The sequence below is a fragment of the Pantoea sp. AN62 genome (assembly GCF_050432985.1).
GTDB classification, from domain to species: Bacteria; Pseudomonadota; Gammaproteobacteria; order Enterobacterales; family Enterobacteriaceae; genus Pantoea; species Pantoea brenneri.
On sequence record NZ_JBNPYB010000001.1, the window covers coordinates 226,070 to 283,740 of the forward strand.

The following is a 57,671-nucleotide window of genomic DNA, read 5'->3' on the forward strand; positions in this document are numbered from 1 at the left end:
CCGCAAAGCAAAACGCTGGTCTTTTCCGACAATCTCAACCTCGACAAAGCGCTGGCGCTCTATCGCCACTTCGGTCAGCGTACCCGGGTCATTTTCGGCATTGGTACCCGCCTGACCTGTGATATCCCGGGCGTCACGCCACTGAATATTGTGATTAAGCTGGTGCAGTGCAACGGCAAACCGGTGGCGAAACTGTCCGACAGTCCGGGCAAAACCATTTGCCAGGATAAAGCCTTTGTCCGGGCTCTGCGTAAAGCCTTTGATCTGCCGCTGGTGAAAAAAGCGAGTTAAGCCACTTCTTATCGGGGCGTTGATGCGCCCCGCTTCTGCTGTAATAAATCGTCCATTCCGCCGGATTTTGCTTGTTTCCTGAAGACTCACAAGTAACATAGCAAAACCCCCGGTTCGGGGACCTTTTTACTCACTTCTTCTATATAGAGAGATATTTATGAGCGTTGTGCCTGTAGCGGACGTACTGCACGGTCGCGTCGCGGTTGACAGTGAAGTCACCGTACGTGGTTGGGTGCGTACCCGAAGAGATTCAAAAGCCGGTCTTTCCTTCATCGCCGTATATGACGGCTCCTGCTTTAATCCCGTTCAGGCAGTCGTCAATAATTCTCTGAATAATTATCAGGATGAAGTATTGCGTCTGACCACCGGCTGTTCCGTGATTGTCACCGGCACCGTGGTGGCCTCGCCCGGTCAGGGCCAGGCTTTTGAGATTCAGGCAACCCGTCTTGAGGTTGTTGGCTGGGTGGAAGATCCTGACAGCTACCCGATGGCGGCGAAACGTCACAGCATTGAGTATCTGCGTGAAGTGGCTCACCTGCGTCCACGTACCAATCTGATCGGTGCCGTCGCCCGCGTTCGTCATACTCTGGCGCAGGCGCTGCATCGCTTTTTCCATGAAAATGGTTATTTCTGGGTCTCCACCCCGCTGATTACCGCCTCGGATACTGAAGGTGCCGGTGAGATGTTCCGCGTCTCAACGCTGGATCTTGAAAACCTGCCGCGCAACGATCAGGGCAAAGTCGATTTCAGCGAAGATTTCTTTGGCAAGGAAGCGTTCCTGACCGTTTCTGGTCAGCTGAACGGCGAAACCTATGCCAGCGCCCTGTCAAAGATTTATACCTTTGGCCCGACCTTCCGCGCAGAAAACTCTAACACCAGCCGCCATCTGGCGGAGTTCTGGATGCTGGAGCCGGAAATCGCCTTCGCGTCGCTGGATGATGCAGCTGCGCTGGCGGAGGCGATGCTGAAGTATGTGTTCAACGCGGTGCTGGAAGAGCGTGCTGATGATATGGCGTTCTTTGCTGAGCGCGTTGATAAAGAAGCGGTTGAGCGCCTGCAGCGTTTCATCACTACCGACTTCGCCCAGGTCGACTACACCGACGCGGTTGAGATTCTGATCAACTGCGGTCAGAGCTTTGAGAATCCGGTGTCATGGGGTATCGATCTCTCCTCTGAGCATGAACGTTATCTGGCCGAGAAGCATTTTAAAGCGCCGGTGGTGGTGAAAAACTACCCGAAAGACATTAAAGCGTTTTATATGCGTCTGAACGACGACGGTAAAACCGTGGCGGCGATGGACGTACTGGCACCGGGCATCGGTGAAATTATCGGTGGTTCGCAGCGTGAAGAGCGTCTGGATGTTCTTGATGCACGCCTACAGGAAATGGGTCTGAATAAAGAAGATTACTGGTGGTATCGTGACCTGCGTCGCTACGGTACCGTGCCACATTCTGGCTTTGGATTAGGTTTCGAACGTTTAATCGCCTATGTCACCGGCGTACAAAATGTAAGGGACGTTATCCCCTTCCCACGTACTCCACGTAATGCGAGCTTCTAACTTTCTGCATTAATTATAAGAAATTCATATATATAAAGAGGTCGGCACTGCCGGCCTTTTTTTATTTTTGTAAATTTTGAGTTCTCTCACAAAGTTCCGTGTTTTTTACATTTTGTAATACATATTTTCCTTTTGAAACCAGATTACGAGTTTCGTAGCATTTTCGAGGTAGAATTAAGGCTGGGGGGATGGAAAGATGCGTGCAGACACAGGAAGACACCAAACTTCTTTCAAGGTTCCCGTAAAGGTTTCTTGACGGCAGTGGCAGGTGTACAAATAACTCCAACGAGGGTAATGAATAATGATGAAGCGCAATATTCTTGCAGTGGTTATCCCTGCTCTGTTAGCCGCAGGCGCAGCAAACGCAGCCGAAATTTATAATAAAGACGGCAACAAACTGGACCTGTACGGTAAAGCCGTTGGCCTGCACTACTTCTCTGATAACGACGGCAACGATGGCGACAATACTTACGTTCGCTTCGGCTTCAAGGGTGAAACTCAGATTAACGACCAGCTGACCGGTTACGGCCAGTGGGAATACAACGTTCAGGCTAACAATTCTGAAGGCGATGATGCGCAAGACGGTAACAGAACCCGTCTGGGCTTTGCCGGTCTGAAATTCGGTGATGCTGGCTCAATCGACTACGGCCGTAACTACGGTGTGGTTTACGATGCAATCGGCTGGACCGATATGCTGCCAGAGTTCGGTGGCGACTCAGGCTACTCAGATAACTTCATGAACGGTCGTAGCACCGGCCTGCTGACCTACCGCAACACTAACTTCTTTGGTCTGGTAGATGGCTGGGATTTCGCCGTTCAGTATCAGGGCAAAAACGAGCGTGATGAAATTCGTCGTTCGAACGGCGACGGCTGGGGTCTGTCAACTTCTTACGTCTCACCAATCGGTGTAGGTGTTGTGGGTGCCTATAGCAGCAGCGACCGTACCGATGCACAGGCCGCTGGCGTTGCAGCTAACGGTACTGTTGTAGGTCAGGGTAAACGCGCTGAAAACTGGGCAACCGGTCTGAAGTATGATGCAAACAATGTCTACCTGGCGGCTTACTACGGTGAAACCCGTAACTCAACGCCGTTCACGCTGACAACTGGTGCGGGCACCGATACCACTGCTTTCGCCAACAAAGCACAGAACATTGAACTGGTTGCACAGTATCAGTTCGACTTCGGTCTGCGTCCATCTATCGCCTACGTTCAGTCTAAAGGCAAAGATATCGAAGGCGTGGGCGATGCTGACCTGATCAAATACATTGATATCGGCGCAACCTACTACTTCAACAAAAACATGTCTACCTATGTGGACTATCAGATCAACCAGCTGGATGACGACAACCGTCTGGGTCTGAACACTGATGATACTGTAGCGGTTGGCCTGGTTTACCAGTTCTAATCTCGCTGTCAGAAGATGTTTAAAGACGGGGCCATCGGCCCCGTTTTTTTATGTCTGTTATCCGGTGATAACCTCTTTCTTCCGCTCCTTTCCTCATTGGTGCTCCACTGATTGCGGTCAGAGCGGAAGCAGGCGCGCAAAATGTATCAATAAGTCTCGCAAACGGTTGGCTTTTGCCTGGCCTGACGCTAACCTGAGAGCTCATTTTGCTAACGTTCCCGCTACTGGACCTGACTCATGTTTGAATCGATCTCTGCTGCACCCGCCGATCCCATTCTTGGGCTGGCCGATCTGTTTCGCGCTGACGACCGCCCTAACAAAATTAACCTGGGTATCGGCGTCTATAAAGACGAAACCGGCAAGACCCCGGTGCTGACCAGCGTTAAGAAAGCCGAACAGTACCTGCTGGAAAACGAAACCACCAAAAACTATCTCAGCATTGATGGTCTGGCTGATTTTGCACGCTGTACCCAGGCGCTGTTGTTTGGCAACCAGAGCACGCTGATTACCGCCGGTCGTGCGCGGACAGCACAAACCCCGGGCGGTACTGGTGCGCTGCGCGTTGCGGCGGATTTCCTTGCCACTCAGACCAGCGTGAAACGGGTATGGGTCAGCAATCCCAGCTGGCCGAACCACAAAAATGTGTTCAATGCTGCCGGTCTTGAGGTGTGTGAATATCAGTATTACGATGCGGAAAATCACACGCTCGATTTTGAAGGCCTGCTGGCGTCGCTGAAACAGGTACAGGCGGGCGACGTGGTGCTGTTCCACGGCTGCTGCCATAATCCAACCGGTATCGATCCAACGGCCGAACAGTGGCAGCAACTGGCGCAGCTGTCGCAGGCTGGCGGCTGGTTACCGTTGTTTGACTTTGCCTATCAGGGCTTCGCCCGTGGCCTTGAGGAAGATGCTGAAGGACTGCGTATTTTTGCCGCGTCGCATCAGGAACTGATTGTCGCCAGCTCTTATTCTAAGAACTTTGGTTTGTATAACGAGCGCGTCGGGGCGATTACGCTGGTGGCCGCTGATGCCAACGTGGCCGATACTGCCTTCAGTCAGGTGAAATACACTATCCGCGCCAACTATTCCAATCCGCCAGCTCACGGTGCGGCCGTGGTTGCCACCATCCTCGGTAATGATGCACTGCGTACCATCTGGGAGCAGGAGCTGTCAGACATGCGCCAGCGTATCCAGCGTATGCGCCAGCTGTTCGTCAATACCCTGGCAGAGAAAGGTGCGCAGCGTGACTTCAGCTTCATCATCCGGCAGAACGGGATGTTCTCATTTAGCGGCCTGACTAAAGATCAGGTAATTCGTCTGCGCGAAGAGTTTGCGGTCTATGCGGTTAATTCAGGACGGGTAAACGTTGCGGGCATGACGCCAGACAATATGTCGGCGCTGTGTGAGGCGATTGTCGCGGTGCTGTAATCGTGATGAAAAAATGGGCCAGCCGGCCCATTTTTTATTGCAGAAAAGGATTGCTGATCCGTTCACGCCCCAGCGTTGAAATCGGACCGTGTCCCGGCACGAAAGTCACATCATCGCCCAGCGGCAGTAATTTTGTCCGGATGGCATCAATTAGCTGCTGATGATCGCCCTGCGGGAAATCAGTGCGACCAACACCGCCGTTGAAAATCACATCACCTGAGATCAGTAAGCGTCCCAGACGATCAAAGAACACCACATGACCGGGCGAATGGCCCGGACAGTGCAATACTTCCAGCGAGACTAACCCTACCTGTACGCTGTCACCCTCTTCCAGCCAGCGATCCGGCGTGAAAGGCGCACACTCTTCCAGCCCGAACATTCGGCTCTGCGTCGGAAGCGCTTCCAGCCAGAAGGCATCGCGTTTCTGCGGTCCGACGATGGGCACCTGATAAAACGCCGCGAGTTCGACCGCTGCCCCGACATGATCGAGATGTCCATGGGTGAGCAGAATCTGCGCGGGTTTCAGTTTGTGTTGTTCCAGCGTTTGTTTGATACGTTCGGCATCACCGCCCGGATCGACCAGCGCCGACTCCCCGGTGGTATTGCACCAGATAACCGAGCAGTTCTGAGCAAAGGCTGTAACAGGAATAATATGGTAATTCATAACGCTCCATGACCGGCTCACGCAGCGTTGCCGGCGTCGTTACCAGTGCCTGATCGGCCCGGTATCAATGTGCACAAAGTTGCTGCGAGGATAATATCCTACACCACCCGCGCGCAGAGATAACGCCGCTTTGCGTACATTGGCTAAGGTCACGCCTTCAATGTGAAAATCCATCGCCTGACCTTTGGTGTGGTAGCTGTGTTTCGCCACGCCAGGCCCGCTTTCACGCAACATATTATTAGTAGCCAGTGAGCGATAACCGGAAACCAATTGTACTGGCTTACGGGTTTCCAGCAGCGCCTGCAGACGGAAAATCTGGTCGAACAGATGGGGGTCGATGCTTTTCACTTTATTGGCGCGATAGTCACGGAAAAAATGATTTAAACGTGATAACTCATCCCTGTCGTAACTCTTACCATTAAAAAATTCAGTTTTAAGGGTTTCACCCGTGTGAAGGTTGTTAAGTGTTAATACCCGCGGGCGAGAAGTTGAAAGTGAAGCCCTTGCAGAAGCTGGCAATAATGCCAGTCCGGCGGCAGCACTTCCGCAAAGCAGTAGCTTGCGACGAAAAGAATCAATAGTAGACATTAACCGTATTACCTGAGAGTGAAGCCATAGAAATGTGCAAAAAGCGCACAGGCCGAACCATAACTTTCTCTCACAGAGGCGTCAACCCATCCCGGGTGGCTTTGTGCGGCGATCCCGGGCGGGATCGCCTTTTGATGAAGAATTTTGCTTACGGCGGCAGACGGCTAACGATTGAAAATCAATCACTAGAGCAGCAATTGCTCAGCCCGCTTTAACGCCTGGCTGCCTGAACGTGCCGTGTCATCATAATTGTAAATATCTGTTCGGAACTGTGGTTTGCCGTCGTCAGCGACCCAGGCGGTAAGATAATAGAGGTTGACCGGAATACGATGGCGAATCGGCACATAGCGGGTATCGCCCTCTTTCAGCGTGCTGGAGATACGGGAATCATTCCAGCCTGCATCCTGTAGCAACAGTCCGGCCAGTTCAGAGGCCTTGTTCACCCGCACACAGCCTGAGCTAAGCGCACGGATATCGCGCTGGAACAGGTTATGATTCGGCGTGTCATGCAGATAGATAGCATCCGAACTCGGCATGTTGAATTTGTAGCGTCCCAGCGCGTTCATCTGACCTGGGGCCTGACGCAGGCGATACGGGAACGAGGAAGCGGACACCATGCTCCAGTCAATCATGCTGGGGTCAATCACCTCGGCATCCTCACTCCAGCCTGACAGCAGGGTATAGCCATGTTTGTAGAGGTAGCCAGGATCCTGTTTGACCTTCGGAATAATATCTTTGCGCACCAGCGTGGTCGGCACGTTCCACGGTGGATTCAGCACCACGTTGTTGAGTGCGCTGCGCATCAGCGGCGTTTTACGGTCGGGACGCCCGACAATCACCCGTGATGACAAAATCTTGTTGCCGTTGTTGTAATAAATCAGTGAGTAGTTGGCGATGTTCACCATGATGCCGTTGTGCATATCATCCGGCAGCAGGCGCAGTCGCTGGATATTCAGCGCCAGCAGTGAGGCGCGCATCTGCGGTGACACGTTAAGCCACTGACGCGTTCTGGCGCCGATAGCGCCGTCACCGTCCAGCCCCTGCCACTGCTGAAAACGCTTCACCGCTGCCACCAGCGTATTGTCGTAAACATTCGCGCTACTATTCGCATCCAGCGTCAGGCTCTGCACGTTACCCGGCGACTGCGGCGATGAAACAGGCAGATCGGTGACCGGCGTAGCCGACGGACTGACCACCACCGGCTGATCGCTGTGGCTGACCGGTACTGTTGAAACCGGAACCGCGTCCTCATCCGGTGCCGGCGCAGTGGTCTGAGCGGTCAGCATCCCGCTACGCTGCAGGATTTCACGTAACGCTGGCACATCATCACTCACCTGTCCCGGACGCAGGGTTTCGCTCCCCTTCAGCTGCGGCCATGGGCGTTTGTCGCTGAGCAATGTTTTGAGCGCAGCGTGCATCGGGCGATATTGCGGGTGCTGAGGTTCCAGTGAGGTAATAAATGCGCTGTCTGAACCAGCATTGACGGCGTTCTGCCACTGATTCACCACTGACACCGACGGCTGGGCCAGCTTATACGGCACGTTGCTGTAGAGCCAGGTTTCACCCTGGGTAGGCACGCTGGAGACAAACTGCAGATAGCCGAGCATCGCATCAGACAGCGTGACGTCACGGGCAAAGCCGGAAATCGCCGGATCGGTCAGACGTTCAACCCAGCGGGTAAACTGTGGCTGCACGCCAGAAAGCGCGGCTTCCGCCAGCTGCTGCTGAAATTTTTGCACCGCCTGGCGGTCCTGCCAGATCGGTTGCATGTGACGTGACGCATACAGCGTGGCCAGTGAAGGCAGATAGAATGGCTGATCGGCGCTGGAGAAGGCCTGCCGGATACGTTGCTGACTGTCGGTGACTGACGTCGCCCCCTGCGTGATCCCCGGCATAGCGGCAATCACAGCGGCCTGTGGCAGTGTAAATGGAACCACGGTTAGCGCCAGCGCTAACAATGAAACAACACGATGATGTTTAAACGTATTTGCCAGCAACATCCCTGCCCCCTTATCTGTTCAACTGCGCAGCGTTCCCTGAAACTACTGCGACCGGGCTGCTTACTCATAATGTTGAGTATACAAACAAAAACGGCATTTGCCTCACGCGACAAATGCCGTTACCAGATTAACCAATGGTTCTGTTTTTGACTACGTTTCAGCCTGCGATTTTTCACCGGCTAAATCGGGCAGAGAATCGCTCTCATCCTGACGTCGGGTCGGTGAGGGATCGGCAGCGAAACCGCGCAGGCCAACTACATGCACATGCTCAGTGTTGTTAAACACCTTACGCACCAGCTTGTAAGTGGTGCCTTTCTCCGGACTGATATTTTCCGGCGCGGCGATCACCAGCTGCATTTCCAGTCGTTCACACAGCTCAAACAGCGTGGCGATGGAGCGCGCATCGAGACGCGCCGCTTCATCAAGGAACAGTAACCGGCAGGGGGAAATGTCTTTACCGCGCAGGCGGCGCGACTCCTCTTCCCAGCTCTGTACCACCATCACCAGAATCGACATCCCGGTACCGATCGCTTCACCGGTTGACAGTGCGCCACTTTCTGCACGCAGCCAGCCGTCTGATCCACGGTTAACTTCGACTTCCATCTCAAGATAATTGCGGTAGTCCAGCAGCTCCTCACCAATGGTCTGCGGCGTGCGCTGTCCCATATCGATGTGCGGATTGAGGCGCTGATAAAGCTTCGCCAGCGCCTCTGAGAAGGTCAGACGATTGCTGTTAAACAGATCCTGGTGCTGCTCATGCTCTTCCGACAGCGTATCCAGCAGCATCGCATGCGTCTCCCGCACGTTGACGTTGAGTCGCACGCTGCGCACCTGACCAAAGCTCACGGTTTGCAGGCCCTGGTTCAGCTGGCGGATACGGTTCTGCTCACGCTGAATGGTTTTGCGGATAATGTTAGCGGCACTGCGCGAACTGATAGCCAGCGTCTGCTCACGCGCGGTCAGCTCTTCCGTCAGGCGATTCAGCTCAATTTCCATCTGCTCAATCGCTTCGACCGGATCGTCGGTGCGAATAATATCCTGACGAATACGCTCGCGCAGATGCTGGTAAACCGCAATAAAGAACTGAATCTTCCGTTCCGGACGTTTCGGATCTTCCGACAGACGCAGCACGTCACGCAGATGTTCGTTGTCGGCTACCGCCAGACGCAGCGCACCCAATGCCTTATCCGACATAGAACGCAGCTCGTCGCCGCTCAGGTAAGCCAGTTCACGACGATGCAGGCGACGTTCGACACCATTCTCTTTCACCAGCCGCAGCACCGTACACCAGCCCGCCTTGGCGCTGACCACCTGTTCGCGCACCTGATGATAGTTACGTTCCAGCTGGCGCAGTCGCTTCTGCAGGTTTTCCATTTCCGCTTCACAGAAGGTCAGCTGTTTCTCCAGCTGATTACGCCGCGCACGGTTATGGCTCAGCGCCGTATAGAGTTCATCACGACGCACCCGCGCCCGTGCTTCGGCGTTGGCATCAGCGTGAACGCCGATATCCTGCATCTCCTGATGCAACTCTTTCAGCATGTCGCGTTTGGCGTCGTAGGCACTTTTCAGCGAGGCCAGCACCTGGGCGTATTGTGTCAGCTGCGCCTGATGCTCGCGCAGACGTTCACGGCTGCGACTCCGCTCCGCCTCCGCCTGCTCCAGCCGCTGACGCAGTTTGTCGCTGAGATCGTTGTTGCCGTTAAGCATGCTCGACGAATCGTCATAGCCAAAGTGCGCACGACGCTGCACCACTTCCGTCAGGGCAAAAGCCTGCTGGCGGGCGTTGCGCTGCTGTTGCTGCGCCTGCTGATAATCGGCCTGCAGCTGTTCATGCTGTTCCGGATCGCTCTGCAGTACGGCGATAATCGGTTCGAGTTTCGCCAGTTTCGCGCCATGCTGATGCAGGAAGCGTGCTGCATCCTGCGCTTCCTCAACCTGCTCGCGGATCTCTTCGCAGCGATCGGCCAGCGTCTCATCCAGCAGCAGATTGACGCGCGGCAGCAGCCGGTTGAGCTGCGCTACGCCCTCTTTCGCCAGTTCATATTGCTGACGCTGCTGCTGATTATTGCTCTCGTGCTGATTAAGCGCCCGCTCCAGCTCGCCGCGGCGCGCGCCCAACTGACGAATCTGGGCTTCCGGATCGGCATCAAACGCCACCGCGAGATGACTACCGATAAACCGGCTGAAGGACTGATGCAGACGCTGGGTTTTCTGTACGTCGAATGACAACGTGGCATAGCGCTCAGCCAGACGATCGCGTTCGCTGTGCAGCAGTTCAAGCTGATTCTCACGTGCGGCACGACCAAACAGCGGTATTTTCGGGAAACGCGAATAGCGCCACTGACGCTCCGCGACTTTTACCACCACCGCATTCTGCAGCTCATCGACGCTGAATACGCTGTCATCGAAAGATTGCGGATCGCCCTCGATCAGGTAGAGATCTTCCGGGCACTCTTCCAGTCCGTCGAGCTGCTCGCGCACCAGCGACAGATCGGGTACCACAATCGCGTGACGCGACGGACCGTACAACGCCGAGAAGTAAGGCGCGTCATCCAGCGTGACATCATCATAAATTTCGGACAGCAAGACGCCGCCGAAGCGTTCGGCCAGTTGGTTCAGGCGCGCATCTTCGGCACCGCCAGGCTGGCTGAGACGTTCAATCTGCTGCTCGATATCGCGTTTACGCGCCGCCACTTCGTCACGTTCAACGGTGGTTTCACGTTCCCGCTCCAGCAGCTGCTGCATATATTCGGTCACGTCCTGACTGCTGGTCAGCGCCTGGCCGGTCTGCTCACTAAGCTGCGTCAGGATTTCCTGCGCCGCCAGCCAGTGCGGTGCCCGGGCCGTTAGCGTGGCAATCCGTTCGCGCAGCTGTTCCAGCTCCTGGCGCATCATCATGCGCTGCTCACCCGCGTCCGCGACGCTGCTGTTCAGCTGCTCAATCTGTGCTTCAAGTTCGCGCTGCAAACCTTCCAGCGCATCGGCTTCATAGTGCTGTCCCTGGCGCTTACAGAACTCCGCCAGCAAGCGCTCAGCCTCATGCTGCTCGCGCAGACGCTGTTCCAGCTCGTTGAGCCGCAGACGCAGCGAAGAGAGCTGCTCAGCGTGATGCCGCTGATTGCTGGCGTCGCGCAGCAATGCCCGGCCGGTCTGCCACGCATCCTGACGGGTAACATCACCGGCAATGCTGGTCACCAGCGCCAGCGCCTGTTCAAACTGGCTGTGCGCCGCCTCGGCCACGCTCAGCTTTTGCTCGAGGTTCAGTAACCGCTCGGTCGCCTCCTCCTCTTTGGCCTGGAAGCTGGCCTGCCATTCTGCGGCGTTGTCGATGGTTAAATCAGGCAACTGACAGAGTGAACGGGCGCGTTCCAGTGCCTGCAGCGCCTGCTGATACTGGATGGCGCGGGTTTGCTGAACGTCAAGCGCCTGCTGGAAGTCGGCCAGCTGGCTTTTCAGCTCATCCACTTCCAGTTCGGCCGCTTCGGCCCGCGCTTCATTCTCTTCCTGAATCTCGCGGGCTTCCGCCACCACTTCGCTCTGCTCTTCCAGCCGCAGCGTCAGGTCTTCGATATCGGCGTCGTAGCGCTCAATCTTTTCCTGCTGGCGCATCGCGGTCTGCACCAGATTAAGGTGATCGCTGGCCGCCTGATAATCCACTTCGAGGTCGTTTTCCGCCCCGCTGTGCTCGGCCAGTTCGCGCGCCATTTCGACGTGACGATACTGTTCAGAGGCGAGCTGGCTGCGGCTGCTGAACAGCTCATTACGCAGCTGTAATGCACTGTCGAGGTGCACCCGGCGCTCGTTGGCGTGACGCATATAGTCGGCAGAGACGTAGCTGGTTGCTTCCGAAATCAGATGCTTAAACAGGTCGCGGTCCGACTGAGTAACGCGAATCGCTTCCAGCGTCATGCGGTTCTCGCGCAGCGCCGCTTCCATGTCCTGGAAGGCTTTACGCACGCCGCTGTTTTCCGGCAGCAGGTAATCACGCAGTGAGCGGGTAATCGCGCTGGAGATACCGCCGTAAAGCGAGGCTTCAATCAGGCGGTAAAACTTACTGCGATCGCTGGCAGAACGCAGACGACGCGGCACCACACCCAGATCAAACAGCATGGCGTGATAATCGGTAATCGAGCTGTAGGCGCGGAACTGAACGCCTTCCTGCGCCTCAACGCGTTCTTTAACTTCGTTAAGCGGCAGTACGCGCGCCTGACGGCTGTTAAGGATCTCCGTCAGCATATCCGTCGGGTTGGTGTCGGTCGGCAGGCCATGAATACTGAACGGCTTGATGTCGACCTTTTTATCCCGACCCGCGATTTGCTGCAGACGGACGCCCACCACCACCCGCTGATGGCGGGAGTTCACCACGTCGAGCATCGAGTAGCAGACGCCGGCGCGCAGTTTACCGTGCAGGCCCTTATCGCGTGAACCTGAGGTCGCTCCCGCTTCGGTGGTGTTCCGGAAGTGCAACAGCGTCAAATCGGGGATCAGCGCGGTAACAAACGCGGCCATGGTGGTGGATTTCCCCGCACCGTTACCGCCTGACAGGGTGGTGACTAATTCATCGAGATCAAACGTGCGGGCAAAGAAGCCGTTCCAGTTGATCAGCGTAAGCGACCGAAATTTTCCGCGCTCAATCATGCCTGTTGTTCCTCTGCGTTCTCACTCGCATCGCTTTCCTGTTCCTCGCCTTCATCGGCGTCAACCGCAGCCGTGGCGTTCTCCAGCAGCATCGCCTCGCCATCACGGATCAGCCGCAGTTGCGCTTCGCGGGCATCATCACCGCTACGCACATCAGCGCCAAAGCGGAACACCGATTCGGTGATACGGAATTTGCTGCTGTCGTTACCGAAAAACCACACCATACCGAGGCGGCGCAGACGGCTCAGCGACGCGCGGACTTTTTCCTGCAGTTTGGTGCGATCGAGATCCGAGCCGGTTGAACGCTGGTTAACCAGCTTCAGCAACTTGCTCTCATCGGCCAGCGACAGCAGTTCGTCATACAGCTCCTGCTGGGTGAAGATGCCTTCATTCGCCAGCCGTTCCGGGCTGAGGTAGAGATAGCAGAGAATTTTTCCGACCATCATGTCTAACTCAGACAGCACCGAGCGCGGGATCAGCGTGGTTGAACGCGGACGAAGATAGAAAAAACCTTCCGGCGCACGAATCAATTCAACGTTGTAGCGGCTGTAAAACTCTTCGAGAAATGCCTGGTAATCCATCAGAAAAGCGTGATTGTCCAGCTCTTCAATACCGATATGTCGTCCGGCGCGCAACTGGCTGTCGAGCGCGGGAAAGATCGGATTTGCCAGTGCCTGTGCCAGCTTAACCGGCATCACTTGTTCAATATTTGTCGATGACATGTGCCTGCACCTTGGCTCCGTAATCATTGATGGCTTGCCATTCCACAGGCAAACCGGCTAAATCAGCTTCCGCTACGCCAAGGCGTACCGCCTGGTCGACCACAATCCGCGCCAGGTCAAAATGACGGGCGCGGGGGTACTGAGCCAGGTAGTCACGCATCACTGACGCGAGGTTGAGCGGTTTTTGTTGCGTTTTGTAGATCTGCAGCGCCTCTTCAATCATCGCTGCCAGCTGTTCGCGAATTTCGTTGAACTCTTCGTACTCCATCTCGGCCGGCAGTTCGCCCATCACTTCGTCATTACGCAGCGTCAGCTCTTCATCGCGCATGTCATACAGGCGATCGGCGTTGGCATAGGTCAGCGCCCACGGCGCATCGAAGTAGTTCTGCACCGAAACCCGCAGACGCTGGGCAAAGACGCGGTTTTTGTCCATGTCGATGGCGGTACGAATAAATTTGTGTACGTGGCGGTCGTAGCCGATCCACAGGTCGATCGCCTGCTGGCCCCAACTGGTAATGCGGTCAAGTTTGCTTTGCAGGTCAAACACCAGCTTATCGACGAAGCCCAGATCCGGGCTGTTCAGCGTCGCATCCTGAATCCGCAGCAGGTTCTCCTGCAGCTTGTCGCCTGCCGCTTCCAGCGTATCCTGCAGTTCACGCAGCGTACCGGAGGTTTCCGACAGCAGCATTTCACAGCTGGAGATCGCCGCGCGCCAGTCTTTATTCAGCAGTTCAGCGATATCGTTTTTCACCGCCTGCTGCTGTTCATCCATCAGACGCTGGGTCATGTCGATGCTGTCAAATATCTCAGCCACCGAGTATTTCAGCGGCGCGAAGACATTGCGATGCCAGTGAAACTCATCCCCGTTTTCCTGCGCAGCATCGGCTGCCCGCTTAAGCTCATTGGCTACGATGGAGAGCTGCATCGACAGGCGTAAGGTCGAAAACTCACGCTGACGGATGTAGTAATCGGTAATGCCGATCGCCAGCGGGGTCAGACGATAGATGGCATTGCCTTCGGTCAGTTCGCTGGTAAAGCGGTTAAGCAGGCGCTGTCGCACCATGTCGTTGATGGCGTTGTTGGCGCGAACCAACACGGTTTCATGGGTTTGTTCGAAAGCCTTACTGACGTGACGGAAAGCATCAATCAGATCGCCTTCACTCATTTCGCCATCCATCCGCTCACCGTTGAGGGTGGCGATAGCCAGCAAAAAGGCCAGACGTTCTACTGGCAGCGCAAGAGAGAAGTCATTCTTGCGCGCCCAGGATACCAGTTCAGGTACCGTCTGGGAAAATTCACTCATAATTCGTCCTTCTGCCCGGGTTTGCGCGCAGTTACATGGATATAGCGCCCTAAGCTCAAAAAGGGTTCCTGACAGCAGTAACGCCGCTCCATCTCAATAATTTCTTCGTCGCTTTTAGGCTCGCCTTTCGGCGGCTTCATATAATCACTGAACACCCGGATCCCGGCGCGTTGCTCAATGACGAAACCGCACGCTTCCAGCCAGCGGTAGACCTGATCGGGATCGCGCGGATAGTCAGGCGACAGCGTACGCTTTTTACGTTTGGTCAGATTGGTCCGCAGATAACCGAAGTTGCCGAGCGTTAAGGTGCGAAGCGTCAGGCCGTGCAGGTTATAAAACATCAGCGACATCACGCCGCCCGGACGCAACAGATCAAACAACGCCTTCAGCACTTTTTCCGGTTCCGCGACCCATTCAAGCACAGCGTGAAACAATACCAGATCCACCGGCTTATCCAAATGTTCGCCCACCTGCTGTGCGCTAATTTGTTTGAATTGCATGTTGTGGCTCACACCCTGCGCTGCGGCATTTTCCTCGGCCCGGCGCAACATCTCACCGGAGAGATCACACAGCAAAACCTGGTGACCGCGCGCGGCCAGCCCGCTGGAGACCTGGCCAACCCCGCCGCCCGCATCGAGAACCGACAGCGGATGCGGTGACAGTCCGGGCAGAATGGTTTCCAGCTCATCCCACAGGATCGCCTGGCGCACTCGCCCTTTGGTGGTGCCGTATATATTTTGCGAAAATTTATCCGCGAGATCGTCAAAGTTACGATCCTGCATGGCATGCGCTCCGGTATGCTGCGGTGAGACTTGTGCTATTTTGTCACAGGCACCAGAAGAATGAACCTTTCATCCCCATCTTCCCTTCCGGCTGCTGTTTTTTCGGACAACAGGAGTCTTTTTAGATGTTTTTTACCCTGAAAAAAGTGATCGGCGGGCTGTTGTTACCCCTGCCGTTTCTGCTTTTGCTGATGGCGCTCGGTATTTTATTGCTTTGGTTCACCGACTGGCAGAAAAGCGGCAAAATTTTAATCTCCGCCAGCTGGCTGTTTTTGCTACTGCTGAGCCTGCAGCCGCTGGCTGACCGCCTGCTGTTGCCACTTGATAGCCGCTATCCGACCTGGAACGGCACACAGCCGGTCGATTACATCGTGGTACTCGGTGGCGGCTATACCTTTAATCCTGACTGGGCGCCCAGTTCGAACCTGCTCAATAACAGCCTGCCGCGCGTGGCGGAAGGAGTACGTCAGTGGCGTCGCTATCCACATGCCACGTTGATTTTTACCGGTGCCGCAGGCGGCACTAACCCGCGCAGCAGTGCCTCGGTGGCCGCGCAGGTGGCTGAAAGTCTGGGCGTACCAGCGGATCATATTCAGATTCTCGATCAGCCGCGGGATACTGCTGATGAAGCTCAGGCGGTAAAGAGCGAAGTGGGTCAACGCCCGTTCCTGCTGATCAGCTCAGCCAATCATCTGCCGCGGGCGATGCGCTTTTTCCATGCAGTGGGACTGAACCCGATTGCCGCGCCGGCCAACCAGTTAGCGATAACCTCGCCGCTCAATGGCTGGGAGCGCGCCATTCCATCATCAATCTGGCTGAGTCACAGCGAGCGGGCAGTTTATGAAACGCTGGGTACGGTACTGCAGCGGCTGAAGGGAGAGGATACGCGGTCATCCGAGCCAGGGGAGTAGCTGTGCGCGCGCGTGGTCGAAACGTGGCCGGTCAAATTCGCCGGTCTGCACCAGCCGATCGATACAATCCCATAACTGATAGAGCCAGCGCCGCCAGACAAAGCCTTCAGCAACTGGCGCGCGTTGCAGATAGGCGTGCAGCAGTGCGGTCTCAGCGGGTGACTCATCCAGCTGAATCAGATCGTATTCACGCGGTGCCCAGAGAATCGTACCCGGCTGCGTCATCGCCAGCAGCTGATCGCTGCGGGGATTTTTCAGCATACTTTGCAGCCTGACGTTACCGTGAACCAGCACGCAGGGATCGTTAAAGTCGCGAAACAGATGCGCTAACCGCGCCCGGCTGCGGAACAAAATCTGACGATCGTCCAGCGTAAAGGCAGGCGGTCGCAGATAACTTAAGGTCGACCAGAGCACCTCTACCCGTTGCGCATACCAGGCGGGCCAGTGGTTTTCCTGGGTACTGTCTACCGTGCCCACCAGACCGTGGCTGTCGAGCCGGTGCCAGGCAAGTAGCCCTTCCACTACCTGTTCGCAAAACTGTTGCCAGCGCTGAGCATCACGCGCTGGCGCTTCGGCCGGCACGCCATTGAGCCGCGCCAGCAGCAGCATTTCATGCACCGGCGGTTGCTGGCTCATCACCAGACCAAATACGGCTGGCACCGCAATCAATCCGGCATGGCCCAGCAGCGCCAGTTTTTTTGCTTCCAGCGCAGCACGGCCCTGATGACGGAAATACTTCGCCATCACCGGCATCGGCTGACCTTCACTATCGTACAGCGCATAAAGTCGGGTGGGTGGATGTTCGCTGATTACTTCGAGACGACTGATGTTCTCACCGAGCACCAGCGCCAGTTCGGATTTAAGCTGTTCCATGCGGCATCCTCCTCAGATGAATTTCACACTATCCTGAAGGGACTACAGATAAGAAGTTTAGTGGCGGATCAATAAAATTGCGCAGTAACGGGGAGCGTCTCCCCGTTTGATCAGGCCTGCATGGCGGCGCGAACGCGCTGCAGATCTTCTGGCGTATCCACTCCGACGCTGGGGATGGTTTGCGCCACGGCAACATGAATCTTTTCGCCGTACCACAACACCCGCAACTGCTCGAGCAGCTCGATCTGTTCCAGCGGGCATGGCGCCCAGGCAACGTAGCGGCGAATAAAGCCGGCACGGTAGGCATAGATGCCAATATGACGCAGCAAAGTGTCACCAATCTGCTCGCGTGAGCGGGCATAACGTTCACGATCCCACGGGATTGTCGCCCGTGAAAAATAGAGCGCGTAGCCGTTAACGTCCATCACCACTTTCACCGCATTCGGATTAAAAGCTTCCTCTGCATCGGTGACTGGCACCGCCAGCGTCGCCATTCCTGCCGCAGAACCGGCCAGATTGTTCGCTACCTGCCGCACGATCTCCGCCGGAATCATCGGCTCGTCACCCTGCACATTGACGATGATCTCATCATCAGCGAACTGATATTTTTCGATCACTTCCGCCAGACGCTCGGTGCCGGACTGATGATCGGCACGCGTCATGCAGACTTCACCGCCTGCAGCTTCAACCGCCTGCGCCACCGCCGGATGATCGGTCGCGACGATCACCCGACTGGCGCCCGACTCACGGGCGCGCTCCATCACATGTACCACCATTGGCTTGCCGTGGATATCGACCAGCGGCTTACCCGCTAAGCGGGTTGACGCATAACGCGCAGGAATGATGGCGGTAAAACTCATGGATGAATCTCTTCAACAGAGAGCGTACGGGCTTCATTTTCCAGTAACACCGGAATGCCGTCACGCACCGGAAACGCCAGGCCGTCCGGTTTGCAGATCAGCTCCTGCTGCGCATTGTTATAGTAGAGTTTGCCATTGCACACCGGGCAGGCAACGATTTCGAGTAAACGATGATCCATATGTCCTCCATCAGGGACCGAATGCATAAGGGGTAAAGCATACCATAGCCCAGCCCGGGCGGGAGGGCGTAAAACGTATCAGCACATCACGGGCTACCCGCTTCGCGATTCAGCGACCACTGGGCCGGCCAGTGCTGTCGCAGCGAGGCCGGTGCCTGCAGCAGCGAGACGGTTTCCGCCCCCTGCCATGCCGCAAAGCGCTCAATCGCCCGCCGGATATCCTGCACAAATCGCAACGTGACCCGCGTCTGCGGCTCAAGCCAGATATTTTTAATCTCCAGCTGCTTTGACTGACGCAACATACGGGCATCCAGCCGGCCTTTTATCTCACCACGATGCAGCATCGGCAGGACAAAATAACCAAATTTGCGCTTAGCCGCCGGCGTATAACACTCGATGCGGTAATCAAAGCTGAACAGTTCCAGCGCACGCTTGCGGTCCCAGACCACCGGGTCAAACGGTGATAAAAGCGCACTGTGTGTCGCCTGCAGCGGGTTCTCAAGCATCGGCAGCAAATCGCGATGCAGCCACATGTCGCCCAGCCCGTCGGCCGTCACCGCAATCAGATCGCCCGCTTCCTGCGCTTCTGCCAGAAAGGTGCTGAGCGGCACCCGTTTCAGGCGGTAATAGTCTGCCAGCCAGCTGCCGCGAAAAATGCCGAGACTGCGGGCGCTGTTAAGTAACATCAGACGGGTAGCCTCAGCTTCACTGATGCTGTGCAGAGCATCCTGCCAGTCGGGCATCACCCGGCTGCGCAGATCGTATACCCGTTGAAAATTGCGGCGTTCAGCGACCATCAGCTCACCGGCACTGAACAGATTTTCCAGATGCCGCTTGTGCGGTTTCCACGCCCACCATCCCGGCTTATGATTCGCGGCATGCGCAAAGTCCGCTGCGCGTACCGGGCCGTTTTCGCGGATTTGCTGCAGTAATTCAGCGATTTCCTGCTGGTGGTCAGCGACCCATTGCGCATTGTACTTCCAGCCCAGCCGTTCCGGCGACAGCATACGATGACGCAGCAATCTGTAGTCGGCTCGCGGAATAAAACAGGCCTCGTGTGCCCAGTATTCAAACACCTCGCCCTGCGCCAGCGCCTGTTCCAGCCACACCGGAGGATAGTCACCGAGGCGACTGAACAGCACCAGATAGGGGCTACGGGCCACAACATTAATAGTATCGATTTGCAGCAGCGACATACGGGAGATGCAGTCAATCAGATCCTGATAGCGGGCGCGCTGGCGCGGTGGACGCAGCAGGCCCTGCGCGGCGAGATGAAGGTGACGTGTTTGCTGTAATGAAAGTGAATGCAGAGGGTTCATTCTCTTCCTTATCCGGTCTGGTGACTAGTTGCGCGCCTGACCGCTGCGGCACAGCTGTTCGATATCGTCCAGCAATGGGGTGACTGCCGTGCCCTGCAGACGGGCATCAACCGGCAGATACCACCAGTTGGGCTGGGCAAATTGGCGGCATTTCACCGCATCTTTTTCGGTCATCAGCAACGGCTGTCCGTCTGATGTCAGACGCGCCAGCTCATCCTGACTGTATGCATGATGGTCGGCAAAGGCGACTTCTGCCACCGGGGTGATACCCAGCTGTTTCAGTGTGGTAAAGAAGCGCGGCGGATGCCCGATACCGGCCATGGCGATAACTGGATCAAGCTGATCAACCGGCCGGGTTTCGCCGCTCAGCAAATGCGTCGCCAGCCCTGGCTGAAGTTGCATGGCTATCTCACCGTGCTGCGCTTCGCCACCGTTAACCACAATCGCATCCACCTGACTCAGCCGACTGGCACGTTCCCGCATCGGCCCGGCCGGTAACCACCAGCCATTGCCAAAACGACGTACCCCATCCACCACCACAATTTCGCGGTCGCGCTGGAGCGCATAGTGCTGCAGGCCATCATCGGTGATGATCACATCTAACGGCCCCTGTTTCAGCAGCGCTTCAATCGCCAGACGCCGCTTTGGCGCTACGGCCACCGGCGCACCGGTGCGCTGGGCGATCAGTACCGGCTCATCTCCAGCCTGTTCGGTGGAGGTCTGCCCGGTGACCAGCAGCGGATACTGCTCGGCTTTACCGCCGTAGCCACGCGACACCACGCCCGCACGCAGACCGCGCTGTTGCAATGCTTCGACCAGCCAGATGACTACCGGCGTTTTGCCATTGCCGCCAGCCGTCAGATTGCCCACCACCACCACCGGCAGCGGTGCGCGCCAGCTTTTACGCCAGCCGCGCTGATAACTGAATCGAATCAGAGTGGTGATCGCCCCATACAGCAGGCTCAGTGGCCATAACAGCAGCCATAAGGGTGAACGACCACTCCAGATACGCTCAATCATTGGCCGAATTGCATCTTGTGCAGCTGTGCATAGGCTCCGCGCTCTGCTAACAGCACCTGATGCGTTCCGCGCTCAACAATCTGACCATCTTCGATCACCACGATTTCATCCGCTTTTTCGATGGTAGAGAGTCGGTGGGCAATCACCAGTGAAGTACGGTTCTTCTGCAGTTCGTCCAGCGCTGACTGAATGGCCCGCTCGGATTCCGTATCCAGTGCCGATGTTGCTTCATCCAGGATCAAAATAGGACAATCACGTAACAGGGCACGCGCAATCGCAATACGCTGACGCTGGCCGCCTGACAGCAGCACACCGTTTTCGCCGATCACCGTATCCAGCCCTTGATCCATCTTATTGATGAAGTCCATGGCATGCGCCATGGTTGCGGCCTTTTCGATCTCCGCGCGGCTGTACTGCTCGCTGCGGGCATAGGCGATGTTATTGGCAATGGTGTCATTGAACAGATGAACATTCTGCGACACCAGCGCCACCTGATTACGCAGCGAACGTAAGGTGTACTCGCGCAGATCGTAACCGTCCAGCAGGATTTCTCCCTGCTGAATGTCGTAAAAGCGAGTCAGCAAGCTGGCCATGGTCGACTTACCGGAACCGGAGCGACCCACCAGAGCAACCGTTTTGCCTGCCGGCAGAGAGAGATTGATATTGCGCAGCGCCGGCACATCACGCCCCGGATAGGTAAAGGTGACGTTGCGGAACTCAATATCGCCCTTCGCACGGGTAATTTCACGGCTGCCGTTATCCACTTCCTGCTTGCTGTCCAGAATAGAGAACAGCGTCTGACAGGCGGCCATACCGCGCTGGAATTGAGCATTGACGTTAGTCAGTGATTTCAATGGACGCATCAGCGCGATCATCGATGAGAACACCACGGTGATAGTACCGGCCGTCAGGGTATCCATTACGCTGGGGAAGCTGGCGGCGTAAAGCACGAAAGCCAGTGCCAGAGATGCGATCAGCTGAATCACCGGATCGGAAATTGATGAGGCTGAAACCAGCTTCATTCCCTGCTGACGCATGCGATTACTGACCCGGGCAAAGCGCTCAGATTCAATCTCCTGACCGCCAAAAATCAGCACTTCTTTATGGCCCTTCAGCATCTGCTCAGCGCTGGTGGTAACCTGCCCCATGGTATTTTGCATGGTTTTACTGATATTACGGAAACGCTTAGAGACGGTGCGGATAGCAAAAGAAACGATCGGTGCCAGAACAATCAGAATCAACGACAGCTGCCAGCTGTAGTAGAACATCATGATGAACAGGCCAATAATCGACGCACCTTCACGCACTACCGTCACCAGCGCACCAGAAGAGGAAGAAGCTACCTGTTCGGAATCATAGGTGATGCGTGACAGCAGGGTACCGGTTGACTGCTGGTCAAAGAATGATACCGGCATGCCCATCATATGGCTGAATAGCCGACGGCGGATATTCATGACCACGTTGCCAGAAACCCAGGAGATGCAGTAACTGGAGATATAACTGGTCACGCCGCGGATCAGCATCAGGCCAATAACCACCAACGGCATCCACAGCATCACCGATTTATCGGCTTTACCAAACCCATCATCCAGTAACGGTTTCAACAGGGAGAGCATTAAGGCGTCGCCCGCAGCGTTAATAATCAGGGCAATGGAGGCCACAATTAATCCCGCCTTGTTAGGCGCGATCATCGGCCAGAGTCGGCGGAATGTCTGCCACGTAGAGAGATCTTTATCTAGATGCATTATTTATTCACGCTGTTGGAAATAGCCGGCCATTCTACCTGGATTCGCGTTTGACGCCAAACCACTGATGATACCAACGGGGCATTAATTGATCGCGCAGACCAGAAACCGCAATTTTACCCTGTTGAATAGTGATGCTTATCTGACCCGATTGCCCGGTATCGAACCAGTTAAAGCCGGCCCGCTGATAATTCTCCAGTACGCTTTTGGCGGGCATCCGCCATGCATTGTAGCGTGCCAGCGAGGCTATAGCGGTCTTTCCCGCCGTACTGCGCAACAGCAGCCGGGTTGAGGAGGTGCGGCTGCCATGGTGCGGCACCTGCAGAATATCGACCCTGAGACGTTGTTTCTCCAGCGCAACCAGTTGACGTTCCGCCAGCGCCTCAATATCGCCGGTTAACATGACTCTGACCTGGCCGTCATCAACGATGATCACACAGGAATCGTTGTTGTCGCCCACCGTTGGTATCGACAGTGGCCAGAGTACTTCAAAGTGGAGTTGCTGCCAGCGCCATTGTGTACCGCGTACGCAGGGTAAGTGGGCGTTGTTTGCCAGCGCGCTGCGCACTTTCACCGCCGGCCAGCGTGCTGTTATCGATTCCAGGCCGCCAGTATGGTCGAGATGTTTATGGCTGAGAATCACCTGTTGCAACCGCAGCTGTTTTCGCTCCAGCCACGGAATAATCACCCGGCTGCCAGCATTGTCGGTCTGCCAGCGCGGACCGGTATCATACAGTACCGCCTCATCGCCCTGGCTGATCACCATACTTAAACCGTGGCCAACATCCAGCATATCAATGCGCCATCCCTGCCCCTGCGGCGGCTGGCGACTCAATACCATCGCTAGCGCGATTGCGCTGCTGCTCACAGGCAGAGAAAAGAACAGCTGGGTCCGCCATACGATCAACCCACCCCATACCAGCACCGCGAAAAATGCAGTGCCGTGCAGTGGCCACCAGCCGGGTGGCAATGCTGCCAGACTCTGTAGTAACGCCCGTAACGACAGGTCGGCAGCCTGCCAGAATAGCAGCGATAACGCCGGTACAGGCAGCAGCATTGCGATAAGAATCAGTGGCACGGTGATAAACGACACTACGGGAATGGCCACCACATTGGCCACCAGCGCAGTCAGGCTCAGTCCGTTAAAAATCGCCACCTGCAGCGGTGCCATCAGGATCAGCATTCCCAGTTGAAGATGCAGCAACTGCACGGGCAACCAGCGCCGTTGATGATGAAATCGCCACGGAAGCGGGAACCAGTGAAACCAGATTAACAGCATGGCGACGGCCAGCGTTGAGAGCCAGAAGCTTTCCGACAGCACGGTTAGCGGATCGAGAATCAACAGCAGCGCCACGCAATATGTCCATACCTGCCAGCTATTCAGCTGCACACTGGCAAAACGGGTGAGCGCCCAGAGCGTAAGCGCCAGCAAAGCACGCTCGGCAGGAGGATGCGCGCCTGACAGCCAGCTATAGAGCGCAGCGAACAGCCAGCTTATCATCAGCGGGAAGCCATAGCTGATGTAGCGTGCCGGCAACCTGTACTGCATCCCGCGCGCCAGTAGCCAGCCGCAACCGGCCGCCAGCGCAATGTGCATGCCTGATATCGCCATCAGGTGGGCGGTACCAGTATCCCGTAACAGCTGTCGTGTTTCACGGCTCAGGTCATCCCGGATGCCGAAAGCCAGGGCCTCTAACGTAGCCTGCGACGGTAAGGCGGTGGTCTGCCTGCGGTGCCATAGGATAAATCGCCAGCGCCAGTTACACGCCCGATTGTCAGCTACCTGATGAATAATGCGTCCCTGAAGCGGTGTATTATTCGCCAGCGCAAAACGCTGCGCATCAAAACCCCCCTCATTCAGTCGGGCATGAACCGCGCGTAAACGCAGCTTCATGGTCCAGCGCTGGCCGGGACAGTACTGCTCAGGATCGGCATCAAAGTAAAGCCAGGCAAAACGCGGCGGAAACAGCATCTTTTCGCCCTCTTTCAGCAGACGAACCCTGATTTGCTTTCTCTCCTTTCTCAGTTCGCTAATACGGATGCTGTAAGTCGCTGGCCGCTCGGCATGGTGTTCAATATCTCTGACCATTAATCGTGCATCATTAGTTGCCCATGCCAGAAATATCAGGGCGATCCCGGTTATGCGCAGGCTCTGCGGGCGACTGTGCAGTAAAACGATCCCGGTTAATAGCAAGCCGAGAATGATACCGCCAGAGGGAAGTCGGGCGATAAACAGTAAAGGCAACGTAGCAACAACTGCCAGCCGGGCTAAAACTATCCATGTCAGCATAATCACATCCATCCTGATGAATGTGTTTATTCTGAACGGTTGGCGAAGAGGTGAAAGCAGGTAATCAGGCAGTAGCGAGCGGCATCGCATTAATCCGCAGGGCTTGCAGAGTGGGTTGCACTAATCCGGATGTCAGCTCCAGGTGTCAGCACTGAAAAATAGCAGCCAAAAAAAAACGACATCCGGAGATGTCGTTTGTCTGGTTCGGTATCGGCTTAGCCGTAGATATTTGCGCGATCGCGCAGTTCTTTGCCTGGCTTGAAGTGGGGAACGTATTTACCTTCCAGATCCACTTTGTCACCCGTTTTAGGGTTACGACCAGTACGCGGAGCGCGATAGTGCAAAGAAAAGCTGCCGAATCCCCGGATTTCGATGCGTTCGCCCTGTGCCAGCGTAGTGGCCATGTGCTCAAGCATCTCTTTTACTGCATCCTCAACGACTTTCGCCGGTATATGAGTATGCTGTCCCGCCAGTCTTTCGATCAGTTCTGACTTGGTCATGTAACCTCCGGTTTATCCCTCTGGGAATGTATGACAGCTTTTACCGAAACCGGGTGGTTGCCCACCCGGTGCTTCAGGTCGATTACTCGCCTTTAGCCGCTTTGAACGCTTCAGCCATGGCGTTAGAGAAGTTACCTTCTTCCTGTTTGGTGTTAACAGTATTGATGGCTTCTTTCTCATCAGCCTGGTCTTTCGCACGGACAGACAGGCTAACAACACGGTTTTTACGATCAACGCCGGTGAATTTAGCTTCAACGTCGTCGCCAACGCTCAGAACCAGAGTGGCATCTTCAATGCGGTCCAGTGAAGCTTCAGAAGCGCGCAGGTAACCCTCAACGCCGTCTGCTAATTCAACTGTAGCACCTTTAGCATCAACAGCAGTTACTTTGCCGTTAACGATAGCGCCTTTCTTGTTCAGCGTGATGTAGTTGTTGAACGGATCTTCTGCCAGTTGCTTAACGCCCAGAGAGATACGCTCACGCTCTGCATCGACCTGCAGTACAACGGCAGCGATTTCGTCGCCTTTTTTGTACTCACGAACGGCTTCTTCGCCAGTCGCGTTCCAGGAGATGTCAGACAGGTGAACCAGACCGTCGATGCCGCCGTCCAGGCCGATGAAGATACCGAAGTCAGTGATTGACTTGATTTTACCTTCAACACGATCGCCTTTGTTGTGCGTCTCAGCGAACTGCTGCCATGGGTTAGATTTACACTGCTTCAGACCCAGGGAGATACGACGACGCTCTTCGTCAATGTCCAGAACCATAACTTCAACCACGTCGCCTACGTTAACAACTTTAGACGGATGGATGTTTTTGTTGGTCCAGTCCATTTCAGACACGTGTACCAGACCTTCAACGCCTTCTTCGATTTCCACGAAGCAGCCGTAATCAGTCAGGTTGGTTACACGACCGGTCAGGCGAGTGCCTTCCGGATAGCGCTTAGCGATAGCCACCCATGGATCTTCGCCCAGCTGTTTCAGGCCGAGGGATACGCGGGTACGCTCGCGGTCGAACTTCAGCACTTTAACAGTGATTTCGTCGCCCACATTGACGATTTCGCTTGGATGCTTAACGCGTTTCCAGGCCATGTCAGTGATGTGCAGCAGGCCGTCAACTCCACCCAGATCCACGAATGCACCGTAGTCAGTGAGGTTCTTAACGATACCTTTGACTTCCATGCCTTCCTGCAGGTTTTCCAGCAGCTGATCGCGCTCTGCGCTGTTTTCGGATTCGATAACCGCACGACGTGAAACCACGACGTTGTTGCGTTTCTGATCCAGCTTGATCACTTTGAATTCAAGCTCTTTGCCTTCCAGGTGCAGCGTATCGCGCACCGGACGAACATCGACCAGTGAACCTGGCAGGAACGCACGGATACCGTTCAGCTCAACTGTGAAGCCACCTTTAACTTTGCCGTTGATAACACCGGTAACAGTTTCAGCGTCTTCGTAAGCTTTCTCCAGCGTGATCCAGGCTTCATGGCGCTTAGCTTTCTCACGGGACAGCAGGGTTTCACCGAAGCCGTCTTCCACTGCATCCAGAGCAACATCAACTTCGTCGCCAACCTGGATTTCCAGTTCGCCGGCTGCGTTCTTGAACTGCTCTGCAGGAATTGCAGATTCAGATTTCAGGCCCGCATCAACCAGAACGACATCTTTGTCGATAGAAACGACGATGCCACGAACGATAGAACCCGGGCGGGTTTCGATTGTTTTTAAGGATTCTTCAAATAGTTGAGCAAAAGATTCAGTCATATTGATAATCTTCAGGATTCTTCAATTTAACGTCCATCTGACTTCATGTCGGATGGGGTTGTTTCACATGCCCAGCACCGGGTCCGTGGTACAGGGTGATAAAATTCAGTTAAGCCGTAATGCCCAGCTTTTCACGGGCATAGTGTAGCGCTTTTTCAATGACTTGATCGATGGACATTTTTGTAGAATCCAGCATCAGGGCATCGTCAGCGGGTACTAAAGGCGCAATTGCGCGATTGCGATCGCGGTCATCACGTTCTTTTATCTCGGCTAAAAGGCGATCAAAGTTAACATTAAAGCCATTATCCTGCAACTGTAGCATACGGCGCTGGGCGCGCTCTTCCGCGCTGGCATCAAGAAAAATTTTGACCGGCGCATCCGGGAAAACCACCGTGCCCATATCGCGACCGTCGGCAATTAAGCCTGGCGCTTCGCGAAAACCGCGCTGACGACGCAGCAATGCTTCACGGACACGCGGGAAAGCCGCCACGCGGGAGGCGGTGTTGCTGACCTCCTGAGTCCGAATTTCACCGGTGACATCTTCCCCTTCGAGGATGACCTGCATTTCGCCCTTTTGTGACACAAAGCGCACATCCAGATGTGCCGCAATCGGCACCAGCGCTTCTTCAGATTCGATATCGACCTGATGATGCAACGCCGCCAATGCCAGTACGCGGTAAATCGCACCGGAATCCAGCAGATGCCACTGCAACGCTTCCGCCATCGCTTTGCACAGGGTCCCTTTTCCCGCACCACTTGGCCCATCGATAGTTATGACCGGGGCAGTTACTGTCATTATTCCCTCCTGTTGCTGCGCGCTCTTCGGCCTGTCGGCCATCGGTAATGACTAGCATTATACGCTGCCCAACCCACCTTGGTTACCCTTTCGCACTGACGGTGTTAATAATTCCAGGTAAATCAGAGGATTTCTGCCGCGATACGGCCAGATAATATGAGGATTTCCGGTGCGATTTCGCACCGGAGAGAGGCTATCAGGCTGGCTGGCTGATCTTAGCCAGCTGGTCGAAATAGTCAGGGAAGGTTTTTGCCGTACAGCCCGGATCGAGAATGGTGACCGGCGTATCGGAGAGCGCGACTAATGAAAAACACATCGCCATGCGGTGATCGTTATAGGTGCCAATATCCGCATGAATAAGGGTAGCCGGCGGCGTAATACGAATATAATCGTGGCCCTCTTCCACTTCCGCACCCACTTTACGCAGCTCGGTAGCCATAGCACTCAGCCGATCGGTCTCTTTCACCCGCCAGTTATAAATGTTACGCAACTGGGTCGTGCCTTCGGCAAACAGTGCCGTGGTGGCAATGGTCATCGCCGCATCCGGGATATGGTTCATGTCCATATCAATGGCGCGTAACGTGCCGGCAGTGCAGGCAATATAGTCATCGCCCCACTCAATCTTCGCGCCCATTTTTTCCAGTACGTCCGCAAAACGGATATCGCCCTGCACGCTCTGGCGGCCAATACCGGTGACCCGCACCGTGCCACCTTTAATCGCAGCCGCAGCGAGGAAATAAGATGCGGAAGAGGCATCGCCTTCTACCAGATAATCGCCTGGCGACTGATACTGCTGCTGTCCTTTAATCAGAAAGTGCTGATAGTTCTGGTTTTCAACCTCAACACCAAAGCAACGCATCAGGTGTAGCGTAATGTCGATGTAGGGTTTGGAAACCAACTCACCTTTGATGGTGATGCGGGTATCCTGCTCAGCCAGCGGCGCAGTCATCAATAATGCCGTCAGGAACTGGCTGGAGACGCTGCCATCCACGCTGACGTCTCCGCCGGTAAATCCGCCGCGTAAGCGCAGCGGCGGATAATCCTGATTCTCCAGATACTCGATGCTGGCGCCGCCCTGACGTAATGCATCAACCAGATGGCCGATTGGACGTTCTTTCATCCGCGGCTCGCCGGTCAGTTCGATATCCTGCTGTCCCAGGCAGAGCGCTGCGGCCAGTGGACGCATCGCGGTGCCGGCATTGCCCAGGAAAAGCGACAAAGGCTGTGATGATTGCAGAGGGCCGGCATTCCCCGTAACTTCACATACCCGGCGATCGCTGGAGAGCGTATAGCTTACACCCAGTGCGCTAAGCGCATTGAGCATGTGCTTAACATCATCGCTGTCGAGTAAGTTAGTCAGACGGGTAGTACCTTTAGCGAGGGCAGCCAGCAGTAATGCACGGTTTGATACGCTCTTAGAACCGGGCAGATTTACCGTGCCATTAACGCGGGCGATGGGTTGGAGAGTCAGGGAGTCCTGCATGTGAAACGAAATCCTCAAAAAATACGAAGACCTCGCCATCTGACGAGGTCTGGCATCAGCATCAATGCTGATATGTCATTAATCAGCCGTGACGGCGTTCAAAATCAACCATAAAGTCGGTCAGCGCCTTAACGCCTTCCAGCGGCATGGCATTATAGATAGAAGCACGCATGCCCCCGACTACCCGATGTCCTTTCAGCGCATGCAGTCCCGCCTTGAAAGACTCTTCAAGGAACAATGCATCCAGCGACGCGTCGGCCAGCTGGAAAGGGATATTCATGCGTGAACGGTTGTCAGTCGCCACATCGTTGCGGTAGAAGCCGCTGTGATCAATCACGCCGTACAGCAGGTCAGCTTTGGCCTGATTGATCCGGTCGATTTCTGCCACACCGCCCTTCTCTTTCAGCCATTTGAATACCAGCCCCGAAAGGTACCAGGCGAACGTTGGCGGGGTGTTAAACATCGAATCGTTGTCGGCCAACACTTTATAATCGAGGATTGACGGCACTGACGCCTGCGCCTGACCTAACAGATCTTCGCGCACAATCACCAGCGTTAAGCCTGCAGGCCCGACGTTTTTCTGCGCACCGGCATAGATCACGCCATAGCGGCTGACATCAATCGGGCGGGACAGAATGGTAGAGGAGAAATCTGCGACCACCGTTTTGCTGCCAAAGTCAGGCTGCTCGTCGATCGCAATACCGTCGATAGTTTCATTCGGGCAGAAATGCAGGTAGGCGGATGCATCACTGACGTCCCATTCCCGCATCGGCAGAATCGCGCGTTTACCGTCGCGTGTGGTTTTGACATCCAGGGTGCGCGGGGAGCAATATTTTTGCGCTTCTTTGATGGCGCTGTGCGCCCAGTATCCGCCGTCGGCATAGTCTGCACTGGAAGCGGTGCCGAGCAGGTTGCCAGGCACGGCAGCAAACTGCGCACGTGCCCCACCGTGACAGAATAATACTTTGTAATTAGCCGGTATTTTTAGCAGATCACGGAAGTCCTGCTCCGCCTCTTCAGCAACCTGAATAAACTCTTTGCTGCGGTGACTGATCTCCATTACGGAGGTTCCCAGGCCACGCCAGTTTGTCAGCTCTTGTTCTGCACGACGGAGCACTTCAACCGGCAGCATCGCTGGGCCGGAGCTAAAATTATAAACTTGCGTCATTTCCCCTCACCACTGTCATATCGAACGGTTATGAATAACTTACCGGTTTTATCACTGCATCCTGGCGGCTGCAATCATAAATCGGGTAGCGGTCACATTTTCTGAATCTGTCGCGCCGGAGGTTATGTTACCAATGCAAACCAGCACGAAATTTTGTGAGGCTTCGTCCAGCCTGGCGGTTTACCGTTTGGCCTGACTGGCGAGAAGGTGAAAACTAAGCCGGTAAAATTATCCCGCCTTGATAGCGGATCGTCAGCAAAATCCGTATCATTGCGCGCTTTACGCACCCTATGACAACTGAGAGAGCGGCACTATGACGCAAACATTTATCCCGGGCAAAGATGCCGCGCTGGAAGACTCCATTACCCGTTTCCAGAATAAACTTCAGGACCTTGGCTTTAATATTGAAGAAGCATCGTGGCTGAATCCTGTTCCCCATGTCTGGTCTGTGCATATTCGTGACCGCGATTGCCCGCTCTGCTTCACTAACGGCAAAGGCGCCAGCAAAAAAGCGGCACTGGCCTCCGCGCTGGGTGAATATTTTGAACGCCTCTCAACCAACTATTTCTTCGCCGATTTCTGGTTAGGGAAAAGTATCGCTAACGGCGACTTCGTTCACTATCCCAATGAAAAATGGTTTGCACTGCCAGCTGATGAATCACTGCCAGAGGGCATTCTTGATCCGCGCCTACGGGCTTTTTATGACCCGGATAATGCGCTGACGGCAGCAGAGTTGATTGATCTGCAGTCCGGCAATGTCGAACGCGGCATCTGCGCGCTGCCTTTCACCCGTCAGTCAGATCAGCAAACCGTCTATATTCCGATGAACATTATCGGCAACCTCTACGTTTCTAATGGTATGTCAGCCGGTAACACTGCCAATGAAGCGCGGGTTCAGGGGCTGTCAGAAGTATTTGAGCGCTACATTAAAAACCGCATCATTGCCGAAGCGATTAGCCTGCCGGCGATCCCGGATGCCGTCATGCAGCGTTATCCCGATGTGGTTGAAGCGATTGCGCGGCTGGAAGCAGAAGGGTTCCCAATCTTTGCTTATGATGCCTCGCTGGGCGGCAAATATCCGGTCATCTGCGTCGTGCTGTTCAATCCGGCAAATGGCACCTGTTTCGCCTCGTTCGGTGCTCATCCTGATTTTGGTGTGGCGCTTGAGCGTACTGTTACCGAATTATTACAGGGCCGCAGCCTCAAAGATCTGGACGTGTTCACGCCGCCGACCTTTGATGATGAGGAAGTGGCGGAACACGCCAATCTCGAAACGCACTTTATTGACTCGAGCGGTCTGATCTCCTGGGATCTGTTCAAAGAGACCGCGGACTATCCGTTTGTCGACTGGTCGTTTGCCGGCACCACTGAGCAGGAATTTGCCACGCTGATGGCGATCTTCGCCGCTGAAGATCAGGAAGTTTATATTGCTGATTACGAGCATCTGGGCGTGTACGCCTGCCGCATTATCGTGCCTGGCATGTCGGACATCTATCCGGCGGAAGATCTGCTGCTGGCGAATAACAGCATGGGCGCAGGTATGCGTGAAACCTTACTGGCCCTGCCTGACAGCAACTGGAATCCTGAAGAGTATCTGGATCTGATTGGTCAGCTTGATGATGAAGGCTTTGATGACTTCACCCGCGTGCGCGAACTGCTGGGCCTGGCAACCGGTAAAGACAACGGCTGGTACACGCTGCGCATTGGCGAATTAAAAGCGATGCTGGCGATGGCGGGCGGCGATCTTGAGCAGGCGCTGATCTGGACCGAATGGACAATGGAGTTCAACAGCTCAATCTTTACCCCTGAACGTGCTAACTACTATCGTTGCCTGCAAACCTTGCTGTTACTGGCAATGGAAGATGAGCGTGATCCCCTGCAATATCATCATGCATTTGTACGTATGTATGGCCCAGAGGCGATGGAAGCCGCTTCAGCAGCCATCAGTGGTGAGGGTCCGTTCTACGGGCTTCAGGCTGTTGATGAGGAACTGAAAGCATTCCCGGCTCATCAGTCACTGCTTGCGGCCTATGAAAAACTGCAAGCGGCCAAACGTCGTTACTGGCAAAGTGCGTAATTACCCGCGAATGAACGGTAAATGACGCCAACGCCCTGCTATCAGGCTGGCCTGACAGCAGGGCGTTATTTTTTCATGAAACATTAGCTGCATTAAAATTATTTTCTGCCAGAACACTTCATAATATTTAACATATCAATCCACAATGAATAACATGCGCCGCGCGTTGAAGCAGCGCAGCCCTTTCATATTAAAATAAATTTGTATTTTTAAAATTTATTTATTTTTTATTATTCAAACGCTTATTTAAAATAATTCCCTTTAAGCTGGCTCATATCGTCTGTCGCTCCGGCAAACATGATCCAAATCAATTACTGACCTATACTCCTTTGTTAGTATTTTTTCAGACAACTTATGGAGTAAGTTAGTGTGAAAGCTGACAACCCTTTTAATCTGTTACTACCGGCCGAGATGGCGAAAGTTGCTGAAGATGCAGGTATATACAAAGCAACTAAACATCCTTTTACCACCTTCTTTCTGGCGATAAACGCCGGCGTATTTATCTCCATTGCCTTTGTTTTTTATATCACAGCAACCACCGGTACCGCTGCAATGCCATATGGCATCGCCAAACTGATCGGTGGCATCTGTTTCTCTCTGGGTTTAATGCTGGTAGTGGTGTGTGGTGCCGACCTCTTTACCTCTACCGTTTTGATTGTGGTGGCCAAAGCCAGCGGACGCATCAGCTGGCCTCAACTGGCCCGCAACTGGATAAACGTCTATCTCGGTAACCTGGCAGGCGCGCTCTTCTTCGTCGGACTGATGTGGTTTGCCGGCGAGTACATGGTGGCGAATGGTGCCTGGGGACTAAACGTCCTGCAAACCGCTGACCACAAAATGCATCACACGTTTATTGAAGCGATGTGTCTGGGTATCCTGGCGAATTTGCTGGTCTGCCTGGCCGTCTGGATGAGTTATTCAGGCCGGACTCTCACCGATAAGCTGGTAGTGATGATCTTTCCTGTGGGGATGTTTGTCGCCAGTGGCTTTGAGCACAGCATTGCCAATATGTTTCTCATCCCTTTTGCCATTGTGATTCGCGACTTCGCAAGCCCTGAGTTCTGGCAGGCTACCGGCGCTACCGCTGCACAGTTCCAGTCGCTCACAGTCAGCAACTTTATTTTTGACAACCTGATTCCCGTCACCCTCGGCAATATTATCGGCGGCGGTGTACTGGTCGGGTTGACCTACTGGATCATCTATCTCCGTAACGGTGACCAGTCACATTAAACGCATTTTTGACGGCGCAATATGTTCACTGCGCCCGACCGTAAAGTCTCCTCATATAAGGCAGGTATATTATGACCGAACTTAATGCAAAACTGGCTTCAGCCTGGGAAGGATTTGCTGAAGGTGAATGGCAGAATAGCGTCAATGTGCGCGACTTCATCCAGAAAAACTACACTCCGTATGAAGGTGATGAGTCTTTCCTGGCGGGTCCGACCGAAGCGACCACCAAATTATGGGAAAGCGTACTTGAAGGCATTAAAATTGAGAACCGCACCCACGCACCGGTAGATTTCGATACTGACCTGGCGTCAACCATTACCTCGCATGACGCGGGCTACATCATTAAGCCGCTGGAAAAAATCGTTGGTCTGCAGACCGAAGCCCCATTAAAACGCGCCATCATTCCTTATGGCGGCATCAAAATGGTCGAAGGCTCATGCAAAGTTTATGGCCGCGAACTCGACCCATCGCTGAAAAAAATCTTCACTGAATACCGTAAAACGCATAACCAGGGTGTCTTCGACGTTTATACCCCGGATATTCTGCGCTGCCGTAAATCAGGTATCCTGACCGGTCTGCCTGATGCTTACGGCCGTGGCCGCATCATTGGTGACTACCGTCGTGTCGCTTTATACGGTATCGACTATCTGATGGCGGACAAATTCGCACAGTTCGCCTCTTTACAGAGCGACCTGGAAAATGGCGTTAATCTTGAAGCCACTATCCGTCTGCGTGAAGAGATTTCTGATCAGCATCGTGCTTTGGGCCAGATTAAAGAGATGGCAGCCAAATATGGCCATGACATCTCAGGTCCGGCAACCAACGCTATGGAAGCGGTACAGTGGACTTACTACGGCTATCTGGCCGCAGTTAAATCGCAGAACGGCGCCGCGATGTCGTTTGGTCGTGTCTCTACCTTCCTGGATATCTACATCGAACGTGACCTGAAAGCCGGTAAACTAACCGAAGAACAGGCACAGGAGCTGATTGACCATCTGGTAATGAAACTGCGTATGGTCCGTTTCCTGCGCACGCCGGAATATGACGAACTGTTCTCTGGTGATCCAATCTGGGCAACCGAATCACTGGCCGGTATGGGCGTTGATGGCCGTACACTGGTATCGAAAAGCACCTTCCGCTTCCTGAATACCCTTTACACCATGGGTCCTTCACCAGAGCCGAACATGACCATTCTGTGGTCTGAAAAACTGCCTATTAATTTCAAAAAATATGCAGCTAAAGTCTCCATCGATACCTCATCATTGCAGTATGAAAATGATGACCTGATGCGTCCTGACTTCGATAATGATGACTACGCCATCGCCTGCTGCGTCAGCCCGATGATCGTCGGCAAACAAATGCAGTTCTTCGGTGCGCGTGCCAACCTGGCGAAAACCCTGCTGTACGCAATCAACGGCGGCGTTGATGAAAAAATGAAAATGCAGGTTGGACCGAAAGAAGACAAAATTACCGATGACGTGCTGGATTTCGACACCGTTATGGCGCGTATGGACCACTTCATGGACTGGCTGGCTAAACAGTATGTGACGTCGCTGAACATCATCCATTACATGCATGATAAGTACAGCTACGAAGCCGCACTGATGGCGCTGCATGACCGTGATGTTTATCGCACTATGGCCTGTGGTATTGCCGGTCTGTCAGTGGCAGCGGATTCACTGTCAGCCATTAAATATGCCAAAGTGAAACCAGTACGTGATGAAGATGGCCTGGCAATCGACTTTGATATTGAAGGCGAATATCCGCAGTTTGGTAACAACGACCCGCGCGTCGATGACCTGGCCTGCGATCTGGTTGAGCGCTTTATGAAGAAAATTCAGCAGCTCAACACTTACCGCCATGCCGTACCGACACAGTCTGTCCTGACCATTACTTCTAACGTGGTTTACGGTAAGAAAACCGGTAACACCCCAGATGGACGTCGTGCTGGCGCGCCATTCGGTCCAGGTGCGAACCCAATGCACGGCCGCGATCAGAAAGGTGCGGTAGCGTCACTAACCTCCGTCGCTAAACTGCCGTTTGCCTACGCCAAAGATGGTATCTCTTATACCTTCTCGATTGTACCAAACGCGCTGGGTAAAGATGATAACGTGCGTAAAGCCAACCTTGCCGGTCTGATGGATGGTTATTTCCATCATGAAGCCAGCATCGAAGGCGGTCAGCATCTTAACGTCAACGTGATGAACCGTGAAATGCTGCTGGACGCCATGGAGCATCCAGAGAAGTATCCACAGCTGACCATCCGTGTTTCCGGTTACGCTGTACGCTTCAACTCCCTGACTAAAGAACAGCAGCAGGACGTGATTACCCGTACGTTTACGCAGTCACTGTAAACACCGCGCTGTACTGAATATAAAAGGCTCCGCAGGGAGCCTTTTATTCAAAAGTCTGTTCTGATGGTGATCTCATCTACGGTCACGATCAGAATCGATTTCCTGCCCTGAGCGCAACAGAGATTGCGCCGTCTGTCCCGGCAGACTCACTGGAGAAAACATCGCAATGTCAGTCAACGGTCGTATCCACTCATTCGAATCCTGCGGAACCGTCGATGGTCCCGGTATCCGTTTCATTACCTTCTTCCAGGGCTGCCTGATGCGCTGTCTCTACTGTCACAACCGTGACACCTGGGACACCCACGGCGGGAAAGAGATCAGCGTCGAGGCGTTGATGGCGGATGTACTCTCTTATCGTCATTTTATGAACGCCTCAGGCGGCGGCGTCACGGCGTCGGGCGGTGAGGCAATTCTTCAGGCTGAATTCGTGCGCGACTGGTTCCGCGCCTGTAAAGCTGAAGGCATTCACACCTGTCTTGATACCAACGGCTTTGTCCGCCGCTACGATCCGGTTATCGATGAGTTGCTTGAGGTGACCGATTTAGTAATGCTCGATCTCAAACAGATGAATGATGAAATTCACCAGATTCTGGTTGGCGTATCGAATCACCGCACGCTGGAATTTGCCCGCTATCTACAGAAAAAAGGTAAACGGACCTGGATTCGATTTGTGGTCGTGCCTGGCTATTCTGACGACGACGATAGCGTGCACCGGCTGGGTGAATTCACCCGCGATATGGAAAACGTTGAAAAGATTGAGCTGTTGCCCTACCACGAACTGGGCAAGCATAAATGGATTGCGATGGGTGAAGAATACAAGCTGGATGGAGTCAAACCGCCAACCAAAGAGACGATGGAGCGAGTTAAAAATATTCTCGCCAGCTATGGCCACGAAGTGATGTACTGATTAGCCAGATAACAATAAAAAGGGAGCCCGTGGCTCCCTTTTTCATACCCTGCCCTCAGGCATGCGCCACCGGCGTGGCATGATGATTCGCTTTACGCAGCAGCATCACCAGATAGATCAGTGCCACTGCTGCAATCATCACAAACAGCAGCCGGTCAGAGTAATTTTGCATCAGCATTGAGGTCATTCCCGGCCCCACCAGACTGCCAACGGTGTAGCTCATCAACAGCGCCTGATTCATCGCCACCAGTTCATGGTGCGCTACCGTTTCACAGGCCCATGACATCGCCACCGGATAGAGTGTAAAACCCGCCAGCCCCAGCACGAACAGTGCCGGCGCCATCGCGGCGTTAGTCAACATGGCCATCGCGCCCAGAATCACTACAAACACCTGGACCCGTAATACCAGCATGCGGCCAAAGCGGTCAGCCAGCCGGCCAATCGGCCACTGACCGACGATACCTGCGCTCACCAGCAATGCCATCCAGTAACCGACGTTGGCATCGCTCATACCCTGATGCGACAGGTAGAGCGGCATCAGGCCGTAAAGCGAACCCAGAACGATGCCTGAGATGATGCAGCCGTTGATGCCCAAGCGCGAACTGCGACGACGCAGCATTGGCCAGATGCGTCCTGGGGCCGCTTCAGCCGGTTCACTGCTGGCGGAAACACGGGTGAAGACCAGCGGCAATACCGCACAAAACACCAGGCTGGTTACCCACGGGATCACACTTAACAATTCTGTCGACAGCTTACTGACCAGCAGTTGTCCGGCCACGGTGCCGAGATAGTAGACAATCATATAGGCAGCCAGTAGCTGGCCGCGATTGCGCACCGTGCCGCTGCACAGCAACGCGCTCTCCACTACCACCCACATCAGCGCACAGCCGACGCCAGCGATAAATCGCAGCGAACTCCACGCCCAGAAGCCTTCCATCATCGCCAGGCAGATCGTCGCCACGGCAAACAGGCCGGTGGCGAGATAGTAGCTGCGGTTGAATCCGTACTGTCTGATTAACCAGCCAGCCAGCACTGTGCCAGCAAGATTGCCGGTGTAATAGGATGAACTGACGATACCCACTTGCCATGTGGTCAGTAAGTCATGGGTCAGCCACAGCGGAACCAGCGTATTAAGTACGGCGATTGAGACGGTCATTAACAGCAGGCCGCAAAGCAGCAATATCACGGGACGTGACCAGGTTGACATAGGGGGCAGGAACCAAAGCGAATGAAGGAAATTGCGCGCAGTTTGCCATTGGCTTTTTTAAAGTCAATGGGGACAAATTTGTTGCAGCACATTTTGCTGTATCACAATTTAATTTACTAATCATCAGTGGGTTACAAACAGACTAAGCGGCAGAACCACAAATGCTATCTCTATGAAAAACAGGATTTTTAAGCCGTTCAGCTGCTCTGATATCGATAACGTTTATTTGTGATAAGTTCCTAAGACGAACTAACCCTGCGCAGAGATAACAGACATAAAAAAACCCGGCCGAAGCCGGGTCTGCTATTCAGTGCGGGCTTAGCCGATAATCTCAACGCCGTTCATGTAAGGACGTAAAACCTCAGGCACCACGATGCGGCCATCCTGCTGCTGATAGTTTTCCAGCACCGCCACCAGCGTACGACCCACTGCCAGACCTGAACCATTCAGGGTATGAACCAGACGCGGTTTCTTATCCTGCTTGCTGCGGCAGCGCGCTTGCATACGGCGCGCCTGGAAATCGCCCATGTTGGAGCATGAGGAGATCTCACGATAGGTATTTTGAGCCGGTAACCAGACTTCCAGATCGTAGGTTTTAGTCGAGCCAAAGCCCATATCGCCGGTACAGAGTAAAACCTTACGATAAGGCAGGTCCAGCAGCTGCAGAACTTTCTCGGCGTGGCCGACCAGCTCTTCCAGCGCATCCATTGACTGTTCCGGCGTTACGATCTGCACCATCTCGACTTTATCGAACTGATGCATACGGATCAGGCCGCGAGTGTCACGGCCATAAGAACCGGCTTCAGAACGGAAGCACGGAGTATGCGCAGTCAGCTTAACCGGCAGGCTCTCCTCTTCAAGAATCTCGTCACGCGCCAGGTTGGTCAACGGGACTTCCGCCGTTGGGATCAGCGCATAGTGGCTGCTGTCTGATTCCTCTTCCAGCGGACGGGTATGGAACAGATCTTCACCGAACTTCGGCAACTGACCGGTACCGTACAGCGTTTCATGGTTGACCAGGTAAGGCACGTAGGTTTCGAGATAACCGTGCTGCTCAGTGTGCAGGTCGATCATGAACTGACTCAGGGCACGATGCAGACGCGCGATCTGGCCCTGCATCACCACAAAGCGTGAACCGGTCAGCTTCACGGCGGCCGCAAAATCAAGCCCTTTCGCCGCTTCACCCAGCTCAACGTGATCTTTTACCTCGAAGTCGAACTGGCGCGGTTCGCCCCAGCGGCTGACTTCCTGGTTTTCGCTGTCATCTTTACCCAGTGGCACTTCATCTGCCGGAATATTTGGCAGCGCCAGCGCGAAGTCACGAATTTGATTCTGCAGTTCATCCAGTTCTGCTTTAGCGGCATCCAGGCGTTCGCCCAGCGCATTCACTTCCTGACGCAGTGGCTCGATGTCTTCCCCACGGGCTTTGGCCTGGCCGATGGATTTGGATCGGGCATTGCGCTCCGCCTGCAGGTTTTCTGTTTCGACCTGCAAGACTTTACGACGCTCTTCAAGCGTACGCAGCGTTTCCACATCCAGTTTAAATCCCCGGCGTGCCAGTTTTTCTGCGACTGCGTCTGGCTCGTTACGCAGCAGATTGGGATCGAGCATGCTTATCCTGTGTATTTAAAAGTTGATTGAAAGAAGGGACGCATTCCAGCGGAATGCGTTGAAAACCTTGACCACATTACCGTAACGTCTGTTTCAGCGGTAGCGTTTTGTCGGGCTATTTTGATCCTGCTCAGCCAGCCAGCTTAGCTTTTCGCCAATCTTACCTTCGAGCCCGCGCTGAGTAGGGACATAATAACGCGCCTGCGCCATTTCAGGCGGAAAGTAGACTTCGCCAGCCGCGTAGGCGTTCGCCTCGTCATGGGCATAACGGTACTCTTTGCCTAAGCCCATCTCTTTCATCAGCTTGGTCGGGGCATTACGCAGATGTTCCGGCACGTCATAATCAGGGTGGTCACGTGCATCGCGCATTGCCGCTTTAAAGGCGGTATAGACTGCGTTGCTTTTCGGTGCGCAGGCCAGATAGACGATTGCCTGGGCAATGGCACGCTCCCCTTCCGCCGGGCCAACGCGGGTAAAACAGTCCCAGGCCGCAATCGCCACCTGCATGCCGCGCGGATCGGCATTGCCGACATCTTCAGAAGCAATCGCCAGCAGACGCCGTGCCACGTACAACGGGTCGCCGCCCGCGGTGATAATGCGTGCGTACCAGTAAAGCGCAGCATCCGGCGCAGAGCCGCGTACCGATTTATGCAGCGCCGAGATCAGATCGTAAAAGCGGTCGCCTTTGTTATCGAAACGTGCCGATCGTTCGCCTGAGACTTCATTCAGCAGTTGCGGTGTCAGTTCACGCTGGCCCGACGCGTTGGTTTCGGCCATGTCGGCCATCATCTCCAGCGTATTCAGCGCCCGTCGGGCATCGCCATTGACCAGTTCAGCGATCATCCGGCGGGTATTCTCTGGCAGCACAATGTCGCTGTCGCCGTAGCCACGCACTTTATCCTGCATCGCCTGATCCAGCACCTGTTCGATATCGTCGTGGGTCAGCGATTTCAGCAGATAGACTCTGGCTCGCGACAGCAACGCCGAGTTCAGCTCAAACGAGGGGTTCTCAGTCGTGGCACCGATAAAGGTGATGGTGCCATCTTCGATGTGCGGTAAAAACGCATCCTGCTGGCTTTTGTTGAAGCGATGAACTTCATCGACGAACAGAATGGTACGTCGCCCGACCTGTTTGCTCTGACGGGCGCGCTCAATGGCTTCACGAATCTCTTTAACGCCGGAGGTTACCGCAGAAATACGCTCCACATCGGCGTTGCCATAGTGCGCGATAATTTCAGCCAGCGTGGTCTTGCCGGTCCCGGGTGGCCCCCACAGAATCATTGAGTGCAGATGGCCTGCTTCAATGGCGCGCGGCAATGGCTTTCCGACACCCAGCAGATGCTGCTGACCAATGTACTGTTTCAACGTTTCTGGCCGCATACGCGCGGCCAGAGGTTTGAAATTTTCAGTGGAAAAATCCAGGGACAGGTTACTCACTGTGACCTCACTGACGTTGATCGTCCACCGTTACGCCTTTTGGCGGAGTGAACGTAAATTTATCCGGGCTGATCGCGCCATTCTGCTGGCTTTTCAGCTGATAATCGCTGCGCTGACCATCCTGTTCAATGGCGCTGAAGCGGTTAATGGTTCCGCCTGGCGTCACCTGAATGGTGAACTGTTTCAGGTTGCCGTCACTGTTTTTTGGCGTCAGTTCGAAGTTGTCCCCTTGCTGTTTAATGTTGTACTGCTTCCAGTCATTAGACTGATTGCGGGCAATCAACATAAACGGGGTGTTGCTGGTCGCATTCTGCAACAGGCTGACGGTCGCCTGTTCAACAAAAGGATTGTAGAACCACAGCGATTTGCCATCGGAAATGATGATGCTTTCATCCGGAGCGGTCATGTGCCAGTTAAACAGGCTGGGACGTTTTACCCACAGCTCGCCTTCACCATCCTGCACGTTGGCACCGCTACTGTCGGTCACTTTTTGGGTAAAGCTGGCGTGGAAGCTGCTGACCTTATTCAGGCGCTGTTGCAGATCACTGGAAGCATCAGCCAGTACGCTGGCTGAAGAAAAGGTGGCCAGCAGGCCAAGAGCAATTACGCGTAATTTCATCTGCTTCAATTCCTTATTTAAACGTTCCCATGAATAGCTGCGTTAAGCCTGGTCGCCATTCCGCCATCAGAACAGGAGAATAAACCGAAAGCTCTCTCAGATATGGGGTTAAACCGCGTAAAAACAATGAGCCAGTCAGGACTGGCTCATTGATTAATGTTGCAAAACGTATCGTCAGACGTCACATATCGTGCGGCGGTGGCGACAGCACTTCACGGTTACCATTGTGTCCCGGTGCAGAGACGATGCCCTGCGCTTCCATCTGTTCAATGATACGTGCGGCACGGTTATAGCCGATGCGGAACTGACGCTGAACACCGGAGATAGAGGCGCGTCGTTTGTCGACCACAAAGCCCACCGCCTGGTCAAACAGCGGATCAAGCTCTTCATCACTGTCGATGCCGCCACCGCCTTCGCTCTCTTCACCTGCGGTAATGCTTTCAATGTATTGTGGGCGACCGCGCGCCTTCCAGTCCTGAACCACAGCATGCACTTCCTGATCCCGGACAAACGCGCCGTGAACACGGACTGGCATTGAAGAGTTCGGCGGCATGTAAAGCATGTCACCCATACCGAGCAACGATTCCGCGCCGCCCTGGTCGAGGATAGTACGGGAGTCAATTTTGCTCGACACGGTAAAGGCAATACGCGTCGGGATGTTGGCTTTGATCAGACCGGTAATCACATCTACCGAAGGACGCTGCGTCGCCAGCACCAGGTGGATACCGGCGGCACGGGCTTTCTGCGCCAGTCGGGCAATCAGCTCTTCAACTTTTTTGCCGACCGCCATCATCAGGTCAGCAAACTCATCGACCATCACCACGATATAAGGCAGTTTTTCCAGCACTGGCGGCGTCATATCCATGCTGTCGCCCGGCTTCCAGAACGGATCGGGAATAGGACGGCCCATCGCTTCGGCCTGCTCCACTTTTTCGTTGTAACCCGCCAGGTTACGCACGCCCAGCGCCGACATCAGCTTATAACGACGTTCCATTTCACCGACACTCCAGCGCAGCGCATTGGCGGCGTCTTTCATGTCCGTAACCACTTCGGTCAGCAGATGCGGGATCCCTTCATAGACTGACAGCTCCAGCATTTTCGGGTCGATCATGATGAAGCGGACTTCTTCCGGCGTGGCTTTATACAGCATGCTGATGATCATGGCGTTAACGCCAACTGACTTACCGGAACCGGTGGTACCGGCGACCAGCAGGTGTGGCATTTTCGCCAGATCGGCCACCACCGGCTGGCCCGCAATGTCTTTACCCAGCACCACTGCCAGCGGTGAAGGATTGTCACGGAACTTAGGACAGTCCAGCACTTCACGTAGATAAACCGTCTGACGATGCTTATTCGGTAATTCCAGACCGACATAAGGTTTACCCGGGATCACTTCCACTACGCGTACCGCAACAGTGGAGAGTGAACGGGCCAGGTCCCGCGACAGGTTGGAGATACGCGCAGCTTTAACGCCCGGCGCTAAGTCCAGTTCGAAGCGGGTAATCACCGGACCAGGTGAGATGCCAACCACTTCGGCTTTCACCCGGTAATCGCCTAAGCGCGACTCAACCAGCCGGGCTGTCTGTTCCAGAGAGAACATATCGACCGGCTCTTCCTCTTCTGGCGGTGCGGTCAGCAGATCCAGCGAAGGCAGAGGAGTAGACGGTTTTTCCAGCGGCTGTTCATGACGCATCAGGAACGGATGGATCAGGCTTTCATGCAGCGTCGGCTTAACCTCTTCAACCGGCGCGGCAGCAGGCGAAGTATACGCGGCTGCCTGTGGTGCCGCAGGTGAAGCGGTGTGCTGCTGCGTTGCGGCAGGTGCCGTATAGGCAGACTGCTGTGGCGCGGCTGGCGTTGGCGTCTGTTCGGCTGCCGGTGAGGCAGAGTACGGCGACGGCGTCGCAGACGATGCGGTATAGGCAGACTGCTCAGGCGCAGCTGGCGCAAAAGCGGTCGGTGCCGGCACCTGTGCGGCAGCCTGAGGTGTTGAAACTTCACGCGTCTGTTGCCATGGCTCATGCGAGGCCGCAGGGGCTTCCGGTTCCGGCGTGGCGGCTATCGTAAACAGCGGCTCGACCGGACCCTCGTCGACCAGATCTTTCATCGGTGAGAAGTCAAAAGCGGACGCCGTATCCAGATTAAATAGCGGGGCCTCTTTTTTCACTTCCGGCTCATAACGCTGCTGTTGCTGTTCGGCGAACTGGCGAGCCAGCGCGGCCTGCTGCTGCGCTTCCTGCTCATCTTCGTCATCCTGCTGCCAGCCGGTGCCATAACGCTGCTGCTGTTCAGACTGGAATGCCTGACGCAGTTCAGCCTGCTGCATCGCCTCTTCCGCTTCCGCTTCGACAGGTGCAGCCGAAACATTCTCTTCGGTTTTCGCCTTCTCTTCCGCCATGCGCTGAGAAGGCAATTTAATGCCATACGAGGCCAGCTCACGTCGGGTTGGCAGTTTTACCGGATTAGGACGCGGCAGTGCCGGACCAATGCCCTGCTTAACCTGCGGATTGAGGTTGGTTTCAGGCGCCAGATCGAATACCGGTGCGGTGCGCGTCGCCGCCTGGGCAGTCGAGGCAGCCGCTGCTACGGCTGCGGTCGGTGCGGCAGGCATTGATGGCGTATCACGCCAGTTACCCATCTTAGGCTCATCATCGTCATAGGCGCTGAACGACGGCGAAGCAGACGCTTCATCCGGCATCTCAAAACGGTATAACGGCGGATTCTCCGCTGGCGCGTTATGCGCAGGCGTACTGGCTGCGGCAAACGCTGACTCAGTGGCGTGGCTGGCTGCCGGTGCCGCGGTAGGCGGTGCCGTAAAGGCCGGGGCTGCTGCTGGCTGCGAGACAGGCGCTGAAGTTGCCGGCGTATGCGGTGCAGCGGATGGCGGCACCGAGGCTGCGGATGTCGCTGGCGCAGACGCTGGGGCGATCGCCCCTTCTGCCGCTTGCGTGGTGGCCGCTACGGCTGCACTGGTTGCGGCAGCGGCTTTCGCCAGCAGCGGATCCTGCTGAGAAAGCTCCACCCCGGCAGCCGCACTGCGCGGTGCAGAAAGCAGCACATCGTCCTCATCGTCAGGGTTAGCGGCACGCAGCAGCGGCGCGTCAACTTGCTCACGCGCTTCCGGCTCATCCTCTTCTTCCTGCCAGGGCTCATCGTGACGGGAACGGTTGCTGGCAAACGTCAGCACACCCATCACCACGCCACCGATTTTTTCGGCGATAGTCAGCCACGACCAGCCGGTATAGAGCGTAATGCCCGCCGCCCAGACGCAGAGTAAGGTCAGCGTGCCGCCAGCCGGACTAAACCAGGGGGCAATCGCATTACTCACCAGACTGCCGATAACGCCGCCTGAGGCGAAGTACCAGATGTCGTCCGCATTCAGCGCCGCCATGCCGCAGGTGGTAACCACCAGCGCCAGCACGCCGATCAGACGTAAGCCAACAGCGAAATAGTCAAAATAGTCCTGGTTATCACGTTGACGAAACGCAATCCAGCACAGGCCGAGGATCACCGGAGGAATGGCGTACGCCATCACACCAAAGATGAAAAGTAAGGTGTCAGCCAGCCAGGCGCCAACGCTGCCGCCAATATTGTGAATAGGTTCATGCCAGGCCGTTTGCGACCAGCTCGGGTCGGAAGGGTTAAAACTGACCAGAGAAACCATCAGGTAGATGGCAAAAAGCGCCACCAGGATGAGCAACGCTTCCAGCAGACGACGTCCACTGCTCAGCGATTGTAACGAAACGTCTTTATCTTCTGTGTATTCCTGGCTCAAGAGAACTCTCCAGGTGCCTGTAAAGTAAGAAGCAACAGCGTCGGGCTGGCCCGACGCTGGTCCTGTATGAATTCACAGGAGTGTACCGAAATCTCACAGGTTTTGCACCTGCCCCGCATTAGCGAGTTTTGATCACCAGCCGATTGCTCTGTTTAACCTCTTCCATCACCACGTAAGTCCGCGTGTCGTTTACGCCCGGCAGGCGCAGCAGGGTTTCACCCAGCAGTTTACGGTAAGCGGACATATCAGGTACGCGCGTTTTCAGCAGGTAGTCGAAATCGCCAGAAACGAGGTGACACTCTTGAGTTTCCTCAAGTTTTTGTACAGCGGCGTTAAATTGCTCAAACACATCGGGCGCGCCACGATTCAGAGTAATCTCAACAAACACCAGCAGTGAAGCATCAAGATAATGTGGGTTTAACTGCGCGGTATAGCCAAGGATGAAACCCTGGCGTTCGAGACGACGCACACGCTCAAGACATGGCGTAGGCGATAATCCTACGCGTTTGGAAAGTTCCACGTTTGAAATGCGACCATCTTTCTGAAGTTCATTCAGAATATTCCTGTCAATTCTGTCGAGGTCTTTCCCGGGGCGTTTCTTATTGTCTACCATTATTATTGTCTCTCTTAATTCCTTCCCTTTACCTGCCACGCCCTGAAAACGCTCATTGTTCGGGGCATTTCTGAAGTGAACTAACCGAGCCTGTGCGCTTTCACACTCATCCGTATGACGCATGTTGTCTGTCCACATCATGCGTCATTACCAATATCAGGCTGCATTTATTCGGAGTTGTGTGCAAAACAGGAGAGGAAACCCTGTTTTGTTCCGATTAATGTTATTCGCTTCTGATAATGTTTTCGCAAAAGCGCAGGCGATTGTCAAAGTAAAATGTCCAAATTCAGTACAAGATGCCAGACAGACCGCTGGGTATCTGTTTTTAAATGAGTATTTTTGAACTGCTGCACCAGCAAAAACCGATTTTTGCCCCCTTTTGGCGCAGCCGGCAGGCGAAAAGCCGACTCATCGTCTACGCCGTTTGCAGCTATCGTTAACAAAATTGCCTAAGCCTTGTCTTTGCCGCCGGATATTCCCTACAATCGCAGGCTATGTCAGCCGAATGAAACTGAGGAACGCATGAGTACGGCCAAACACAGTAAGTTACTCATTCTGGGCTCCGGTCCAGCGGGTTATACCGCAGCCGTTTATGCTGCACGCGCCAACCTGAATCCGGTATTGATCACCGGTCTGGAAAAAGGCGGACAGCTGACCACCACCACCGAGGTGGAAAACTGGCCGGGCGACCCGCACGATCTGACAGGTCCATCGCTGATGGAACGCATGCATGAGCACGCCGAAAAATTCAATACTGAGATCATTTTCGACCATATCCACACGGTCGATCTGCAGAACCGTCCGTTCCGCCTGACCGGTGACAGCGGCGAGTACACTGCCGATGCACTGATCATCGCGACCGGCGCATCTGCCCGTTACCTGGGCCTGCCGTCGGAAGAGGCGTTTAAAGGCAAAGGTGTTTCCGCCTGTGCCACCTGCGACGGCTTCTTCTATCGCAATCAAAAAGTGGCGGTGATCGGCGGCGGTAACACCGCGGTTGAAGAGGCGCTTTACCTCGCTAACATCGCGGCGGAAGTGCATCTGATCCATCGTCGTGACAGTTTCCGTGCAGAGAAGATCCTGATTGATCGCCTGATGGAAAAAGTCCGCAACGGCAATATCGTGCTGCACACCCATCGTACGCTGGAAGAAGTGGTGGGCGATCAGATGGGTGTTACCGGCCTGACTTTACGCTCAACCCTGCACAGTGAAGAGACCGAAACGCTGGACGTCGCCGGTCTGTTTGTAGCGATCGGCCACAGCCCGAATACGGCCATCTTTGACGGTCAGCTTGAGCTGGAAAATGGCTACATCAAAGTCCAGTCTGGCCTGCACGGTAATGCGACCCAGACCAGCATTCCTGGGGTGTTCGCCGCGGGTGATGTCATGGACCACATCTATCGCCAGGCCATTACTTCGGCCGGCACCGGCTGTATGGCTGCGTTAGATGCTGAACGTTTTCTTGACGGGCTGGTTAAAAACGATAAGTAAGTTGTTAACCCTCTGATCTCAAATGTTCCGGGCGACTGTTTTTCAGTCGCCTTTTTTATTGCCCGCATGCTAGATTCTTGCGCCTGGACGGGATGAAAATGCCCCATTATTTTCATCGCTCATCGGCTCAACGCATGGTCTCGCATGGACAAAACCCGGCAGCAGCACCTCACCCGCTGGCTACGTCAGCAACGTCATTTCGCCGGTCGCTGGTTGCGACTGAGCACGCTGCTGGGCGTGGTTAGCGCACTGTTAATCATTGTTCAGGCCGCACTGCTGGCTTCGCTGCTTCAGGCACTGATTATTGAACAGCAACCACGTGCAGCACTGGCTGGCAAGATGCTGCTGCTATTGCTCTGCTTCGTGCTGCGCGCTGCGATCAATTATGCCCGCGAGCGGGTCGGCTACCGTGCCGGTCAGGCTATTCGTCAGGCATTACGTAAGCAGGTGCTGGATCGTTTATCAGCGCTCGGTCCGGCATGGATTCAGGGCAAGCCCGCCGGCAGCTGGGCCACCCTGCTGCTCGAGCAAATCGAAGAGATGCAGGACTATTATGCTCGCTACCTGCCGCAAATGACGCTGGCCGTGCTGATCCCCTGCTGCATCCTGCTGGCGATCTTTCCGCTTAACTGGACAGCGGGTCTGATTCTGTTCGCGACCGCGCCGCTGATTCCGCTGTTTATGGCGTTAGTCGGGATGGGCGCAGCCGAAGCAAACCGTCGCAACTTTCTGGTACTGGCGCGCCTGAGCGGTAATTTCCTTGATCGTTTACGCGGCCGCGAAACGCTGCGGCTGTTTCACCGTGGCGCGGCTGAGCAACAGGCGGTAGCGGTGGCCACTACTGACTTCCGTCAGCGCACCATGGAAGTGCTCCGTCTGGCGTTTCTCTCTTCGGCGGTGCTGGAATTCTTCGCCTCGTTAGCGATTGCCGTCGTGGCGGTTTATTTTGGTTTTTCTTATCTCGGCGAACTGCACTTCGGGGATTACAGTCAGGGCGTCACCCTGTTTGCTGGTTTCCTGGTATTGATTCTCGCGCCTGAATTCTTCCAGCCACTGCGCGATTTAGGAGCGTTTTATCATGCAAAAGCGCAGGCCGTCGGCGGTGCCGATGCGCTCGAACAGTTCATGCAGGGCAGCCCAACCAGCGGCCCGTCGCAGGGTGACACGCCGTTTACTGCCACTGGCCCGCTCGATCTCGCCGCAGTCGATCTGTTGATCTGTGCACCCGATGGTCAGCCGCTGTGTGGCCCGCTTAACTTTACTCTGGCGCCAGGCGAACGCGTCGCGCTGGTCGGTCAAAGCGGTGCCGGCAAAACGGCCCTGATGAACGCCCTGCTGGGTTTTCTGCCCTATCAGGGCTCGCTGAAGGCAAACGGGGTTGAAATCCGTGACATTCGCCGTACTGACTGGCATCAGCAGCTCAGTTGGGTTGGGCAGAATCCTCAGTTACCGGCCGCCACGCTGCGCGACAATATTGTGATGAACGCCAGCTGGGACGCCGCACGCTTTGCTGCGGTGCTCGAAACCAGTGGCGTTAACGAATTCCTGCCACGGCTGCCGCAGGGGATTGAGACACAGCCCGGCGATGGCGGTAACCAGCTGTCGGTCGGCCAGGCACAGCGCGTTGCGGTTGCGCGCGCGCTTTATAAACCCTCGCATTTATTATTGCTGGATGAACCGGCAGCCAGTCTGGATGCGCTCAGCGAACGTCATGTGATGCAGGCGCTGAATCAGGCGGCCAGCCAACAGACCACGCTGATGATTACCCATCAGCTTGATGCATTAAGCGACGGGCAGACGCTGTGGGTGATGGAGGCCGGCAAACTGGTGCAACAGGGTGACTGGCAGACGCTGTCGCAACAAGCGGGGCCGTTCAATCAGATGCTGAAACACCGTCAACAGGAGATTGGCTGATGTCCGCTTTACGTCCGTTCCTGCGCCTCTGGCTGCGTCACCCTTTTCGCCTGGCGCTGGGAGTAATGCTGGCGATTCTCACTTTACTGGCCAGCATCGGCTTGCTGACGCTTTCCGGTTGGTTCCTTGCCGCCTCCTCAGTGGCCGGCGTGGCCGGACTTTACAGTTTCAACTATATGCTGCCTGCTGCTGGCGTTCGCGGCGCAGCCATCATCCGCACCGCTGCCCGCTATGCTGAACGGCTGGTCAGCCACGATGCGACCTTCCGCGTATTGCAGCATCTGCGAGTGCATACCTTCAGCCGCCTGATTGCGCTTTCACCGGGCCAACTATCGCGTTTTCGCCAGGCCGATCTGCTCAACCGTTTTGTTGCAGACGTCGATACGCTCGATCATCTCTATCTGCGGGTCATTTCTCCGCTGGCAGGCGCGTTGGTGGTGACGATGGTGGTCACCCTCGGCCTGAGTTTTATCGATCTTCAGCTCGGACTGACGCTGGGCGCTATCATGCTGGGCACCCTGATTATCCTGCCGGCGCTGTTTTATCGTCTTGGCTCGCCAGCCGGAGTAGCCATTGCCGATGGCCGGGCCCGCTGGCGCACCCAGCTGATGCACTGGCTGGCCGGTCAGGCAGAACTTACCCTGTATGGCGCTTCACAGGCGTGGCGTAAACAGCTCGATGAGCAGGAACAGCACTGGCTTCAGGCGCAGCGCCAGCAGCTACGTTTACAGGCTGCCGCGCAGAGTCTGCTGTTGCTGATCAGCGGCCTGACGGTGACCTCGCTACTGTGGCTGAGTGCGGGCAGCATCAGCGAACAGCAGTTACCCGGCTCGCTGATCGCACTGGTGGTTTTTTGTGCGCTGGCGGCATTTGAAGCGCTGGCGCCGGTTGCCACGGCTTTTCTGCCGATGTCACAGGTGATCACCTCGGCGCAGCGGGTTAATGACATTATCGATCAGGTCCCGGCCATCACCTTCCCGACGCAGGGTCGCGCCCGGACCGGCAGCCTGGCGGTAGAGATTGATCGGCTCGATTTCAGCTATCCCGATCGTCCGGATAAGGTACTCAATCAGCTCTCGCTGCAGGTTAACCCGGGTGAACGCATTGCGCTGCTCGGTCCTACCGGCTGTGGGAAGTCGACCTTACTGGCGCTGCTGACCCGTGCCTGGGAGTGCCAGCCTGGCACAATCAGCCTGAACGATCTGCCGATCGCCGCCTGGCCGGAATCGGAACTGCGCCAGCGTATCAGCGTGGTGACTCAGCGGGTTCATCTGTTCAGTCAGAGCCTGCGTGATAACCTGCTGCTGGCCTGCCCTGCCGCCAGCGATGAAACATTACGTCAGGTACTGATCGATACCGGCCTGCAGCGCCTGCTGGAGACGCCGGAGGGTTTAAACGCCTGGCTGGGCGAAGGTGGTCGCCCACTGTCGGGTGGTGAACTACGACGCCTGGCGATTGCCCGGGCGGCGCTGCATGATGGCGATCTCTGGCTGCTGGATGAACCCACCGAAGGGCTGGATGCCACCACTGAGCAGCACATTCTCAGCCTGCTACAGCGGCTTACCATCGGCAAAACGGTGATGATGGTGACTCATCGCCTGAGCGGACTGGAGCAAATGGACCGCATTTGTGTGATGGATAACGGTGTGATTGTCGAGCAAGGCAGCCATGCCGAATTAATCTCAAAAGCGGGCCGCTACTGGCGTTTCCGGCAGCGGATTGCGCTATAGTCTAGCGACATGCTGATGAGTAGAACAACGCAATGAGACTGGTACAACTGTCACGGGAATCTCTGCAATTTCCGCCACCGGAGATGGCCCTGCGCGAGCCGAATGGCTTGCTGGCGATGGGCGGCGATCTTTCCCCTGCACGCTTACTTAACGCTTATCAGCACGGCATTTTCCCCTGGTTTTCACCCGGCGATCCGATTCTCTGGTGGTCACCCGATCCACGCGCGGTACTGTTGCCGGAACATTTTCACCTTAGCCGCAGTATGAAGCGTTTTCATCAGCGCTCGCCTTATCGCGTGACAATGAACGAGGCTTTTGCTGAGGTGATTGACGGCTGCGCCACGGGTCGTGAAGAAGGAACCTGGATTACCTTTGAGGTCAAACGTGCGTGGCTGAGGCTGTATGAATCCGGTCATGCGCATTCGATTGAGGTCTGGGATGAGCACAAGCTGGTAGGCGGAATGTATGGCCTGGCGCTGGGCCAAATCTTTTGCGGTGAATCGATGTTCAGTCGTCAGGAGAACGCGTCAAAAACCGCACTTTTGGTTTTCTGTCAGCATTTCATCAAACATCAGGGCCGACTGGTGGATTGTCAGGTACTTAACCCGCATACGGCTTCACTGGGCGCGCTGGAAATCCCGCGTGCTGACTATCTGCAATATGTACAAAGCCTTGCGTGGCAACCGGTCAGCGACGGATGCTGGCGAACACAAACCCTTTTTTAGCCGCGCGCAGATGTTTTGCACACATAAAGGCGTATAAGTGATATAATAGTCGAGTTTGGTATGTCGTCCGCGCTTAGTTTTTACAAGCCGGAATTGCCAGGCTGGGAATCTCAACGCACTCTCGGAACTGTTTCAATCGTGCGCGTGTAACCGGTTGATACAGATTCTTAGCCCGCTAATCCCCCGCAGACGTCACATAAACACCCGAATTTTTCCGTAATGCTCGCGTTATGACGCGAAGCACGGCAAAGCGTTGGCAAAATCGCCGACGGTTCTTTACATAAATCGTTGAATTGGGCATTATCTTGCCGGTTCAACTGAAAGGTAGTACACCCAGAGGATTCGATGGCCAAAGAAGACAATATTGAAATGCAAGGTACCGTACTGGATACGTTACCTAACACCATGTTCCGCGTAGAACTTGAGAACGGACACGTGGTTACCGCTCATATCTCCGGTAAAATGCGCAAAAACTACATCCGCATTCTGACGGGCGACAAAGTCACAGTCGAGTTGACCCCGTACGACCTGAGCAAAGGCCGCATTGTCTTCCGTAGTCGCTAAGCTGCGATAGTCTCGCGGCACCAGAAATGCAGCGAAAAAAAAGGCCGGATGAGAATCCGGCCTTTTTCATATCTGGCTGCCGTCAATCAGTGCACGGTGCCTTCTGTTTTGCGTTTCTCTGCGCTGAGGAAGTGATAGGTCAGCTGACCTTTTTCACGATCCAGCGCCACCGAGACTGAGCCGCCATCCACCAGCGAACCAAACAGCAGTTCATTGGCTAACGGTTTTTTCAGGCTTTCCTGTACGGTGCGTGCCATCGGACGGGCCCCCATCGCTTTGTCATAGCCCTTCTCAGCCAGCCAGTCACGTGCTTCATCACTGACTTCCAGCGATACCCCTTTCGCATCCAGCTGCGCCTGCAACTCGACAATAAACTTGTCGACCACCTGATGAATCACCTCTGGTGACAGGTGACTGAACCAAATGATGTTGTCCAGACGGTTGCGGAACTCTGGCGTAAAGATCTTCTTGATCTCTTCCATCGCATCGGTGCTGTTGTCCTGATGAATCAGGCCGATAGATTTACGTTCGGTTTCACGTACCCCGGCGTTGGTGGTCATCACCAGCACCACGTTACGGAAGTCCGCTTTGCGACCGTTGTTATCGGTCAGCATACCGTTATCCATCACCTGCAGCAGCAGGTTGAACACGTCAGGGTGCGCTTTCTCAATCTCATCCAGCAGTACCACCGCATGAGGATGTTTGATCACCGCATCCGTCAGCAGGCCGCCCTGATCAAAGCCAACATAACCCGGAGGCGCACCAATCAGACGACTGACGGTGTGACGCTCCATGTACTCGGACATATCAAAGCGCAGCAGTTCAATGCCCAGCGCTTTCGCCAGTTGTACCGTGACTTCGGTTTTACCGACACCGGTCGGTCCGGCGAACAGGAACGAGCCGACGGGTTTACGATCCTGACCCAATCCTGCCCGGCTCATTTTGATCGCTTCCGTCAGTGCCTCAATGGCATTGTCCTGTCCAAACACCAGCATTTTCAGGCGGTCGCCGAGATTTTTCAGCGTATCGCGATCGGTTGCCGAGACGCTTTGCTCCGGAATACGGGCAATGCGTGCGACCACGGTTTCAATGTCAGCCACGTTAACGGTTTTCTTGCGCTTACTGGCTGGCATCAGGCGCGCACGCGCACCGGCCTCATCGATCACGTCAATTGCCTTATCTGGCAGATGACGGTCGTTGATGTATTTCACCGCCAGCTCCACCGCCGCACGTACCGCTTTCGCGGTGTAACGCACATCGTGGTGCGCTTCGTACTTGGTTTTCAGGCCATTCAGGATCTGCACGGTTTCATCAACAGAGGGCTCCGTGATATCGATCTTCTGGAAGCGACGCGCCAGGGCACGGTCTTTTTCGAAGATGTTGCTGAACTCCTGATAGGTGGTGGAACCCATTACCCGGATTTTCCCGCTCGAAAGCAGCGGTTTAATCAGGTTAGCGGCATCAACCTGGCCGCCCGAGGCGGCACCTGCACCGATGATGGTATGGATTTCATCGATAAACAGAATGCTGCTCTCATCCTGCTCGAGTTGCTTCAGCAGCGCTTTGAAACGTTTCTCAAAGTCACCGCGGTATTTGGTGCCGGCTAACAGCGAACCAATATCCAGCGAGTAGATGGTGCAGTCTTTCATCACTTCCGGCACGTCGCCCTGCTCGATACGCCAGGCAAGCCCTTCCGCTATGGCGGTTTTCCCGACGCCCGATTCCCCCACCAGCAGTGGGTTATTTTTACGGCGACGGCACAGTACCTGGATAGTACGCTCCAGCTCTTTATCGCGACCGATCAGTGGATCGATGCCACCGACGCGAGCAAGCTGATTGAGATTGGTGGTGAAGTTTTCCATACGATCCTCCCCGCCTGCTTGCTCTTCGTTAACCGGATTTTCTGCGCCAGGCGCCTGGCCAGGCTCATCTTTACGCGTACCGTGTGAAATAAAGTTCACCACATCAAGGCGGCTGACTTCATGTTTACGCAACAGATAAGCGGCCTGCGACTCCTGCTCGCTGAAGATAGCGACCAGCACGTTCGCACCGGAAACTTCGCTGCGACCGGATGACTGGACATGGAAAACCGCACGCTGTAATACGCGCTGGAAGCTGAGCGTCGGTTGTGTATCGCGCTCCTCCTCACTGGCAGGTAAAACGGGTGTGGTTTGTTCGATGAAGGCTTCGAGTTCCTGCCGCAGAGCCACAATGTCCACCGTACAGGCTTCCAATGCCTCTCTGGCCGACGGGTTACTGAGCAATGCCAGTAACAGATGCTCGACGGTCATAAACTCATGACGGTGCTCACGCGCTCTGGCGAAAGCCATATTTAAACTGAGTTCCAGTTCTTGATTGAGCATTAGGCACCTCCCCCAATTATCGCTCTGACCTGTTTCCTATATGGAGACGGGATCAGGCTTTTTCCAGCGTACACAGCAACGGATGATGGTTTTCCCGCGCATAATTGTTCACCTGGGCCGCTTTAGTCTCGGCGACTTCTGCGGTAAATACACCACAGATCGCCTTGCCGTGGTAGTGAACTTTCAACATCAGTTGCGTTGCACGTTCAACATCATAAGAAAAGAACTTTTGTACAACGTCAATAACAAATTCCATAGGTGTATAATCGTCATTATTCAGAATGACTTTATACATTGAAGGCGGCTTTAACCCTTCGCGTACTTTGTCTTCGGCCAGATGTTCAAAGTTAAGCCAGTCGTTTGTGTTTGCCATAGTGTTCCGTTGAGATTTCGCCCATCGCATTTAAGCGGCTACATGTTGAGAGTTTAACATGCCTGTCAAGCCACTGGCCGCTGATGAAAATTTATTCAGAAATTCCCACCCGCGACCTGTATCACAAAATTCGCAATAGCGTTAACTGCCTCAAATTTTGATGATTTTTTCCCCACCGAGCCCGGGGGTTTGCTTGACGCCAGCGGCCATTTCTCTACATTCTACTTGCACAAGCTGATTGAGTTTTAATCAAACTCGACTCACAGCTTCAATGACCTCACCTACTTATAAAATGTCTTGCGAGGGAAGTAAAAGCATGGAGACGGGTACAGTTAAATGGTTCAATAACGCCAAAGGCTTTGGCTTTATCTGTCCAGTTGGCGGTGGCGAAGACATCTTTGCCCACTACTCAACGATTCAGATGGATGGTTACAGAACGCTGAAAGCTGGCCAGCAAGTTCAGTTTGATGTCCACGAAGGTCCGAAAGGCAATCACGCCAGTCTGATCGTGCCGGTAGCAGAAGTGCAGGCCGTTGCCTGACATCTGCTTCCCCCTACTGAACACTCCCCTAAAAATGCCAGCCACCGACGCTGGCATTTTTCTTGTGGCCCGCGTTTAATCCGCCTTACCCTGCGCCAGCCCGATGACCCGGGCGAACATCTCGCGCATTAACAGCGGAATGGCATCCTGACCGCGTTCCGCCGCTGAGGTAGCCACTGCGATCGCCAGCTCAGGCTTCGAGCTCTGGTGAATCGCCCTGGTAATAATACGCCTGGCACTCATCCTCACGTTTAACGGCAGGTGCGCCATCTGCAGATAAACATCGCGAAAGCCCTGCTGGAAGAGGAAGTTTTCGATATCCAGCGCCGGCAGTTGTGTCAGATGCTGCTGCTCGCTATCGTGCGGCTGCAGCTGGCTGCGGGCGGCGGTGGCATATTTGTTGCCCGCCTCATCTCCGTCCGTCAGAACATGCCAGGCGATGCCCATCCGGCGGGCAAATTTCAGCAGTGGTTTGAGGCCAGACTGGGCAAACTCAATCACTTTTACCCCTTCGGCGGCAAAACTGTAGCCGCACTGCTGCGCCAGCTCATTGATGATCCAGACTTCGGTTTCACCCTCAACTAATAGCCAGCAACGGGCAAACAGCGCCACCGGTCGGTTGACGCGAATATGAAAGCCAATGCGGCGACTCTCCTCCGCGCTCAGGCCTTCCGGGCCGATGCGCCACGCCGCGACCCGTGACGGTTCACGCACCAGTCGGCAGACATTCTCAACCGGCACCTGCGACAACAGCTCCGCCGAGTTGGTGGTGGCAATTTTTTGCAGCGGCAGCAGCGACAGCATATTCCACGCCACCGACAGCATGATTGGATGCAGGCGGGTTTCCGGATCTTCAATCAGTAACAATGGACGGGCGTCAGGCGCCAGCGGCAGATCGCCCCGCGCCTGAATCAGCAGCGTAAACATCTGCAGCAGAATCAGTTGCCGGCTGCGCGAATCATTGCCAGCGATCAGCTGATTAAGCTGATCCAGCGCCTGCCATCCCCGATCGCCGTGACGCTGTTGCGGATCGACCCGCCGGGCAACCGCGGCGGCTGGCTGCTGTACCAGAAAGTAATGCTCCATCAGTTGCTGCAGGGTTTTCAATCCCTGCCGCAAGACTTCATCACTCAGTTGCTGCGGGTGCCGTTCAAGATCGCGTGCCAGATCTTCCATTCCAGCCATCAGCTGAGGATGCAGGATCGGATCGTCCGGCGGCAGCTCATGCCGGGATCGTTTACTGAAACGCGCATCGCGCAGTCGCAATACCGGATGCCGTTGCAGCAGGCGTGCAATGGCCGCCGCGCAGTTCTCCTGTGTCAGCGGCTGAAGCTGGCGGTCGACAAAGCGCCGACTGGCACTGACCCCCTGCTGACGCCAGGTGGCACGCACGCTGTAATAGAGCCAGCGCGCGCCCTGTGCGTCACGCTGCAAGAACGGTGCCAGCAGCGCATCATCAGCGCTGCCATCATCGCGAAAGTGAAACACCACCGAGAGACGACGCATCGAATCCGTGACATCGCCCGGCGTAAAATGAAAGTCAGCCGGGGTAAAAACATACTCATCGTGATGCGGTGACAGCAGTAAACTCAGCGCATCAAGCAGGCTGGATTTACCCCAGGCATTCTCACCAATCAGCAGGTTGGTCTGGGTTAAAGGCAGGGAAAGCTGGTTGATGCCGCGAAAACCGCGAATGTCGATATGTTCCAGAATCATAGGGTTCCATCCTCTTGCTAAACGAAGCAGGGTTGCCGGACACCGACTGGTCAGGTCACGCGCGGCCGAGGGTTTACTCTACCGCGCTTTTTCGTTAGCGTGTCGCCACTTACTGCATGGATGGCCTTATTTTTTATGTACTCCG

44 protein-coding genes (2 of these 44 running past the window's edge) are annotated in these 57,671 nt (G+C 55.0%); 16 read left to right on the forward strand and 28 right to left on the reverse strand.

Going from position 1 to position 57,671, the window contains the following annotated elements; all coding sequences use genetic code 11:
- From pncB to FHW04_RS01190, 4 genes are all read left to right on the forward strand, one after another.
- Positions 1–291: the final stretch of a nicotinate phosphoribosyltransferase gene (gene pncB / locus FHW04_RS01175; RefSeq protein ID WP_031376621.1), read on the forward strand. 915 nt of this gene lie to the left of the window's left edge; 291 of the gene's 1,206 nt are visible here — the last part of the coding sequence; the start codon falls outside the window, past its left edge; it ends in the stop codon at positions 289–291.
- A 157-nt stretch (positions 292–448) separates the two neighbouring features.
- Positions 449–1,849: an asparagine--tRNA ligase gene (gene asnS / locus FHW04_RS01180; RefSeq protein ID WP_031376622.1), complete on the forward strand. Its 1,401-nt coding sequence runs from the start codon at positions 449–451 to the stop codon at positions 1,847–1,849.
- Between the two features lie 301 nt (positions 1,850–2,150).
- Positions 2,151–3,254: a porin OmpF gene (ompF, locus tag FHW04_RS01185; protein ID WP_089561086.1), complete on the forward strand. Its 1,104-nt coding sequence runs from the start codon at positions 2,151–2,153 to the stop codon at positions 3,252–3,254.
- A 237-nt stretch (positions 3,255–3,491) separates the two neighbouring features.
- Positions 3,492–4,682 (forward strand): amino acid aminotransferase, encoded by a 1,191-nt coding sequence (locus FHW04_RS01190; protein ID WP_031376624.1) that lies wholly within the window; start codon positions 3,492–3,494, stop codon positions 4,680–4,682.
- A 34-nt stretch (positions 4,683–4,716) separates the two neighbouring features.
- Here the strand turns inward: FHW04_RS01190 and FHW04_RS01195 are convergent, their stop codons facing one another.
- The 7 genes from FHW04_RS01195 to cmoM form a co-directional block, all read right to left on the reverse strand.
- Complete coding sequence (locus tag FHW04_RS01195; RefSeq protein WP_089561087.1) at positions 4,717–5,346, reverse strand: MBL fold metallo-hydrolase; 630 nt, start codon at positions 5,344–5,346, stop codon at positions 4,717–4,719.
- Positions 5,347–5,385: 39 nt separating this feature from the next.
- Complete coding sequence (locus FHW04_RS01200) at positions 5,386–5,934, reverse strand: YcbK family protein (RefSeq protein ID WP_069728110.1); 549 nt, start codon at positions 5,932–5,934, stop codon at positions 5,386–5,388.
- A 185-nt stretch (positions 5,935–6,119) separates the two neighbouring features.
- A complete protein-coding gene (gene ldtD, locus FHW04_RS01205) occupies positions 6,120–7,934 on the reverse strand; it encodes a L,D-transpeptidase (RefSeq protein WP_089561088.1) in 1,815 nt (604 codons plus the stop codon).
- A 150-nt stretch (positions 7,935–8,084) separates the two neighbouring features.
- On the reverse strand, positions 8,085–12,572 hold the full coding sequence (gene mukB, locus FHW04_RS01210) for a chromosome partition protein MukB (protein ID WP_089561089.1): 4,488 nt from the start codon (positions 12,570–12,572) through the stop codon (positions 8,085–8,087).
- Entirely contained in the window at positions 12,569–13,294 is a 726-nt protein-coding gene (gene mukE, locus FHW04_RS01215; RefSeq protein WP_031376629.1) for a chromosome partition protein MukE, read from the reverse strand. Before mukE ends, mukB begins: the two co-directional genes overlap by 4 nt.
- Positions 13,275–14,597: a chromosome partition protein MukF gene (mukF, locus tag FHW04_RS01220; RefSeq protein ID WP_046288417.1), complete on the reverse strand. Its 1,323-nt coding sequence runs from the start codon at positions 14,595–14,597 to the stop codon at positions 13,275–13,277. The genes mukE and mukF overlap by 20 nt, the downstream gene beginning before the upstream one ends.
- On the reverse strand, positions 14,594–15,379 hold the full coding sequence (gene cmoM, locus FHW04_RS01225) for a tRNA uridine 5-oxyacetic acid(34) methyltransferase CmoM (protein WP_089561090.1): 786 nt from the start codon (positions 15,377–15,379) through the stop codon (positions 14,594–14,596). Before cmoM ends, mukF begins: the two co-directional genes overlap by 4 nt.
- Before the next feature lie 125 nt (positions 15,380–15,504).
- On the opposite strand from cmoM, the gene elyC reads away from it, so the two are divergent.
- Positions 15,505–16,290, forward strand: coding sequence for an envelope biogenesis factor ElyC (elyC, locus tag FHW04_RS01230; RefSeq protein WP_069728107.1), 786 nt, complete (start codon positions 15,505–15,507; stop codon positions 16,288–16,290).
- Here elyC and FHW04_RS01235 read toward each other — a convergent pair.
- The 12 genes from FHW04_RS01235 to serC form a co-directional block, all read right to left on the reverse strand.
- Positions 16,270–17,163, reverse strand: coding sequence for a YcbJ family phosphotransferase (locus tag FHW04_RS01235; RefSeq protein WP_031376633.1), 894 nt, complete (start codon positions 17,161–17,163; stop codon positions 16,270–16,272). The two genes, elyC and FHW04_RS01235, sit on opposite strands and share 21 nt — an antisense overlap.
- Positions 17,164–17,273: 110 nt before the next feature.
- The gene (gene kdsB, locus FHW04_RS01240) at positions 17,274–18,023 is read right to left on the reverse strand and encodes a 3-deoxy-manno-octulosonate cytidylyltransferase (protein WP_089561091.1); all 750 of its coding nucleotides are present in this window, start codon (positions 18,021–18,023) and stop codon (positions 17,274–17,276) included.
- Positions 18,020–18,202: a Trm112 family protein gene (locus FHW04_RS01245; RefSeq protein WP_031376635.1), complete on the reverse strand. Its 183-nt coding sequence runs from the start codon at positions 18,200–18,202 to the stop codon at positions 18,020–18,022. Before FHW04_RS01245 ends, kdsB begins: the two co-directional genes overlap by 4 nt.
- Positions 18,203–18,288: 86 nt before the next feature.
- Positions 18,289–19,521 (reverse strand): winged helix-turn-helix domain-containing protein, encoded by a 1,233-nt coding sequence (locus FHW04_RS01250; RefSeq protein ID WP_089561092.1) that lies wholly within the window; start codon positions 19,519–19,521, stop codon positions 18,289–18,291.
- A 24-nt stretch (positions 19,522–19,545) separates the two neighbouring features.
- Complete coding sequence (gene lpxK, locus FHW04_RS01255) at positions 19,546–20,541, reverse strand: tetraacyldisaccharide 4'-kinase (RefSeq protein WP_094106332.1); 996 nt, start codon at positions 20,539–20,541, stop codon at positions 19,546–19,548.
- The gene (gene msbA, locus FHW04_RS01260; RefSeq protein WP_046288418.1) at positions 20,538–22,286 is read right to left on the reverse strand and encodes a lipid A ABC transporter ATP-binding protein/permease MsbA; all 1,749 of its coding nucleotides are present in this window, start codon (positions 22,284–22,286) and stop codon (positions 20,538–20,540) included. The genes lpxK and msbA overlap by 4 nt, the downstream gene beginning before the upstream one ends.
- A gap of 34 nt (positions 22,287–22,320) precedes the next feature.
- Entirely contained in the window at positions 22,321–24,576 is a 2,256-nt protein-coding gene (locus tag FHW04_RS01265; RefSeq protein WP_089561185.1) for a DNA internalization-related competence protein ComEC/Rec2, read from the reverse strand.
- Between the two features lie 215 nt (positions 24,577–24,791).
- Complete coding sequence (gene ihfB, locus FHW04_RS01270; protein WP_003849360.1) at positions 24,792–25,076, reverse strand: integration host factor subunit beta; 285 nt, start codon at positions 25,074–25,076, stop codon at positions 24,792–24,794.
- Positions 25,077–25,158: 82 nt separating this feature from the next.
- Complete coding sequence (gene rpsA / locus FHW04_RS01275; protein ID WP_031376639.1) at positions 25,159–26,832, reverse strand: 30S ribosomal protein S1; 1,674 nt, start codon at positions 26,830–26,832, stop codon at positions 25,159–25,161.
- A 109-nt stretch (positions 26,833–26,941) separates the two neighbouring features.
- A complete protein-coding gene (cmk, locus tag FHW04_RS01280; RefSeq protein ID WP_089561094.1) occupies positions 26,942–27,628 on the reverse strand; it encodes a (d)CMP kinase in 687 nt (228 codons plus the stop codon).
- A 196-nt stretch (positions 27,629–27,824) separates the two neighbouring features.
- Positions 27,825–29,111 (reverse strand): 3-phosphoshikimate 1-carboxyvinyltransferase, encoded by a 1,287-nt coding sequence (aroA, locus tag FHW04_RS01285; RefSeq protein ID WP_089561095.1) that lies wholly within the window; start codon positions 29,109–29,111, stop codon positions 27,825–27,827.
- Between the two features lie 82 nt (positions 29,112–29,193).
- Positions 29,194–30,279, reverse strand: a complete 1,086-nt coding sequence (gene serC / locus FHW04_RS01290; protein ID WP_031376642.1) for a 3-phosphoserine/phosphohydroxythreonine transaminase — start codon at positions 30,277–30,279, stop codon at positions 29,194–29,196.
- A gap of 313 nt (positions 30,280–30,592) precedes the next feature.
- On the opposite strand from serC, the gene ycaO reads away from it, so the two are divergent.
- The 4 genes from ycaO (at position 30,593) to pflA (ending at position 36,847) form a co-directional block, all read left to right on the forward strand.
- Entirely contained in the window at positions 30,593–32,356 is a 1,764-nt protein-coding gene (gene ycaO / locus FHW04_RS01295) for a 30S ribosomal protein S12 methylthiotransferase accessory factor YcaO (protein WP_089561096.1), read from the forward strand.
- A gap of 369 nt (positions 32,357–32,725) precedes the next feature.
- The gene (gene focA, locus FHW04_RS01300) at positions 32,726–33,586 is read left to right on the forward strand and encodes a formate transporter FocA (protein ID WP_031376644.1); all 861 of its coding nucleotides are present in this window, start codon (positions 32,726–32,728) and stop codon (positions 33,584–33,586) included.
- A 71-nt stretch (positions 33,587–33,657) separates the two neighbouring features.
- On the forward strand, positions 33,658–35,940 hold the full coding sequence (gene pflB / locus FHW04_RS01305; protein ID WP_031376645.1) for a formate C-acetyltransferase: 2,283 nt from the start codon (positions 33,658–33,660) through the stop codon (positions 35,938–35,940).
- A 166-nt stretch (positions 35,941–36,106) separates the two neighbouring features.
- Complete coding sequence (pflA, locus tag FHW04_RS01310) at positions 36,107–36,847, forward strand: pyruvate formate lyase 1-activating protein (RefSeq protein ID WP_031376646.1); 741 nt, start codon at positions 36,107–36,109, stop codon at positions 36,845–36,847.
- 55 nt (positions 36,848–36,902) lie between these two features.
- Here the strand turns inward: pflA and FHW04_RS01315 are convergent, their stop codons facing one another.
- The 6 genes from FHW04_RS01315 to lrp form a co-directional block, all read right to left on the reverse strand.
- The gene (locus FHW04_RS01315; protein ID WP_031376647.1) at positions 36,903–38,054 is read right to left on the reverse strand and encodes an MFS transporter; all 1,152 of its coding nucleotides are present in this window, start codon (positions 38,052–38,054) and stop codon (positions 36,903–36,905) included.
- Between the two features lie 318 nt (positions 38,055–38,372).
- Positions 38,373–39,665: a serine--tRNA ligase gene (gene serS, locus FHW04_RS01320; RefSeq protein WP_031376648.1), complete on the reverse strand. Its 1,293-nt coding sequence runs from the start codon at positions 39,663–39,665 to the stop codon at positions 38,373–38,375.
- Between the two features lie 93 nt (positions 39,666–39,758).
- Positions 39,759–41,102 (reverse strand): replication-associated recombination protein A, encoded by a 1,344-nt coding sequence (locus FHW04_RS01325; protein WP_089561097.1) that lies wholly within the window; start codon positions 41,100–41,102, stop codon positions 39,759–39,761.
- A 7-nt stretch (positions 41,103–41,109) separates the two neighbouring features.
- Complete coding sequence (gene lolA, locus FHW04_RS01330) at positions 41,110–41,721, reverse strand: outer membrane lipoprotein chaperone LolA (protein WP_031376650.1); 612 nt, start codon at positions 41,719–41,721, stop codon at positions 41,110–41,112.
- Positions 41,722–41,902: 181 nt separating this feature from the next.
- Positions 41,903–45,496: a DNA translocase FtsK 4TM domain-containing protein gene (locus tag FHW04_RS01335; RefSeq protein ID WP_089561098.1), complete on the reverse strand. Its 3,594-nt coding sequence runs from the start codon at positions 45,494–45,496 to the stop codon at positions 41,903–41,905.
- Positions 45,497–45,614: 118 nt separating this feature from the next.
- The gene (gene lrp, locus FHW04_RS01340) at positions 45,615–46,109 is read right to left on the reverse strand and encodes a leucine-responsive transcriptional regulator Lrp (RefSeq protein WP_006118610.1); all 495 of its coding nucleotides are present in this window, start codon (positions 46,107–46,109) and stop codon (positions 45,615–45,617) included.
- 522 nt (positions 46,110–46,631) lie between these two features.
- Here lrp and trxB point away from each other — a divergent pair.
- From trxB to infA, 5 genes are all read left to right on the forward strand, one after another.
- Positions 46,632–47,600, forward strand: a complete 969-nt coding sequence (trxB, locus tag FHW04_RS01345; RefSeq protein ID WP_031376981.1) for a thioredoxin-disulfide reductase — start codon at positions 46,632–46,634, stop codon at positions 47,598–47,600.
- 144 nt (positions 47,601–47,744) lie between these two features.
- Positions 47,745–49,514, forward strand: coding sequence for a heme ABC transporter permease/ATP-binding protein CydD (gene cydD, locus FHW04_RS01350; protein WP_031376982.1), 1,770 nt, complete (start codon positions 47,745–47,747; stop codon positions 49,512–49,514).
- Positions 49,514–51,244 carry a heme ABC transporter ATP-binding protein/permease CydC gene (cydC, locus tag FHW04_RS01355; RefSeq protein ID WP_089561099.1) on the forward strand — a complete coding sequence of 577 codons (1,731 nt, stop codon included), beginning with the start codon at positions 49,514–49,516 and terminating at the stop codon, positions 51,242–51,244. The genes cydD and cydC overlap by 1 nt, the downstream gene beginning before the upstream one ends.
- Before the next feature lie 32 nt (positions 51,245–51,276).
- Positions 51,277–51,969 (forward strand): leucyl/phenylalanyl-tRNA--protein transferase, encoded by a 693-nt coding sequence (gene aat / locus FHW04_RS01360; protein WP_031376984.1) that lies wholly within the window; start codon positions 51,277–51,279, stop codon positions 51,967–51,969.
- A 345-nt stretch (positions 51,970–52,314) separates the two neighbouring features.
- Complete coding sequence (gene infA / locus FHW04_RS01365; RefSeq protein WP_002211347.1) at positions 52,315–52,533, forward strand: translation initiation factor IF-1; 219 nt, start codon at positions 52,315–52,317, stop codon at positions 52,531–52,533.
- A gap of 86 nt (positions 52,534–52,619) precedes the next feature.
- Here infA and clpA read toward each other — a convergent pair whose 3' ends face one another.
- Positions 52,620–54,896 carry an ATP-dependent Clp protease ATP-binding subunit ClpA gene (gene clpA / locus FHW04_RS01370; RefSeq protein ID WP_031376985.1) on the reverse strand — a complete coding sequence of 759 codons (2,277 nt, stop codon included), beginning with the start codon at positions 54,894–54,896 and terminating at the stop codon, positions 52,620–52,622.
- A 52-nt stretch (positions 54,897–54,948) separates the two neighbouring features.
- Positions 54,949–55,269, reverse strand: coding sequence for an ATP-dependent Clp protease adapter ClpS (gene clpS / locus FHW04_RS01375; RefSeq protein ID WP_003849318.1), 321 nt, complete (start codon positions 55,267–55,269; stop codon positions 54,949–54,951).
- Positions 55,270–55,585: 316 nt separating this feature from the next.
- Between clpS and cspD the strand changes: the two genes are divergently transcribed.
- The gene (gene cspD / locus FHW04_RS01380) at positions 55,586–55,810 is read left to right on the forward strand and encodes a cold shock-like protein CspD (RefSeq protein WP_046288420.1); all 225 of its coding nucleotides are present in this window, start codon (positions 55,586–55,588) and stop codon (positions 55,808–55,810) included.
- Between the two features lie 75 nt (positions 55,811–55,885).
- On the opposite strand, the gene FHW04_RS01385 is transcribed toward cspD, so the two are convergent.
- Positions 55,886–57,526, reverse strand: coding sequence for an ATP-dependent nuclease (locus FHW04_RS01385; RefSeq protein ID WP_089561100.1), 1,641 nt, complete (start codon positions 57,524–57,526; stop codon positions 55,886–55,888).
- A 135-nt stretch (positions 57,527–57,661) separates the two neighbouring features.
- Here FHW04_RS01385 and FHW04_RS01390 point away from each other — a divergent pair, with 135 nt between their 5' ends.
- Positions 57,662–57,671, forward strand: partial view of a lysine exporter LysO family protein gene (locus FHW04_RS01390; RefSeq protein ID WP_069728090.1) — the start only. 890 nt of this gene lie beyond the right edge of the window; only the first 10 of its 900 coding nucleotides appear in the window; its start codon is at positions 57,662–57,664; the stop codon falls past the right edge of the window.

Bases quoted from the DNA above. Each gene is read 5' to 3' on its own strand.
- cmk (WP_089561094.1), bottom strand. From the start codon at position 27,628: ATGACAGTAACTGCCCCGGTCATAACTATCGATGGGCCAAGTGGTGCG.
- ihfB (WP_003849360.1), bottom strand. From the start codon at position 25,076: ATGACCAAGTCAGAACTGATCGAAAGACTGGCGGGACAGCATACTCAT.
- mukF (WP_046288417.1), bottom strand. From the start codon at position 14,597: ATGAGTGAATTTTCCCAGACGGTACCTGAACTGGTATCCTGGGCGCGC.
- rpsA (WP_031376639.1), bottom strand. From the start codon at position 26,832: ATGACTGAATCTTTTGCTCAACTATTTGAAGAATCCTTAAAAACAATC.
- FHW04_RS01315 (WP_031376647.1), bottom strand. From the start codon at position 38,054: ATGTCAACCTGGTCACGTCCCGTGATATTGCTGCTTTGCGGCCTGCTG.
- FHW04_RS01235 (WP_031376633.1), bottom strand. From the start codon at position 17,163: ATGGAACAGCTTAAATCCGAACTGGCGCTGGTGCTCGGTGAGAACATC.
- cmoM (WP_089561090.1), bottom strand. From the start codon at position 15,379: ATGCAGGATCGTAACTTTGACGATCTCGCGGATAAATTTTCGCAAAAT.
- elyC (WP_069728107.1), top strand. From the start codon at position 15,505: ATGTTTTTTACCCTGAAAAAAGTGATCGGCGGGCTGTTGTTACCCCTG.
- FHW04_RS01190 (WP_031376624.1), top strand. From the start codon at position 3,492: ATGTTTGAATCGATCTCTGCTGCACCCGCCGATCCCATTCTTGGGCTG.
- cydC (WP_089561099.1), top strand. From the start codon at position 49,514: ATGTCCGCTTTACGTCCGTTCCTGCGCCTCTGGCTGCGTCACCCTTTT.
- serC (WP_031376642.1), bottom strand. From the start codon at position 30,279: ATGACGCAAGTTTATAATTTTAGCTCCGGCCCAGCGATGCTGCCGGTT.
- aroA (WP_089561095.1), bottom strand. From the start codon at position 29,111: ATGCAGGACTCCCTGACTCTCCAACCCATCGCCCGCGTTAATGGCACG.
- cydD (WP_031376982.1), top strand. From the start codon at position 47,745: ATGGACAAAACCCGGCAGCAGCACCTCACCCGCTGGCTACGTCAGCAA.
- FHW04_RS01250 (WP_089561092.1), bottom strand. From the start codon at position 19,521: ATGAACCCTCTGCATTCACTTTCATTACAGCAAACACGTCACCTTCAT.
- infA (WP_002211347.1), top strand. From the start codon at position 52,315: ATGGCCAAAGAAGACAATATTGAAATGCAAGGTACCGTACTGGATACG.
- pflA (WP_031376646.1), top strand. From the start codon at position 36,107: ATGTCAGTCAACGGTCGTATCCACTCATTCGAATCCTGCGGAACCGTC.
- lolA (WP_031376650.1), bottom strand. From the start codon at position 41,721: ATGAAATTACGCGTAATTGCTCTTGGCCTGCTGGCCACCTTTTCTTCA.
- pflB (WP_031376645.1), top strand. From the start codon at position 33,658: ATGACCGAACTTAATGCAAAACTGGCTTCAGCCTGGGAAGGATTTGCT.
- kdsB (WP_089561091.1), bottom strand. From the start codon at position 18,023: ATGAGTTTTACCGCCATCATTCCTGCGCGTTATGCGTCAACCCGCTTA.
- FHW04_RS01385 (WP_089561100.1), bottom strand. From the start codon at position 57,526: ATGATTCTGGAACATATCGACATTCGCGGTTTTCGCGGCATCAACCAG.
- mukB (WP_089561089.1), bottom strand. From the start codon at position 12,572: ATGATTGAGCGCGGAAAATTTCGGTCGCTTACGCTGATCAACTGGAAC.
- trxB (WP_031376981.1), top strand. From the start codon at position 46,632: ATGAGTACGGCCAAACACAGTAAGTTACTCATTCTGGGCTCCGGTCCA.
- aat (WP_031376984.1), top strand. From the start codon at position 51,277: ATGAGACTGGTACAACTGTCACGGGAATCTCTGCAATTTCCGCCACCG.
- lrp (WP_006118610.1), bottom strand. From the start codon at position 46,109: ATGGTAGACAATAAGAAACGCCCCGGGAAAGACCTCGACAGAATTGAC.
- lpxK (WP_094106332.1), bottom strand. From the start codon at position 20,541: ATGATTGAGCGTATCTGGAGTGGTCGTTCACCCTTATGGCTGCTGTTA.
- asnS (WP_031376622.1), top strand. From the start codon at position 449: ATGAGCGTTGTGCCTGTAGCGGACGTACTGCACGGTCGCGTCGCGGTT.
- mukE (WP_031376629.1), bottom strand. From the start codon at position 13,294: ATGTCATCGACAAATATTGAACAAGTGATGCCGGTTAAGCTGGCACAG.
- FHW04_RS01265 (WP_089561185.1), bottom strand. From the start codon at position 24,576: ATGCTGACATGGATAGTTTTAGCCCGGCTGGCAGTTGTTGCTACGTTG.
- ycaO (WP_089561096.1), top strand. From the start codon at position 30,593: ATGACGCAAACATTTATCCCGGGCAAAGATGCCGCGCTGGAAGACTCC.
- FHW04_RS01195 (WP_089561087.1), bottom strand. From the start codon at position 5,346: ATGAATTACCATATTATTCCTGTTACAGCCTTTGCTCAGAACTGCTCG.
- cspD (WP_046288420.1), top strand. From the start codon at position 55,586: ATGGAGACGGGTACAGTTAAATGGTTCAATAACGCCAAAGGCTTTGGC.
- clpS (WP_003849318.1), bottom strand. From the start codon at position 55,269: ATGGCAAACACAAACGACTGGCTTAACTTTGAACATCTGGCCGAAGAC.
- clpA (WP_031376985.1), bottom strand. From the start codon at position 54,896: ATGCTCAATCAAGAACTGGAACTCAGTTTAAATATGGCTTTCGCCAGA.
- ompF (WP_089561086.1), top strand. From the start codon at position 2,151: ATGATGAAGCGCAATATTCTTGCAGTGGTTATCCCTGCTCTGTTAGCC.
- serS (WP_031376648.1), bottom strand. From the start codon at position 39,665: ATGCTCGATCCCAATCTGCTGCGTAACGAGCCAGACGCAGTCGCAGAA.
- ldtD (WP_089561088.1), bottom strand. From the start codon at position 7,934: ATGTTGCTGGCAAATACGTTTAAACATCATCGTGTTGTTTCATTGTTA.
- FHW04_RS01200 (WP_069728110.1), bottom strand. From the start codon at position 5,934: ATGTCTACTATTGATTCTTTTCGTCGCAAGCTACTGCTTTGCGGAAGT.
- msbA (WP_046288418.1), bottom strand. From the start codon at position 22,286: ATGCATCTAGATAAAGATCTCTCTACGTGGCAGACATTCCGCCGACTC.
- FHW04_RS01245 (WP_031376635.1), bottom strand. From the start codon at position 18,202: ATGGATCATCGTTTACTCGAAATCGTTGCCTGCCCGGTGTGCAATGGC.